Genomic DNA, 57,671 nt, shown 5'->3' with positions numbered 1-57,671 from the left:
TAATCCAGAATCAGGTGCTGCTTGACACCTGAGTAGTCAAAAAGTAAAACTCCACACTCGTAGAAGTCTAGTGAAAGCTTGACTCTTGGATGCTGCAGTATTTCTTTCCAGGCTTGCTGCATTTCCGCTGACCAATAGATATCCCCGATGATGACAATAGACTGGGAGTGCAGTGAAGGCAGGAGAGAAGAAAAGGATTCAAGGGTGGCTTTATAAGTATGATTGGCATCAATCAGCGCAAAATCAATGGATTTTTCTCGCTGAATAAAGTTAGGTAGAAGCTCTTGGATGTCTCCTAAATGGAAGATTACAGAGGGTTTTTCCAAACCTTTTTGAGCAATTTTTAAAATCTCCTCTGAGCCCTCAAAAGTATGCAGGATTCCTTGAGTGACTTTGCTGAGATATCGGGTCGATATTCCCATGCAGGTACCGAGTTCTACGACTGTTTTTGCGGGTGTCTGAGTACAGAAATACTGAAAAAGTTGGGTGAATTTCCTAGAACTTGTAGAATATCGGGTGATATCACTGATTTTTCGAATTGATTCCCCCGCTTTTTTGGAGCCTGCGCCTAGGTCTCGTACTTGGATGTTTTGATCATTGGCGAGTAGTTTCTTGCGAAACTGCTCGATGTCTAGATTGGCTTTTTTTTGTGAAGCTTTAAATTCAGACAAGCCTTTGATCAGCGAAAAGAGGTAGGGGCTTTGCAGGCTGTAAAGATCTTCTTTTACAAGCCAATGAGAGAGATAGGAACTTATGGAAAAGAGCGTTTGGCCCAATCTTAATTATGGAAAATGGTGGCAATCATCTGGAATTCGGGGACTACTACTTCAAATTTTTTACCATCGAAGATTTTCTCCATTTGATAATACCCCTTCATTTTGCCTAAGCCTGATTTTAAGTTACACCCAGAGACATAAGTGTGGGATTCGCCAGGCTCTAAAGTAGGCTGCTGTCCCACTACACCTTCACCCTCTATCACTTTGAGATTTTCTGCGGCGTCAGAAATTTCCCATCTTCGTCGTAGAAGTTGAACAGTTTGCTGGCTTTTGTTTTCAATTGTTACTTTGTAGGTGAAAACATAATGGTGTTGTAAAGGGCTCGAAAACTCAGCCTGATAGGTGACTTCTACGCTAACTTGAATGCCGTCGGTAACTGCTACTACCATTTGATTATAAATTTTAAAAGTGCGTAAATATAAGACGAACTCTTTGAATATCAATTAAATTACCTATGAATGTAAAAATTGAACCCTCCTGGGCCTCAGTCCTTCAGGACGTTTTTGAGCAGGAGTTTTTTCAAAATTTAACATCTTTTGTTAAAGACGAATATGCTGAATCGAAGGTTTTCCCTCCGGGTAAGGAAATATTCAGTGCTTTTGACCATTGTCCTTTTGATCGTGTTAAAGTAGTGATTTTAGGTCAAGATCCCTATCACGGTTCAGGTCAAGCTCACGGATTGTCATTTTCTGTCAGGCCTGGTGTAGCGTTCCCTCCTAGTCTTCTGAATATTTTCAAAGAAATCAAAGCAGACCTAGGCAAAGATATGCCTCCTAATGGGGACCTGACTCGATGGGCAAACCAAGGTGTTTTTTTATTAAATGCTACCTTGACAGTCAGAGCACATGAGGCAGGGTCTCATCAAAAAAGAGGCTGGGAGGAGTTTACCGATCAAGTCATTCAGAAAATTTCCGAGCGAAAGGAATCAGTGGTCTTTCTTCTTTGGGGAGCATATGCCCAGAAGAAAAGTCAATTGATAGATGAGCAAAAGCATTTGATTCTGAAGGCACCTCATCCCAGTCCGCTTTCTGCACATAGAGGCTTTTTGGGCTGTGGACATTTTTCGAAAACGAATACCTACCTGGAGTCCAAGGGGCTTGAGCCCATAAAGTGGTAAAGCTACAGTCTGAAAAGCAATAGAAAAGCCCCCAATAGGTGTCTAACTTTTTGGGGGCAAAATATTTTCAATGGGCCTTTTATTAAGGTCTTAATGCTATTATTCGATTCCTTTGAAGAATCGATTCCATCTGATTTTATTGAACATGCTTTCAAATTGATCTAGTGAAAGCCAGAGGAACCAAGCTTTTCCTACTACATGATCTTCCGGTACAAAACCCCAATACCTAGAGTCTAGGGAATCATGCCTATTGTCCCCCATCATGAAGTAGTAGTTTTGTTTGAAAGTATAGCTATCCACTTTCTGACCGTCTATCCAAAGTTCATTATTGCGAATTTCTACTTTTTCATGCCCCTCATATTTCTCAATGGTAAAGCCATATTGCATCAGGTTATCTGCAGTGATATCAATGGTCCAGCCTTCTCCTGGAATAGTTAAGGGCCCGTAGTTATCTCTGTTCCAGGCTTTCCAGCCTACTTCTCCATCTGCAGGGAAGATACGCTCCTCTGCTCTTCCTGCTGGCATGATACGCTTGTTGACAGCTACTACCACGGGAGAGGATTTAAGTCGCTCTATCATTTGATCAGTGGCCCAAACCAAGTATCCTGCGTCATTGGAAAAGGCCATATATGAGCTTGGATTGATTCCATAATCATTGAAAAAATCGCTGTTGAGGGCACGGTTGGTGACTACATCATAAGAAAATTGCATCTCTTCGGGAATGTAGCCTGGCTCTCCATTAATTTTGAGCTGTCCCTCTTGGATTTCGAGTACATCACCGGGAACAGCTACTGCTCGTTTGATGTAGTTGGTTTTGAGATCATTTGGATACTGGAATTCAGTAGGGAAATTAAATACCACTACATCATTGCGCTTGATACTGGTAAATCCAGGAAGACGCATGTAGGGTAATTGAATCGCATCCGAGTAAGAGGCTAATTCAGTCCCCCATATTTTCTGATGAGTAAGTGGGACTTGAAGCGGTGTTTTTGGGATTCGAGTCCCATAGTGCATCTTACTTACAAACAGGAAATCACCTACTAGGAGTGACTTCTCCATGGATGCTGTTGGGATAGTAAATGGCTCTAAAAGTAGCCAACGTATCAAGCTGGCTGCTACTACTGCAAAAACCAAGGCATCTACCCATTCCCTGGTGGCTGATTTTTTCTTTTTTGTACTCATGAGTTGAAATTTCAGAAAGATAGAAAATCATCCATAGAATATACCCCTTTTCTATCTTTTAGCCATTCGGCCACCAATACCGCGCCAAGGGCAAAACCCTGTCGTGAATGAGCGGTATGTGTAATCTCAATATCGTCTATTTCAGAATGATAGCGAATAATATGAGTGCCTGGGGCAGGGTCAATTCTTTTGGATGTGATAGCTAATGATTGTTCGTTTTCGGACGATTCTTCCGTCAGGTGCCATTTTTCGTACGCTTGGTGATTTTGGATAATACCTTCTGCAAGTGTGATGGCGGTACCTGAAGGAGCATCTTTTTTTGCAGTATGATGAATCTCCTCGATTGTGGCCTGATAGCCAGAGGTTTCATTCATCAGTTTAGCTAAAAATTGATTCACTTTGAAGAAAACGTTCACTCCGATACTGAAGTTGGATGCGTAAAAAAATGATCCGTTTTTTTCTCGAGTCAATTGCTCTATACGTGGTTTTTCAGATAGCCAGCCAGTAGTGCCAGATACCACAGGGATGCCTTTTTCTAAGCACCACTCGAAATTTTCTACTGCAGCCTCAGGTTGACTAAATTCTATCGCTACATCGACTTGATCTGAACTGAGTAGATCAAGTTCATCTCTGTTGTCAATGGTGATTTTTCCGGCAATTTGATGGCCTCTTGATTCGGCAATCTCTCCGATCAATTGTCCCATTTTGCCATATCCAAGTAATAGGATGTTCATTTTTTAGAATTTCAATTTTATAGAAAGACCCACCTGCTGAGATTGGGCCATAATAGTTTCATGATGGGGTTCGATGGCTAGGGCTAAATCATCAGAAATATCAAACCCTGATAAATGAGCGTCCACATTTGCATCGATCAGATTTAGTCCATAGATCACTGCTAGAAGCAGAATGGTGAGGTCTCGATTTCTCCTCCAATAGTCCACATTTCTTGCTAATGCCTGTCGGTTAAGGTTGGGGAAAATCGAAGGCTCATTATTATCTGAAGCAAATAAAGCTTCTCTGAAAACTTGATAGCGACGATTATTGAACTGAATAAAATAAATATCAGTCATAAATCCCGCGTAGATTATCGGGACTTTCCATGATTTTCCGTTGTAGACTTGACCTGCACCGGGAAGGATTGCTGATAGAATGGTGGCTTTTTTGGGGTTTTTTGGCAAAGAGGAGAAGGAGGCTTCCTTAGTTTCATCTACTGAGTCGCCTTCTCGCACCACTTGGGCCAAGGAATTCCTGGGAAAGACCAAAAACCCCAAAAGCAAAAGTCCCAGGAAAATCCATGGGGCTTTTTTGTATTGGTATGAGGGGGGGGCTATCTTTTTCAAGAGGTTTAGATAATGTCTAAAAGTTCCAGAATTCGATTGAGGTCTGAGGTGGAGGTGAAAGGGATTTTAATCTCTCCTTTATTTTTCTCATTGGCATTCAATGCCACTTTTGTCCCAAAATGAGAGGCTAGACGTTGCTGAATTTTATTCAGTTCGTATTTCCGTACAGGGTCAATACCTGACTTTTCAGGCTTGGATGCCTTGGTTTCATTGAGAGATTTGACCAAGGCTTCTACTTTCCTCACGCTAAGCTCTTCTTCTACTGCTTTTTTGAAGATGGACAACTGCTTGTCCACATCTTCTACATTGATCAATGCTCGTGCATGCCCCATCGAAAGTTGCTGATCCCTGATAGCAGCTTGGATACTGGGAGGAAGTTTTAATAGGCGGAGGTAATTGTTTACCGTGGTCCGGTTTTTTCCTACTCGGTCCCCGAGTTCTTCTTGCTTCAGATCACACTCTGCCAAAAGTCGCTGATAAGAGTGAGCGATTTCTAAGGCATTAAGATTTTCCCTCTGAATATTCTCTATAAGCGCCATTTCCAGCATTTGCTGATCGTTGGCAGTTCTTACATAGGCAGGAATCTTTTCTAAACCAGCGATTTTTGAGGCTTGAAATCTCCGTTCCCCTGAAATGAGCTGGTATTCATTTTGATCCAGTCTTCTGACTGTGATAGGCTGTATGATCCCTTGGACTTGAATGGATTCCGCGAGCTCCTGTAGAGCTTCCTTGTCAAAATGAGTTCTTGGCTGATAGGGATTCACTTGGATTTCCTCCAGCGAGATCTCAAAAATCCCTGTTTTCACCGCTTCAGGAAGAATATCTTCAGATTTGTTTTTGGAGGGACTATCCTCCAGCAAAGCACCTAGTCCTCTGCCCAGCGCGTTTTTCTTTCGATTGGGTTTTTGATCAGCCATATTAACTAGTTACTTTTTGAAGACCATTTTTCTGAGCGATTTCGCTGGCTAGATTCAGGTAGGCTACAGAGCCTTTTCCATCAGCATCAAATGCAATAGCAGGCAGACCAAAGCTCGGTGCCTCACTTAGACGGACATTTCTAGGGATGATAGTTTCGAAAACCATATTTTTGAAATGTAGCCGTACTTCCTCTACCACTTGATTGGAAAGTCTCAATCTCACGTCATACATGGTCAGGAGGATTCCTTCAATCTCCAAGTCGGGATTGAGCCGGGTCTGAATGATTTTGATAGTATTCAGTAATTTTCCGAGTCCCTCTAATGCAAAATATTCACATTGTACTGGAATGATTACAGAGTTGGCTGCCGTAAGTGCATTGATCGTAATCAACCCAAGAGAGGGCGAACAGTCGATGATAATGAAATCGTATTCTTCTCGGAGAGGGGCGATGACTTCTTTCATCTTTTCCTCACGATTTTCCATATTGATCATTTCAACCTCGGCTCCGACCAAATCTATATGGGAAGGAACCAAATCCAAATGATCAATTTCAGTTTTATGTACAATTTCTTTTACCTCAATCCCATCCACCATGCACTCATAGATGCTGGTATTGATGGATTTAGGATCATGTCCGAGACCAGATGTCGTATTTGCCTGTGGATCTGCATCGATGACAAGGGTTTTGAACTCCAAGACTGCTAAACTCGCCGCTAGGTTCATAGCTGTCGTTGTTTTTCCAACTCCGCCCTTTTGATTGGCTATGGCAATTACTTTTCCCATGGTTCGGTTTAAAATTAGATCTCAATATTAAGCAAAATCCACTCTTTATCGGTTCCGTTTCTCGCTTTTTTTCAGAACAAGACTCTGACCCTTTCTGTCAATATTTTCAGATAAGAATGTGGTAAATCAGTAGTATCCTGTTGGTTATCAGGTGGTATTTAAAATTTAATTTAAATAAGTTGGGACTTTTAGGTCCTAAATTTGATAAACTTTAACCAAGAGTTTTTTAAGTATGAAAAGGATTGTCTGCTAAAATCAAGCCTAAAAAAAGTCGGGGCTTTTTTCCCCGACTCTTTCTTATTTTTTCTTGTTGGCTTCTGCTGCTTTCATAGCGTCTTCCAAGCGTTGCTGAAATTTAGATTTCTTTTTGCTGGCATTTTTCACCTTGTTTTCTTCTACCTTCTTTCTGATTTTCTCGTCGTCTACAAATAATTTGATCAAGGCTTGCTGACCAAAAGTAACCACATTGGAAACGAAATAATAGAAACTCAATCCAGCAGGATAGGAATTAAGAATAAACATAAACATCACCGGCATAATGTACCCAAGGTTTTTCATCGGCCCGGTGGCGGTAGTCAGCTGATTGTTGAAATGCGTATACACAATCTGCGATACGGTCATCAGAAGTGTAAACAAACTGACGTGAGAGCCATAAAAAGGAATAGTAAAAGGCAGCTTGATGAATTCATCATAGGTCGAAAGGTCTTTGGCCCAAAGGAAGGATTCTTGGCGTAACTCTATCGCATTGGGAAAAAAGAAAAACATAGCAAATAAAAACGGCATCTGAAGCAAAAGGGGTAGACAACCGGAAATAGGACTTACTCCTAGTTTGGAAAACAGCTTCATCTGCTCCTGCTGCATCTTGGTAGGATCGTCTCCGTATTGCTCCTTCAATTCATCTATTTCAGGTTTGATGACACGCATTTTGGCCATTCCGATGTAAGACTTGTAAGTCAATGGGAACAAGGCAAGTTTGATCAAGAAAACGATCAAAATGATGATCACACCGTAGTTGTTGAAGAACTTTTCTAGAAATTCAAACAAGTTGACAATGATGTATTTATTCACCCAACTGACGAAGAAATAACCCATGTCGACATTTTCCTCAAATCCCTCTGTGGTGTTTTTGAGCACTTTGTATTTGTCAGGGCCAAAATAATACCGGTAGGAAAGGCTTCCTTCCTCCATTGGAATGGAAAAACTAGCCTGCATATTTCGTACGAATGCACTATCGCTTGGTGTGCTTTGGGTCACACTTACATTACGAAACTCCTGATCGGCAATGATCCCTGCAGTAAAAAACCGCTGACTGAAACCAATCCATTTGACGGGTTCCTCTACTGCTTCTGTCTCTGCGTCGTCTCCCACACCCAAATTGTCGTAGGATCCGGCACTGGTGTAGAAATTGACTTGGGTTTTTCTTCTGGATTCTGCTAAATCACGCTCATGAGCCCTTACTTGATCTTGCCAGTCGATTTTGGCTTCCTTGGAGGTGAAGATGTTCTGATATCCATCGATTTCTAAGCTTCGTCTGACCTCGTAGCTTCCTTCTGTGAGGGTGTATTTATGTAGAATAGTACCGCTTTCTGTGCCTGCTACAAGCGATAATGTGTAGATTTTTAGGCCATTTTCATCTTCTGACTCAGAAGCACTGGGTTGGAAATATAGGTCTTTGAAGTTAATAGGACCTTGACTGCTCTCCATCATTAAACTCATGGAAGATGAGCTTTCGTCAAACAGCATTAAAGGCTCATTTTCCCAATTTTTGTATTCTTTGAGCCATACTTCTGAAACATTGCCTCCTTTGGTAGATATTTTGACTTGGATCAGATCATTCTCTAATATTTCCAATGATTCTTCTCCCAGTGTCATGGTAGCCAAAACGCCATACCTAGCTACTCGATCGGCATCAAGAGTGCTATCGTTTTGGGCAATTGGCTCAACTGGCGCCACAGCTTGGGCACTGTCAATTATTACGGATTCAGTATTGACCTCCGGTTCTGTGGGTATAGGCTCGGGCGTACTCGCAAAAAATATGGAGTAGACGAGGATGACTGCGGCAAAGAGGATAAGACCTGTCGCTTGATTTTTATCCATAGGTTTTTAATCTTCCCGGAGATCCGGTTTTGCAATTATTTTACTTTCTTATTTTCTATAGCTGCTTCAATGAATTTTTTGAAAAGCGGCTGAGGATTGAGTACGGTACTTTTGTACTCAGGATGAAACTGAACTCCCACAAACCAAGGATGGTTCTTGATTTCTACGATTTCTACCAAGTTTGTTTCAGGATTTTTGCCTGTCGCTATCATTCCTGCGCTTTCCATCTCCTTGAGGTAATGATTATTAAACTCATAGCGATGGCGATGTCTTTCCTGAATTTTTGATTTTCCATAGGCCGCATAGGCTTTGGAAGAGCGTTTCAGTTCGCAAGAATACGAACCCAATCTCATAGTCCCACCCATTTGGTCAATATTCTTCTGTTCTTCCATCAATCCAATTACAGGATGTGGCGTGGAGGGGTCCATTTCGGTGCTGTTAGCATCTTTTAGATGAAGTACGTTCCTCGCAAATTCGATGACTGCCACCTGCATTCCCAGACATATTCCAAAAAAGGGAATTTGATTTTCCCGAGCGTAACGAACGGTATCAATTTTCCCCTCAAATCCTCGCTCACCAAAGCCCGGCGCCACTAAGATCCCGTCTAAATCCTCAAGTTTATTTTCAAAATTATCGCTGTTGATTTCCTCCGAAGAAATCAACTTCAGGTTCACATGACATTCTATGGAAGCCCCAGCATGAGTGAATGCCTCTATGATTGACTTGTAAGAGTCTGGTAAAGATACATATTTACCCACCAATCCGATAGTGACTTCTTGGGTTGGGTTTTTGAGTTTTCCGAGGAAGTCTTTCCAGTTTTCAAGATCGGTGTTTTGCCTGGAGGAAAGTTTTAATTTGGTCATGACCCGCTCATCAAGTTTTTCTTTTTTCATCAAAAGCGGTACATCATAAATGGTGTCAGCATCCATTGCCTCGATGACCGAGTTGAGTTGGACATTACAAAAAAGCGCGAGTTTTTTCTTCACATCCAAAGGCAGGTGATGCTCAGTTCTACAGACCAAAATATCTGGCTGTATACCTGCCTCCAATAGCTGCTTTACTGAATGTTGAGTGGGTTTAGTTTTGAGCTCTTTAGCGGCCTTGAGGTAGGGGATGAGTGTCAGGTGGATTACTAAAAAATTATTTGGTCCTAGGTCCCAACGAGCCTGCCGGACTGCCTCGATAAACGGCAAAGATTCTATATCACCTACGCAACCACCGATTTCAGTGATGACCACATCATATTTACCATCTTCACCTAGCTTATAGAAATTTGTTTTTATCTCATCAGTGATATGAGGAATTACCTGGACTGTTTTGCCCAAATATTCGCCTTTCCGTTCTTTTGTTATGACGTTGTTGTAAATCCTACCTGTCGTAATGTTGTTGTCTTGAGAGGTGGATACATTCAGAAAACGTTCATAATGACCAAGGTCCAAGTCTGTTTCTGCACCATCGTCGGTTACATAGCATTCCCCATGCTCATAAGGGTTGAGCGTCCCCGGATCGATGTTGAGGTAGGGGTCAAATTTTTGAATAGTCACAGAGAAACCTCTAGCCTGTAATAGTTTACCCAGTGAAGAGGCGATAATTCCTTTTCCTAGAGAGGAAGTAACTCCTCCTGTAATAAAGATGTATTTGGTGGATGAAGCCATAAGAATGGTGCGGGGATGAGATATTTGGTTGAATTCTTATGGGGCTCAAAATTACGAAAATTATCCGATTACTCAGATTAATTTTTATTTCTCTTTGGATTTTGGCAGACCTGAAGTGGTCTCCTTAAGGTGGGAAATACTAACTAATCGCATAGATGTTACTTGCCTTAGCCATACTTTTGCCTCAGATTTTAAAGAGGTAGAGTTTAGAATTGGAATAGAAAGAAGTGTACTAGAAAAGGAATTTTAATAAGAGATATAAGGAATGCCCGCTTCAAAAAAAATCATGTAAGAAAAATTATTGTAGAGAATTTGGTGAAAAAGTTTTCTGCTTCCTCAGCATAGTCCAAATAGTCAAGTGTGTTATTTCCATTTATATTAACTTGATATAATTTTGGTCCTTCTTTATTTATGCTTCAAGTATTCCCTTTTTTTCGCAAAATAATTGTAAGGTTATTGATCATGGTCGCAATTTAGGCCTAAGGAGGCTGAGAGTTTAATAGTTTATTAGGAGGCTTTGGTAAAGGGTTAGGTTTTCCCAAGCCCTTCGAGATAACTATTAATTCCGTAGGTCGAAATGGATTTAATTAAATAATGTTGTTGAAAGAGTTTTCTTTATTGATGAGGAAATTTCAAAAAGGGAATTTTATGATAGAAAAGAAAAGGCGAATCTAAATAAATGTTAAGAAGGTCTCCAAAAGGCTTGAATTTTCACTTAATTCCATTAATTAAATACTTCTATTTTTATGTTTAAATTTAAAATAGATATATTGCGATAGATTTTTAATAATTCTAAAATAAAATATTATGAGAGAACTTATCAAAGAAGCAATCGCCGATCTAAAAAAGAATGAAGGCTTTATTTATGTGACTGCTGAAGGCAAAAGAATAGATCTTCATGAAGCAGCTACTAGAGGTATTCCGGTAACTCCTGTAAACCCAAAGGATGATGTAATTAAGAAATTGGAAGCAGCGGGTTTATATGTTACTGATGGTCGTTTTATGAATGACTTTAACGAGTTGGTAGGCTTGATTAGTGGAAACTCTTCAGGAAAGACTTCTAAAAGAAGAACTTTCTCAGATGGAGAGAAAAACAAGATTCTCGAGGAATGGAAAAAAGTAGAAGCCACCGGTAATAAGACTAAGGCAGCTTTCGCTAGAGAAATAGGAGTTGGTTATCAGACTTTTATCAACTGGCTGAGAAGTTAAACTTAATTGATATTGAAAGGGGAGTCTAATTGACTCCTTTTTTTATTTATTCCATAGCAAGAAATAATAGGGGAAGAGCGGATAATGTTTTAACCTGTTTTTCAAAGTAAAGATTTCTGTATTCATGCTTAGCTTAGTCGTTATTTTGTAAATTTTTAAGAGTTAGATTTTTAATTCGAAGTATTTCTGAGAGATCTTGAGCTCAGCTCTTTTGAAAATCAAGGGGTCGCTCTCAATATTCTGATTATTTTTGTGAAAAATTTCATAATCGTGGATCACTCATTATTTATCAAGCAGTATCGGGATCAAAATCAGCTTCATATTCGAGAGGGTAATGGCAAAGTGATTTCAATTTATCCCTTGGAGCGTTGGAATTCTTCCATGGGGGAGAATTGGGTGATTTTGCTTTTTGATTTGTTTCAAATCAGATCAGTAGGGGGACACTTTTCAGAAGTAGCCTTGGATATTGTAGACTTTGCATCCAAACCTACCATCTATCACACCGAGCCTAATCGGCTACTCCCGAGTGGTCTGGCAGATTTAAAAGAAATTCGTTTCTCATTGGTAAGAGAACCCAATTGGAAAAAGTTACTTTTTCAAATTTCGCAGCCTATTATCGCTCAGATAGGAGTGGAGACCAAAGCGGATGTGGAAACCAAGCTTAATTTCCCACTTTTGGGGCCAAACGTAAAAGAGCTCTACCTGGGAGCGAAAGGAGATGTAAAAATCATCAAAGGATGAATTTTAAAGAAGAATTAGATAAAAATGAGGTTTTTGCAAAAATCAGAGCTGCTGCAAAAAATCTCAATCTCGAGACTTATGTTGTCGGCGGATTTGTCCGTGACCTGGTATTAGGTCGAGTTAGCAAAGACTTGGATTTCACTTGTGTGGGAAGCGGTATTGCTTTGGCAGAAGAGGTGAGCAAGCAGTTTGATTTTCATGTGCCCCTTTCTGTCTTTAAAAATTTTGGGACGGCCATGCTCAAGTTAGAAGATAGTGAGCTGGAATTTGTAGGGGCGAGAAAAGAGTCCTATCGATCCGAAAGTCGTAAACCGATAGTAGAGGATGGTACTTTACAAGAAGACTTGGAGAGAAGAGATTTTACCATCAACTCTATGGCCATTTCTCTTAATGAGGGGAATTATGGAGAGCTTTTGGATCCTTTTGATGGAATCGGAGATCTGAAGCGTAAGCAAATCAAAACTCCCCTTGATCCAGAAATCACTTTTTCGGATGACCCTTTGAGAATGATGCGAGCTGTACGATTTGCAAGTCAGCTCGGCTTTGACATTGATCCCGACACTTTCTATGCATTAAGCAAAAATGCCCATCGCTTATCTATTGTATCGGCTGAACGGATTATTGTAGAGTTAAATAAGATCATTCAGACGGATCAGCCTTCTTATGGTTTTAAACTCTTGTTTGCAGGAAAGCTCTTGCATGAGTTTTTTCCGGAAATGGTCGAATTACAAGGGGTAGACTCTGTAGACGATAAATCGCACAAAGACAATTTCTATCATACGCTGCAAGTCCTAGATAATTTAAGTCTGGTGAGTGATGACTTGTGGTTGCGTTGGGCAGCTATCCTACACGATATAGCCAAACCTGCCACGAAGAGATTTAATAGCAAAGTAGGCTGGACATTTCACGGCCATGAAGACAAAGGGGCACGAATGACGCCGGGAATTTTTAAGCGACTAAAGCTCCCTATGGACGAGCGAATGAAGTATGTTCAAAAATTAGTGCGATTACATCTCCGACCCATCGCTCTAGTCAAAGATGAAGTGACTGATTCTGCTCTGAGAAGACTGCTTTTTGATGCAGGAGATGATATTGATGACTTGATGAAGCTTTGCAGGGCAGATATCACATCCAAGAATAACAAAAAGGTAAAGCGATTTCTCGAAAACTTTGATAAAGTAGAACAGAAGCTTCGCGAAGTGGAGGAAAAAGATCAAGTGAGGAATTTTCAACCCCCTATTAGCGGAGAAGAAATTATGGAAACCTTTGGATTGAAACCTTCAAAAACTGTAGGTGAGATCAAAGAAGAAATAAAAGAAGCTATCTTGGAAGGCAAAATTAAAAACAAGCCGGAAGAGGCACGACAGTTGATGCATCAATTGGCTAAACAAAAAGGATTGGTGAAATAAAGAAATTGAATTAAAATCAAGAATAATAATAACAATATGAAAAGAATACTTACCCTCATAGTAATAATGCTGACGGTGCAATTTGCCTTTGCACAGGAAGGAAATGATTCGCTGCCTCGATTGGATAGCAAGACTAAGCGCATATTAAATATGGAAGATCAGGCTGCCTATCAGCTTGCCATGCGTTATAATGATTCGCAAATGGCAAAAGCCAGCTTATATAGATTGATGGTGAGGAATCCTGAGAATCTTCGTTTTCAGGAGGCGCTTGGGAGCTTATATTTCGAACTCGGTCAGTCTACCTCAGCGGCATTGGTAGCATTGGATATCTTAGAAGTAAATGATAAAAGCGTTGGCGCTTTGGAGATTGCTGCTTTTTCGCTGGAGCAAGTAGGGGCCCTGGATAGAGCGTTGCCTCACTTTGAGTCTTTATATCTTTTGAGTGGGGATAATTTCAGTTTGTATAAGAGCGGCTACTTACAATATTCGCTTAAGCGATACGCTGAGGCGATGAACTCTGTCAATTTATTGATAAGAGAAGCTAAAACAGATGAGAAAATAGGCTTTCCTTTAAGTCAAACAGAGACTCAGGAAATTTCCATGAAGGCTGCAGCGATCAATTTAAAAGGGATGATCTACTTGGATCAAGGATCTAAATCTGAAGCTTTAGCAGCTTTTGAAGAGGCGATTCAATTGGACCCTAACTTTGCTCTGGCAAAAGAAAACCTGAAGCAAGCACAACAATAATTGAATAGAAAGCGAAGTTTTAAAAACCGGCCTTAGGCCGGTTTTTTTGTTTGAAAGGGGTACTGATCAAAGTTTATTTTGCTGTCAAATGAATAACCAATAGGCAAGAGAGGTAGTCAGAAAGGAGAGCAATAAGCTGAGCAGGATGATTTTACTGTAGTTGGTAGCCCACTGTTTTATTTTTCCTCCGTTTAGGGTGATAAGCTGTCTGCGAGGTCTGATCACTTCTTGTACGATAGCTAGGGTGCCTAAGAAGTAAACTAAGAAAATTAATATAAAACTGGCTACTGCTTCCATTCGAACAAAATTAAGAAAGGCAGTTGATGGAGTGTAAAGATTTCAAAAAGTTAACGATTTGATAATAAGGAAAAAGCGGCTTCTAAAATCAGAAACCGCTTTTCAAAGTTTATTATTTTACTGCTATTGAGTCAGGATTTCCATCGGGATCTCCTGTGGCAGATCCACCGCTTCTAGGATTCCCTGTCAAAAGAATCCCTGCGACATGGGGAGAGGCCATTGAAGTTCCGCTATAGATAGCATATCCGCCGCCAGGTATTGTGGACTTTATTGCCACTCCAGGCGCTGCAAAATCAATCGGAGGGTTACCGAAATTTGAGAAAGAAGCAAATCTATCACCTGAATCTACCGCCGAAACAGTGTAGATGTTTGGAGCATTTGCTCTAGCAGGAGAGGAGTTATTGGCGTTTCTACTTTCATTTCCAGCTGCTAAGGCTACTTTTACTCCTGAGTTGGCCAAAGCGATGACTGCCGCATCCAAAGCATCCGATGCCGGTCCGCCCAGACTCATATTGGCAACGTCTCCTGAATTGGCACTTCCAGTGACAAAATCGACTCCTGCAATCACTCCAGAATACGATCCAGAGCCACGGCTATCTAGTACTTTGATTGGTACGACAGTAGCTCCAGCTGCTACTCCAATCACTCCAAATTCATTATCAATTGCCGCAATCGTGCCTGCTACGTGAGTGCCATGCCCACTTCCGTCTTTGCTCAGGTCAGCATCTTTGCCTTTGTCAAAGGCATTGAATCCAGCAGATACGTTTACATTTAGGTCAGGGTGACTCCCATCAATCCCTGAATCAATGACATAGGCTTTTCCGCTGCCAGTGTAGGTGGTACCTCCATTTACTCTGGTAATCCCATAAGGAGTTTCCTGTGTAGGGCTGGATCCTCCACCGTCGCTACCTCCGCCTCCCGGCCCTTTCCCTGGAGGTGGTGCTAGCGCCATGATTCTATCAGGTTCTATAAATTGTACTGCTGGATCATTAATTAAGGCGGTGTATTCTTCATCGGAAAGTTCTGCGGAGAAACCTTCTATAGAACTGCCATAGGCATAACCTAAATTACTTTCCGCAATACGGTATTTAGAAAGAAGCTCAATCCCGATTTTTCGCATGGCGGCCTCATTCGAAGCATAATCTCTTGTCTTTCTGAAATTGATATGACTAGGATTGAGCCTTACGATGTATTTACCAGGTATAATATCCCCATTTTGGTAGCCTAAGTATTCCACAGCTTGATCTGGAAGATTAGGGTTCTCTTCCATTGGCTGACAAGCGAAGCTTAGTGCACCTAAAACTAAACCTGCACAGAGTGCAGGCTTTTTCCAAATTTGATTTTTCATAAAGTTGGGTTGATGGTTGATGAAATATTAGATTAAAGCTACTTATTGGAAATAAGTGATGGAATATGGGAAAAAATACCTAATAGATCAATGGTTTTTTGAGAAAAAATAAGAGAAAATAGACTTAAAATCTTCTTCCGCAGTAGAAAATGTATGTCAACTGTTGTCCTTCTTTTTCTCTTGAAGGAATTTAAAAACATGGCTGTTTCAAAAATCGGTCTATTGTCAGCCTGAATCTTAAATATTTTGTAAACATGCAATAAGGAAATGAAGGTAATTTTTCTTTAAAGTATGATCGTGGTCACACTGAGAAGCCTCTCAAACTGAGTTTTAAAAATTAGCGTTTACAGAAAGGAAATGATGAAATCGAGCATGACCCAAAGCGACACACAGTGGTATGCCCCGATGGATCGGGGAATGCTTGCGAAGATTCCACCCCGATACTCGGGACAAGTTGTGGCCATTAAAAATCAAATTATAAACATATGAAAATTAACCATAGAAGTTGAATAGTGGTCACTCTGAGCGTAGTCGAAGATTCTTCGACTACGCTTGGACTTACATATATTCAGTTGTCCAATAGGTAGCTTTGTAGAAGTGTTGGCCTGATTGTGCCAAAATCCTTCAATGGCCGAGTCCCGAGGACTGTAAGGGGCCAAAAGCCCATATTAGCGCTTCGGGAAAGATTTCGATTTCGGGAATTTCGTCTTTCAAGTACTCAAGGTTACTTTTAGTATTGATGAGACAGCCTTAAAAAAAAAGACCTCTTAAAGAGGCCTTTTTAATTAATTATTTTTCATTAAGTCTTGTTTTTCGACCATCGTTCCAGTTCGAACTTTATGGTCAAGTGTACTACCCAAGTCTATCCGATCAAGTGATTGGATCCTTGCCGAGGAGCTTTGTCCTGTGATTTGTTCTATAGCTTTTCTTAGGAGTTGCTCGTTGATGTCTCCAAATTGTCTAGGCAATTCCTCCACTTCACGAGCAGCAATATTAGGAACAAAGCCGGTGGTGTAGTCGGATTGATCTGCACTATTAAAACTTTGTGTTACTATAGGTAGTATTCCGAAGCTATTGTTAGGATTATCATCATCCTCAAATGGGATGGAGCCTACATTTTTTCCTGTTGTTCTATCACCAATTAAAAAGACGTCCATATAAGGTTTGAGTCCGTTGATAACTAGTTCTGAAGCCGAGGCAGTTCTACTAGTAGTCAAAATATAGACTCTGTTACCAGAAAGTGTGTTTCCGAGGTTTTCATCCTTCGCTCTAAATTTCGTTTGCACATTTTGAAAATCTTCGAATCTGCTCAGGAAGCTATTGAATTTGGTTTTGGAAAAAACCGCATCGGCACCCACTCCCGGAGCGATCAAGCTCGCAAGATTGACAGCGGATGATACAAATCCACCACCATTGTATCGGAAATCGACAATTAAATGGTTAATACCTTCTGCTTTGAACTTGGAGAATGTTTCGTCCATCTCATCATCATACACCGTACTGTTATTACCTGATCCAGGTGCAAAGAAGTGATAAACCACGTAACCGATTTTTTGATCATTAATTGTGTAGACCGTGTCCAAGAAGTTAGGATTTTCAGACAGCTGCACAGGAGTCAATTGCAAATCAGGCTGAGGTTGATATTGATTTGCCTCCTCATTGTATCTTAAATAGCTGATGGTGTGCGTTTGGGAAATATCCGCCAATACATCTCTGAAGTTGTTGATATCCATCTGGCGTCCATTGATCAGCGTGATGATATCACCTCTTCTTAGTCCGGCCTCGCTTGCCGGGCTATTTCTTTTTACGTAACTGAGTTGCGCAATGACGTTGTCATTTTCGTTACTTTCTCTGTAAAGAATGAACTCGTATCCAGCCTCGAGCTCCACTCCGTTTAAAGAGTTGATCAGTTCTTGGTAATCAGGATAAATGGCAGAAAATCTGTCTGTAGGGCGGAAAAGAAGGGATTCAAAATACTCTGCCGGATCCGAATCGGATGCGATCGGTGATTTCATGTCGTCTAGCCAGTAGTAGACTTCATTCATGACTGATTGAATCCAATTATTGATAGCGATATTGGGACTAGGTTCTGGTTCTTCTGTGACGTCTGGGGTAGGGAGCACTTCTTCCTCATCTTTACAACCTGTCAACAGGGCTCCTAAAAGGAAAATGCCAAAGTAAATTTTTGAAATTCTCATATCTTTAGTGATTATCTTCTACTTAGAAACGGTTTACTTTTTTGTTTGTTTTGATTAATACGACGTACCAAAGGAAACGTCATGCGTCTGACTATCCAAAAGTTTTCCTGCTTCGCATTTTAATACACGGTAAGGATACTTTCTCAATAGCTCGTGATTGTGTGTGGCCATCAATATAGCGGTTCCCTTTTTATTGATTTCTTGGAAGAGCTTGAAAATCCCATCCGCCACATCTGGATCCAAGTTTCCTGTAGGTTCATCCGCCAAAAGAATAGAGGGTTCGTTCAGAAGTGCCCGGGCGATTACTACCCGCTGCTGCTCCCCTCCCGAGAGCTGATGAGGCATTTTTGATGAGGCATTATTTAAACCGACAAGCAAAAGTACCTCAGCCATTCTTTCCTTGATTTTCACTTTGTCTTTCCATCCGGTTGCCTTCATTACAAAGGCTAAGTTTTCGGCTACTGTCCGGTCGTTGAAAAGCTGAAAGTCTTGAAAGATAATCCCAAGTTTTCTTCTCAAAAAAGGTACCTCCGAATTTTTGATTTTTGTCAAGTCAAATCCAGCGATTTCTACTGTACCGCTTCTTAATGGAAGGTCCGCGTAGAGTGTTTTGAGCAAGGAGCTTTTTCCGCTTCCTGTTTTACCGATTAGAAATACAAACTCATGCTGCTCTACTGAGAAGCTGACATTACTGAGTACAGGATCTACTCCCTGAAAAATAGTAGCTTGATCTACTTTAAGAACCGCTTGAGTACTGAAGTCCATGGTTAAAGTTCTAATTTTTGCAATTTCCCGAAGGGTAGATTTTTGATGAGTTCCTCTAGGGCTTGCTCTTTTCCCTCTAGCCCAAATTTCTCAATATTTTTCATCGGTCTATCTGCTCTAAAATAAGCGACCAAAACGAAATTCTCATCCCTAATCTGAATGTAGTCAGGTATTTTTGCTTTTCCTTTTACTTTGATGATGTACATGTTGTTTCAAAAAAAGCGGTTGGCCATGAGTTGACCAACCTACTTGTGATTTATTTTCCAGCGGCTTTGGCATGATCTGCCAGAAACTGTGCCAATCCAGAATCAGTAAGTGGGTGCTTAAGCAGTCCGGTGATCACTTTGAGCGGGCAAGTCACTACGTCGGCTCCTATCTCAGCGCATTTGATGAGGTGCATGGTATGGCGAACAGAAGCGGCAAGTACCTCAGTAGCATAGCCGTAGGTCTGATAAATATGAACAATCTGCTCAATCAGCTCCAACCCGTCAAATGAAATATCATCCAATCTACCGATAAAAGGAGAAACATAACTGGCTCCTGCCTTGGCTGCTAAAAGCGCCTGACCAGAAGAGAACACTAAAGTACAGTTGGTACGGATACCTTCACTGTGAAAATATTTAATGGCTTTGACTCCTTCCTTGATCATAGGTATTTTAACTACGATCTTGTCGTCAATTTTTGCTAATTCTTTACCTTCTCTGATCATTCCCTCAAAATCAGTGGCGATTACCTCTGCACTTACTTTGTCATCGACTATGTCACAGATCGCTTTGTAGTGTGCGCGTACATTTTCTTCACCAGAGATTCCCTCTTTTGCCATTAAGGAGGGATTGGTGGTTACGCCATCAAGTACGCCTAAGTCGTAAGCTTCGCGGATTTCGTCAAGATTGGCTGTGTCAATAAAGAATTTCATGTTGAGAGGTTTTATAAATGGTAAACTATTGCTCGGATCTAGCTAAAGCGCTACCCGATACTAAACGTAACAAAGTTAAAAGATTAATCCTGTTATAGAACGCTAAAAAGTTGCAGGCATTGATTTTAGGGCAAAAAAGAAGCGGCATCGCACCGCTACAACCGCCTACCCTTGCTTCCTTCCGGACCTGGGGGATTCAGCAGGAGCTGGTCGTGCCGCTAGGGCACAAATGTACGCTAAAATCTACTCAAATCAATAGCTTGTCTTTATTCTTTCCAATCCTATTACTTCCTAGCTGATTATCAGCAGCTTTAAAGAGGAAGTCTCTTTTTATGCTCAGGAGAGAGTCTCAGAAAGTAGATTTGAGCGCTTTTCGCTTTCTCTTAGAATGATTTAATAATTCCCTTTTTATTTTAATTTTTCAATTCAGAAAAAAGATAGATCAGCACGATCAAACAAGTACTGAACCTCATATCAAAATCTGCTTAGGATTGTAATAAGTCCATTCCAACTTGCTGTAAATGGATTAATTTTGTTCTATGAAATCAAGTGTATTGATTTTTAATCGTGAATATTAACATAATACATGGATAGGTATGTCGTCTACAGCAAGTGAATTGGCACCGGGAAGTAAACTTTCTCATTCTAAATTTGGTACAGGAATGATCCTCTCGGCAGATGAAAAATTTTATAAGATCTACTTTTATGAAAGCGAGGAGATTAAAACGCTCGCCAGAGATTATGAGGGGTTTACTGTAGAAGAGGCAAAGAAACCTGATTTTCCCATGTTGACCATGCGGGATGTAGAGAAGGCTATCCGGGAAGCTTTAATCAATACCTCTGAGAGAGCACCTATTGTGCCGCTAGGAGGGAAGTGGATCGGAGGAGTTGTTACTTTTCTGCCTGGAGATACCACGCTTCAGACAAAGGAAATTTCCATGGAAACTTTTTTCCACAAAATCGTAATGGTAAGAGAGAAGCTTAGGGTTTTGGAACAAAACATCAATAATCACCCTAAACTTGATGATGAAGACAGGGTTCATTTGCAACAGTACATTACCAGGTGTTACGGGTCATTGACCACTTTTAATGTGTTGTTTGCATACAAAGAAGATCAGTTTAGAGGAAGTAGTGGTAAAGAGGGGTAAGTCTGATCTCAAGTTTAAGTTGTAACTATCTGATTATTAGAGCGCTTTTTAAGTGGATTGAATGAAAAATTTTCGAATTTTGTAATGATATAGCTTATTGAAGAAATGGAATTAGAAGAATTTTTAAAAAATATAATCTTAGTCGATGATGATCCGTCTTTTCATCTTATTGCTAAGAAAAATTTGAGCAAAATAGAGGTGCGTATTCCTTTTATTTCCTTGTATGATGGAAATCAGCTCATGGATGCAATTTCAAAAAAAGATCATCTTGCTTTGAGCGATTATTCCAATCTGGTGTTTTTGGATTTGAATATGCCTGAAATGGACGGCTGGCAATTTTTAGAAGAGTTTTCTCAACTAGATCAAAGCCTTCAAAAGAGGTTTTTTATTGTGATTTTGACTAGTTCTATTTCCTTGTCGGAGCGAAATAGGGGGCTTTCCTATCCTATGGTCAAAGGTTACTATCACAAACCCATGAATAAAAATGGAATCCAGGGAATCTTAGACGATTATTTAGCTAAAGTCACACCTCAAGAAGACTAGGCAGATATTTTTGGTAGTTTGACCATCCCCGACCAATAGGATTCTATAGCCGAAATCGCATCATCAAAGGCATCCATATCCACTGGTTTGGTCACGTAAAGATTTGCAAATGACTGATAACTTTTGTTGATGTCATCGGGAGAAGAAGAGGTCGTCAGGACGATGATGGGGATGTGCTTGGTCTTACTATCTGTTTTTAAGGTGTGGAGGACTTCGTGACCGTTCTTCAGCGGCAAATTGATGTCCAATAAAATCAAATCAGGTTGGAGCGCATCGATATATACTCCCTTCTGAGTAACAAAGTCGATGCCTTGTTGACCATCAGTGGCTACGGATATTTTTTTGACAGTAGGTCTATTGGAGAGGGCCTCCTTGATGAGAAGGATGTCTCCTTCATTATCTTCTATCAATAAAATGTGCATTTGTCTCATTATTCTTCAATTTATTAGAATGTGATTTTACATCGTAGATCCTCAGCTTATTTTTAGGTAAGCTGGGAGAGATGTGGCGATCACAATATGCTTTTAGGTAGGGTAAAGGTAAATGTACTGCCTTTTTCCCATTCTGATTCTACCCAAATTTGACCACCAAGACTTTCAACTATTTTCTTCACAATGGCCAAGCCCATTCCTGTTCCGTTATATTCTTCCTTTCGATGCAATCGCTGGAAAATCACAAATATTTTGTCATAATACGCAGGCTTGATACCTATTCCATTATCCTTTACCGAAATGACCCAGTGATCCTCCTGGTCTTCACAGGTAATTTTCACTATTGGTGGTATGTTTTGCCTGCTGTATTTGATTGCATTGCCGATTAGATTGTGCATCACTTGAAGGATTGGAGAAGGATACCCTTTGATCAAGTGGTGACCTTCAAAGGACAATTGACCATTTTTATCTTCCAACAGGCGCTTTTGAAGAAGCCCTACCTCATTTACTACCTCACGTAGATCTATAGTTTTGACTTCCTCCTCCTGTTTGCCTACACGAGAAAACTCCAGTAGATCCAAAATGATTTGTCGCATTCTGACTGCCCCACCTTTGGCAAATTCTATGTAGCGAAGTGCTTTTTCATCCAACTGGTCCTGGTAGCGCCGTTCCAATTGGGACAAAAAACTTGACACCATGCGTAGTGGCTCTTGGAGATCATGAGAAGCGATATAAGCAAATTGCTCCAACTCAGAATTGGATATAGCCAGTTCCTTGGCTTGTTTGGCAAGGTTTTCATTAAGGCTTTTAAGTGATTCTTCATAGGACTTCTGCTCAGTCATATCAGACATAGCACCTATGGCACGAATGGGCTGTCCTTGGGGATTTCGGATAAAGGAAGCCCTATCGATGACAAAAGAATAATTACCATCAGATTTTAAAAAACGAAAATCTTCCACCCAATGATTGACTTCGCTGTTTTCCATCATTTTTTGGATTTTTGTCCGGATTCTTTCCCGATCTTCTGGGTGTATGAGCTGTAGCAGTTTGTCAAATGTGGGGTGAAATATTTCCGGATCGTAACCGAAAAGGGTCAAGAAGCCATTCCCCCAGTACAACTGGTTTTTCACTATATCATAGTCCCAAATGGCATCATTCGTAGCTTTTGCTACTAGCTCAAAGCGCTCGTTTGAGGCTTCGACTTCGGCCTTGGCAATTTTTTCATGAGTGATATCTTTGAAATAAACAGTCAGTCCTGCTTCAGAGGGGAATACTGAAACACCAAACCATTTTTTAAGGTCAGAAAAATAATCTTCAAAATGTTGAATCTCTCCAGTTTTAAGCGCCAGCTCATAATGGGCCCTAGAGATGGGGTTAGATTTAGAATCAAATATTTCCCATAAGTTTTTTCCTAAAATACTGTCCCTTGAGACTTCTAGAAGTCGCTCTGCCATGTGATTCCAATAGGTCACATTCAAGTCCGTGTCTACTGCGAAAAACCCATCCCCAATACTTTCTAGGATGGTGTTTCTCTCCTCAAGTAGATCTTGCAGATCGAGTTCCGCAACCTTTCTATCATGAATATCCTGAAAGCTGCCAAAGGCTTGTAGAACTAGACCATTTACTACTTGGGCATTGCCTATACATCTGACCCATTTTGGATTGCCTTTTGGAGTGGTCAGTAGTAATTCGAGATCAAAGGGTTCACCCAACTTTATCAACCGATCCATGGCCTCTCTGGCTTGGTGTTTATGATCTTCTTGATAAAAGGTATAGGCTTTTTCCAATTCTACACTAGAGAACTCGGTTTCTAGAATTTCCCGAGTAGTAGTAGACCAAATTAATTGAAGAGGTTCCTCATCAGGGTTGACTTCCCAACTGCCGATTTTGGCCATTCTAGCGGATTGCTCCAGCAGGTTTTCGAGTGTTTTTTGATCTGTACTATCTAGTATCAAACTATCCCAAATCACCCTTCCGTCAGCCATTTTTACAGGGCTACCGAGGCCGTTTAGGTATCGGATTTTACCTTCATGAGAGAGAATTCGCCATTCACAACTCCAATTGCTCAGGTTTTTTGCAGAATCCAGAATGCTTTTCTTTAAAATTTCCACATCACCACCCAGTTCTGCCTGAGTCCAAATAAGTCCACTATCCCGCTCACAATCCTCCGGACTAAGTCCCCAGATTTTTTGGGAGCCTTGGCTGACATTTCGCAATTCATTTCGGCCATCCGGGTAGAGAATGTATTGGAAGATGACTCCGGGTATGCTATCCGAGACACTTTTGAATCGAAGTTCTACCTCTTTTCGCTCATGGATGTCTTGAATCGAACCAAATAGACGTATACACTTTCCCTCAGCAAACTCCGCCTCACCTATGGATCGAATCCAGCGCTCTTTTCCTTTAGCAGTAATGATAGGGGCTTCAAATTCATATTTCTTTCCAGTTTTAATGGCCTGTTGTACTTTTTCAGAGACCATCTCACGAAACTCTTCCCTGTAAAATAGGATGGCTTCTTCCAAGTTGGGTTTGTAGTCAGGCGGAGTTTCATGTATTTCATGGGTCGTCCTGGACCAATGAAGCTCATTAGTATTGATATTGACTTCCCAGCCGCCTACTCTGGATAATTTGGAGGCGTGCAGAAGCAGCTCTTCCAATTTTTTGAGTTCTGTGATATCTCTGCCAAAGGCAAAAGCATTGGAATCGCTGCCAAACAAACCAGAAGAGCTCCAGGATATATACCGGTATTCACCGGATTTGGTACGGTACCGGTTGACAAAATTTCGTGCCAGTCGCTCACCGCTAATAGTTTCCTTGTACTCTTTGCTCGTTTCTGGTACATCATCAGGATGAAGAAACTGTAAAAATGGAGTAAAGGTGAGTTCTTCGGCTGAGTAACCCAATAATTTACAAAAAGCGGGATTGACCTTTGTGAAATAACCCTTTGGTGAGGCAATGGCCAAGATATCGGGGGCATTTTCAAAAAACTCCTTGAGTTCCTCTTCTTGTTGCTTTCGAATGATTTCTTGCCCTAAGACTTCCTGAATCACCTGAAAAATAGACTGGGTATGTGGATCGTTATCTAAATTGGAAGCTGAGAAAATAAGGAGTGCTCCTATGGACTGATCTCCAGAATCGATAGGGATGCCTATGCCTGATTTCAACCCAAAAGTTTGGGCAGACTCCGCTCTAATAAAATCAGGGTGTGTTCCTAACTCGCTCCAGATCGTGATCTCTCTTTTTTGCCAGACTGTACCAGGAAAGCCCTTTGCTTTCTCGAGTTGGTGTAGGATATCCTGGTTTTTGTAGATCGATTCGTACTCTTGTTTTTTTAGGTAGTTGGATGCGAGGTTGAGTGTTTGATTGTCAGGGCTTTTTAGCCATATTTCTGCAAGCTCAAAGGCACCAAAGTCTACAAGTAGCTGGCTGAGTTGGTTTAAGGCCTGATGTAAGCTTTGTTCTACTTTGAACAGCTCAGAAATTTTGGACTTGAGCTCTTTTTTCTCTTGATCTATTCGAAGTTGAGTTTGATCTCTCAGTACGCCGATCATCCTGATGGCTTTTCCATGCTGATCTCTGATCATAAATGCCTTTTCTTCTACAAAAGCATAAGAACCATCACTTTTTAAAAATCGGAAGGTGTTCTCCCACCTTGTTTGGTCAGGGGAAATGATAAACTCATCCCACTCCTTAGACTTTTTTCCTACATCCTCCTGATGCATTAACTCAGTCCATTGAGCAAGCGAAAAGTTGGCTCCATCCACTGGGTGGCCAAAAACCCGTGTGAAACTCTCTCCCCAGGTAAAATGATCTTTTTCTACATCCCAGTCAAAAATGGCCTCATTTGTAGATTTATTGACAAGTTCGTAGCGCTCGTTGGACCTTTTGATTTTTTCTAAATAGTCAAATTTAGCCATCAGAATGCTGACCAATCGATGCGTTCGCTCCAAGGTGGCTAACTCCTGCTCACAGGGAGTCTTGGGATTTGGGAAATAGTATGCAACAGTTCCTATGGCTTTTGATTCGGGCGAAATCACCGGGAAAGACCAACAGGCACCGATATGATAAGACTTAGCGAGATCCTGATAATCTTTCCAATAGGGACTATCAAAGACATCATTGACGAGTATTTTCTTATTTAAAAAAGCCGCTGTGCCGCAGGACCCTTGATTAGGCCCGATTGGGAGCCCTTCGATTTTTGCAATGTGCTCAGGGTCTAGGGAAGGAGAACTTAAATTATGTAGTTTCTCATCTCTGATGCGGATGATAGACCCATGGAGATCGGGGATCAATCCTTCCAGTCGAAGGATCAGGTCATCAAAAATTTCTTTTTCGCAGGCATTCTCCAATAGGCTGGCCTCCATAGCCTTTTTTTCTATCGATTCGAGTGCTCTGAAATAATGCTCTCGACTGACGTCTCGCATGGCTCCGACCACTCGGATTGCTTTGCCTAAGCCATCCCTAAGAATAATCGCTTTATCGTGCACATAGGCAATTTCCCCATTGCCTTTGACTAGTTTGAATTCTTTGATCCAGGTAGTTTGTTCTCTGTCTTTCAGTGTGTTTCGGAAGCTTTCTACGACGCTTTCTCGATCTTCCTGATGGATGGACTGATTGATTAACTCATTATTTTCGGCCTCAGATAGAATGGGAAGTTTGAAGTTTTTTTGAAAACCTTCTCCCAAGAAAAGTTCTTGGTTTTTTGGGTTAAAATCCCAAATGCTTTCAGAACCTGCTTTCATGACCAACTCGAAGCGATCATTACTTTTTCGAAGGAGATTTTGAGCAGTGATCACTTCTGTAACATCTACTGAGTTTACTACAATTCCTTCAATGTCAGGGTCATCACTGAGATTAGTGGCTACACTCTGCAGCCATCTCCAGCCATCCTTGACATGCTTCATTCTAAAAGGACGCCCTTTGATTTGTTTTTTCTCTTGGATGAGAGAATACTCTTTATTCACCCTCTCAAGATCTTCGTGGTGGATAAATTGTATTGCGCTATGCCCTAAAAAGTTTTCTGGAGGACCTCCGAAATAGTACTCATAATTAGGACTCAGATAGTCGTACTTTCCCCCTTTGATGATGGCAATCAAATCGGCCCCCTCTTGGGCAAGAATTTTAAATTTCTTTTCGCTTTTTAGGAGTTGTTGTTTGGCTAGGTGCTCAGCAGTAATGTCCTTGAAATTATCGATAATACCATTAATTACCGGATCATGAAACATATTGGTGACTGTGGCTGAAATCCATCTCCATGAGCCGTTTTTGTGCTTTACTCTTGCAGTATGTGCGGGCATAGGGACACCGGGTTCCTCTAAAGAATTCAGGACTTGACGCTCCACTCCCGAGTAGTCATCAGGATGAATGATGTCAGCCAGTGACTTTCCCATGATTTCCTGCTCTGTATAGCCCAATACCCGATGAATAGAAGGGGAGACATAGGAGGGTTTTCCTTCCGAATTAAGAATGGCAAAGGCATCGTCGCTATTTTCTACAAGGGTGCGAAAACGCTTTTCTCTTATTATTATTTCTTCATTGGCGATTACTTGGGCAGTAATGTCAGTGTGTGTCCCAAACATCCGTAAGGGTCTACCTGATGAATCGTATTCCATCACTTGTCCCCGGTCCAGTACCCATACCCAGCTACCGTTTTTGTGCTTCATCCTAACCTCGCATTCATAAAATGGACTTTTTCCGGACAGGCAGTTTTGAAGCCATTCCTGGGAGGTATCTAAGTCTTCGGGGTGAATAAATTGCTCACGGGTTTTCCGGGTGATTTCCCCGAGCTCGTCTAAGGAGTAGCCGATCATTTGGGCCCAGCTTTCACTATAAGTCAGCTTGTCCTCCAGAATATCCCATTCCCAAGTACCTACTTGGGTGGCTTTGATGATATTATTTAAGCGGATGTGCTCCTTTTTAAATTCTTCTTGGGTACGCTCCAGTTCTAGTTTTTGCTGCTTAAGCTTGACCAAGTGGATCACCTGAGAGGCTAGTATCTTCAGTCCTGCTATTTGTGATTCATGGAGTTTCCTTGGAACCTTATCCATCACACATATACTTCCTAAAACGGCACCATTACTAGCTATTAAAGGGGCTCCTGCATGAAAGGAAATACCATCTTTCGATTGGACTAGTGGGTTTGTCTTGAACTTTGGATCTTTTCTAGCATCTTCAAGTACGGTTACCTCATCTGGCCGATGTAGAAGCTGACTGCAAAGAGAATGCTCTAGAGAAATAATAGGTGGCTTAAGTCCCTTATTTGCTTTAAAAATCTGTTTGCCTTGGATAAAAAATGAGATGAAAGCATAGGGCACTTGACATAATTCTGCCGCAAGGTCGGCTATATCGTCAAACTCTTTTTCCGAGCCGGTTTCTATCAGCTCTTCGATCAAAGCTTCAGTGATGTTTGCTATGTTTTCCAAAGGCCTCATAGTTTTCGTTTAAAAAGTATTTGCTGAATGGGTTATTCAATGTAAGGATAATTTGGAAATTTTTATTCTGTAAAGGCTCGAAATGGGGGATTTTCTTCTTCGAGTAAAATTTGTGATTGTTCTTATTCAATATTTTAAAGATATTTGAATAATTACTTTTTCTTAATTCTTAACACATGCGCCTATGTTAAATCCCGATTGGTCTAAGGTCATCAATAATTCCATTGAAATCTTACAGAAATCTGATAATGGTATCGTCTTATTGGATATGTATAACACTATTTTGACACCTGAAGAAGCGGCTTTTAATAAGGTCACTGTTACTCCCTACAATGCACTGAAATTTATACAGCAGCAGTTTTCTGCTTTGGGTTTTGATATTTATAAAAAGGAAAATCGAATCAAAATGATTGCTTTACTGGAAGAGATAGATCGACAAATGAATGAGAAAAGAATAGCAAAGCTATAGGGAGTTTTGAGTTTTTTAAAACGGTCCACATTCATTTATTTTTTGCAAAAGGCAAGTGGAGATTTAAAAGGGGAATTTAATAAAAAAGATACTCGTTCTCCTCTATTGAGTGGTATCTCACAGAAATATGCTTACCTTAATGTCCAAGGTTCCCGATAGTAAGCGAATCGAACAAAGATATTTCTGTACACCCGTCTACCCAGCCATCAGATGAAGTTTTGGAATCAGTACAAAAGTGTCATTTGGAGAAATTTGAATCTAGGAGATTTGTCTATCCAAGGTTTGGTTTTTTGGCAAAATCAACTTTTCTATATTACATTACTCTACCTGATACCCTTTAGTTTTTTGGTATTTATTCCGGGGTTTTATGTCGCCTATCTGGAAGAGAGATGGTTTTTGATCATCAGTGATCTCATTGCTTTAGGGATTTTGGCGGTGGTCGCATTTACTCCCTGGCCAAGTGTCAAAATGAAAAAGATGACATTTGTTGCTTTAATTTATTTCCTAGCCATGGTAATGATGATCGAGTTGGGGCTTTTGGGTCCGGGTTTGATGTATTTGGTAGGAGGAGCAGTATTTACCGCTTTGTTATTGCCCAGACCTTTTTGGAGGCTTTCAGTTTTTGGTAGTGTATTGGTTTGTTTGCTTTATTACTTTGCCCAAGACGCTACTTGGGCTTCTATTCCCGATGATCAGACAGTCGGATTTTTACACTTTTTGGCAGTAATTATTAATGTGTTTTTTGTCAATGCGATCATTTCTATTCTCTTGCCTTTACTGCTCAAGAAAATGGAAGACAATTTATTACTTCAGCGAGAGCTTATGGAGCAGTTGGAACTCAGTAATGAGCGATTAGATAGCTCACTCAAGAAATTAGAATTTTATAACCTCAGTATTGGTCAACTGGTAAAAGTGACCTCACAGGAACTCCAAGAGCCACTTCGAATGATCTCCGCCTTTCTCAAACGAATCAAAGACAAATACCATGATCGCCTTGATGAGAAAGGGTTGAGCTTTATAGATTTTGCGATGAAAGGGGAGAAGGACGTGAGGGATATTGTCATGCGTCTATGGGAATTTTCAGTGGCTGAGAAAACGGAGTGGAAAGTAGAGCCTATTGACCTCAATGGATTGATAGATGAGATTTTACTGTCTTACCGAAGAGAAATAGAGACCTATCCGGTCAAAATCGAAAAGGAAGAGCTCCCTCAAGTATGGACAGATAAGGAGATGATTACGGCTATTTTCACCAATTTATTGATGAATGCGGTACAGTTTTCAAAACCACAGAGTGAAAACCTGGTGCAGGTAAAATTCGAAGAGAAAAAAGAATACCTGATTTTCGAATTTGTAGATCATGGCATTGGGATAGAAAGAGAACAGTTGGAAAATATATTTTTGGCTTACAGAAAAGTTCCTATCCAAAACTATAAAAGAAAAAGAATAGGACTGGGGCTCCCTATCGTCAAGCGGGCTGTAGAGGCTCTTCAAGGGGAAGTTTGGGTAGAATCTACATTTGGCACAGGCACGACGGTCTTTGTTTCCTTGCCTAAAAAACTCAAAGAAAACCCTGCCATCTCTCAGTTCACAAGTGCATAAGTTAGCACATATTCTAGCTTTAAAAGTGAGGTGAAGATTAGTTGTTTATTCTCGGGAAACCTGCTTTAGTTTTTACCAGCCAGTCAAATAATTCAATCAGTAGTTCTTCCTTCAGCTCTGTGTTTTCCCAGGCCAAATTTTTCCGCTCTCCGATGTCCTCTTTTATATTATAAAGCTCTACAGAATCACTCTCATAAAAATAAATCAATTTCCAATCTCCACTGCGAATCACCGAGCCGGGGTTACCACCCTGATTCCCATAGTGTGGATAATGCCAAAAAAGTTGACGGTCTATTTGAGTTTCAGTCCCTTTCATCAGTCCTTTCAAACTCCTTCCATCCACAAGGTTTTCCTGAGGGTTTAGTCCTACTAGATCCATTAGAGTAGGTTTAAGGTCATTTGAGATTACGGGAGTTTCAATTACTTTTCCTCCAGTTAGCGAAGCAGGCCAACTGATAGCTAGAGGGACACGGATGCCTCCTTCATATAACCAACCTTTTCCAGCTCGGAGAGGAAGATTACTGGTTGGGCTACCCTCCGCAGTGGAGAGTCCGCCATTGTCGGAGAAAAATACAATAATGGTATTTTTCTCTAGTCCTTGCCTCTCAAGTTCGTCGAGTACCTTTCCTACAGCCTGATCCATGGCCTCGACCATTCCGGCATAGACGGCATGGGCTTGAGTGGTGCGGTTTTGATTGTTCCACTCCGGCTCAAAATCGTCTTTTAGATTCATATTTGCTCGTTTTTTCAGGTATTTTTCCTCCAATTGGGGAGTGGTCATGAGCGGGGTATGCACGGAGTAAAAGGACAAGTAAGCGAAGAATGCTTGATCTTTATTTTCTCGGATGAATTGGGCTGTTTCCTCTGCCAATCGATAAGGAAGGTATTCCCCTTCGGGACCGTTTTCCATTCGAGGATTATTATAGGGAGAAAAATATTTACTGCCTGTAGAAGGCGCACCTTTACTGTTCCCTCCTATGTTGATTTCGAAACCTTGATTTTCTGGCCAAAACTCCTCGGATTCTCCCAAGTGCCATTTTCCTGCAAAAAAAGTACGATATCCTGCCTCCCAGAATTCCTCCGCGAGCGTTTTTTCATCCAAAGCCAAGTTGGGTTCGTAATGAGCGGGCTTTAGCGGTTTGTCACGTGTCCAGTGACCTTGGATTTCGTCGGGCTGAGGCGCTCCAAACCAATCTGTATTGTAGGTCTTGGAGGGATATTTCCCTGTCATGATACTTGCTCGTGTAGGAGAGCATACAGGTGAGGCAGTGTAGGCTTGAGTAAATTTCACTCCCGAATTGACTAATCGGTCGATATTTGGTGTCTCATAGAAATCACTTCCAAAACTCCCCAAGTCTCTCCACCCCAAATCATCAACTAGAAAAAATACAACATTAGGTGTTTCTTTAGTTTGGGAATAAGTTGACATGCAGATAAGCAGGCCGAGTAATGAAAAGATGGATGACTTTAACATGGGTGTTCTTTTGATCAATTAAGTTTAAGCTTCCTTTTTGAAAATCCCTAATGCCCTTTCCATTATACAGCGTATTTGAATTTTTAGGCTTAAGGATTGAATGATTTCACCCTCTGTCGGTAGGAAAAGTGAAATTCTGACGATAATTCCCTCGATAGTACATCTTCTTATTATCCACCTTGTTTCCTATGGTTTGATCGGCTTTTAGGTTTATATGGCTTTTGGATTGAATGATTTGTACCCCAATGGTCAAGAGGGACAGGATAGTTTTGGGGGCGAGAAAATGACTAACCCAAAAGACCATGAAACACAATTACTTACTGCTAAACAAAGGTTTGCTATTCCTTCTGATTTGCCTCGGAATGAGCGTAGCATCTGCAGCGGCACAAGGAAAAGGCAAAGCCAATGGAAATCCCTGTAATTCTTCAAATCAGTATCTCTATTGGACAGGAGAGGAGAATGATGATTTCTTTAATGAAAATAACTGGCGCCTGACCCGGGAAAAACCGAGTGCACCTAAGCCTCCGGGGCTGAATGGAGGAAGCGGGGAATCTGCAAAACCTGCCTGTCTTCCTGGGGCTAACTCCAAACCTTGGGAGATTTGCCCCAATGCCCAGAATCCTAAAAAAGATGCCCATCCCAACTTGGGGACTTTGGAGCCTGGAAAAGCCATCGACTACAATTTATGGATAGAAGGAGCTGAAATCACTGCAAGGGGCTCGATCCATTTTGCTTGTGACCAAAAAGGAATGACGGTGGTTTCATCTCGGATGATGGTAGAAGGCAGCCTTGAGCAGGGAGTACTTTCATTAGATGGAGAAAGTACCGTAAAAACCCAAAATGAGGAGTGGAACTCAAGTTTTTCTGTCAATTTCCTCGATCCGGCTTCTTGGCTTTATGTCGGTGAAGTTAATCCTTTGGAGCTTCAAGAGCATCTTGATCAGGTGATGATTTCCAATGAGATTGGAATTTTGGATCAAAATTTCCGGATCAATCAATACTATCAAAAAGGAGCTATAATCCGTCCACTTAATGGGAATTTTTCTCCTCTTGAGGGGTATGCCTCCTCAGGTGGAGCGGGAGCGCCTTTTCAGGAAGACATTATTTATAAGGGTGGAGCGATTCCATTGGGGGATAATTCACTTTCGTCTTTCATTTTGAAGCGTGGATTCATGGTCACTTTGGCCAATAATCCTGACGGAACGGGCAAAAGTAAGGTGTACATCGCTTCTGAGGAAGACCTAATGGTGGATGATTTGCCTGCTTCGATGCAAGGAAATGTGAGTTTTCTACGAGTGGTACCGTGGAACTGGGTCACCAAAAAAGGAACAGGTGGTTTTTTTGATGAATTGGACGCCGGATGGTATTACAACTGGGGCTTGAGTGCAGTTTCTCGACCTAATTACGACTATGTCCCCATGGCTTGGGGTGCTGGAGGCGCATCTCCTGCGAATATCCAAAATTTGATCAATAAGAAGAAGCCTTCTCATGTATTGGGTTTCAACGAATCTGATAATTGCAATGGAGAGTCTGGGCAATTCAACAATCTCTGTGAACCTGCTGTAGCAGTTGCCTACTATGAGAATTTAATGGGTCTAGGCGTTCGACTGGGTTCGCCAGCTCCTCGGGAAAATGGCCCCACTGGCTGGTTGAGAGAGTTTAATGAAATAGCCAAAGCTCGAGATGTTCGTTTTGATTTTGTGGCTGTTCATTGGTACGATTGGGGAAGCGGACCTGCTAATAGTCCCAATGCCAATCCTCAGGAGATCTTTAACCGATTTAAAGCTTACCTGAATAATGTTCATCAAATCTATAATTTGCCCATTTGGATTACGGAGTTTAATGCCAATCCCAACAGGGGAAATGCCATTCAAGAGGAATTTTTAAAATTAGCCTTGCCTTATCTGGAGAGCTTGGACTATGTGGAGCGCTATGCCTACTTTCAGCCCAATCCTAATAATTCCCAAAATGATGTTGAACCTGCTTTTTATTACGATGAGGCTGGTAACCTGACCAATATCGGGCTGCTTTACCTCAATCACGAATCTACACCTTCGATTCCAATGCCGACCTATTCGGCTCCGAATAATCTGGAACAAATGGACGAGCCTTTTGTGGAGATTCCATCCAATGTACTAGCCTTTGAAGCAGAGTGTGGGGATTATCTCGGAAATCAATGGACGATCCTGACAGATGAATCAGCCTCAAACGGTCTGTACATCAAAGGAGATCCTAGCAAAGAAGGGGAAAGTGCAAATGCTATGCGGGTTCACTTTGAGTTTGATTTGGAAAGTGCAGATGATTACCGGGTTTGGATTCGGTCCAAATCTGTCAGCGGAACAGCAGGGGCCCTTTTGATTGGGTTAAATGGAGAAGAGCTAGAGCGAGTGGCACCTTTTAATAGTGCCGAGTTTACCTGGTTTCAGATTCCAAGATTTTATGATCTTGGAAAGGGAAGACATCGTTTAACCTTGGAATTCCCCAATGCCAGCATTCAATTAGATCAGGTTGCGGTTCTAAATGGCCCAAGTGATTTGGAATCATTATTTCAAGAAGAGGGCGCCTGTATTCCTGAGGGTTTTGCATGGGGAAGGGTGTTGACGGATATTATCGATTATTTCGAAGCTGAAGAGGCTAATCAGGGTCCATGGTGGGAACTGGAAATCAGTGAATCCGCCATCGGTGGATTGGCTGTGAAAAGCCTCGAAGGTCAGCAATCTTTAGAGAGTCCCTCAGGTGCCAAAGGAATTTTGACGTTCAACTTCGAAGTAGCAGAAGCCGATGAGTATGAAATTTGGGCCAAAATCCAAGCAAAAGCAGAACCTGAAGCGGCGCTCTGGATTTCAGTAGATGGAGAGCCTTTTAGAAAATGGACAGGTCTTCAAAATTCACTTTTTAAATGGTATTGGAAGAAATTTTATCACAGTTACGATGCTGAGGATAGGGACTTTTCCTACTTCCTCAGAGAGGGGACACATGAGGTACGCATCGGGATTGGCAGTGGAGATGTTAAGGTAGATCGATTGGCCATTGCAAGCAAAGGAAAACTTCCTGAAGAAGAGGATCCCAATGTCATTGCCCAAGTGGAGGGACAGCTGGAATTTGAGGCAGAGGATGCTACACTCCTAGGAACTGCCTTTGTGGTGAATTGTGGCACATCTTCCAATGGTGAGCAGGTTAACATGCGAAATTTGAATACCAATGGGGTGAGATTTGACCAAATTATCACTGAGAGTGCAGGTACTTATGTTTTAAATGTCAGCTATATGAGTGCAGTCTCCAGATCTTTCCGATTGGTAGTGAATGGGGAGTTAATTGGGCAGCAAACGGTCGTCTCTTCAGGGGCTTGGTGCTTCGGGGGAGGTTCTCCCGCTATTTATCAAGTAGAGGTAGATTTGGAGGCTGGGATCAACAGTATTGAGATTACACCATTCAATGGAGACGCACCTTTTATAGATAAGATCAAATTGGAAAAAGCGACTTTCGAAACCATTTCTTTGGAAGCAGAAGAAGCTCAATTGATTGGGGCTGTCAATGTGGTAAACTGCGTGACTTCATCTAATGGCCAACAGGTTAATCCATTCTCAAGTGTGTCCAATGCCATTCGCTTTTCTGAAATCCAAATTGACCAAGCGGGGACTTATATCCTCGATATCTCCTACATGTCAAAAGTAAATCGCAGCATGAATCTTCTAATCAATGGTGCTACTCCTGAAAATTTGAATTTTGAAAGCTCCGGTAACTGGTGCTTCGAGGGAGGTTTGCCGGGCATCAAAGCGGTAGAAGTAGAACTGACAGCCGGTCAAAATAGCATCGAATTCAAACCGGATGGTTCCTCAGCTCCATTTATTGATAAGATATCCATTCGGCCTTTGGAAGCAGAGAACCTCCGCGTAGTCACAGTGGAAGAGCCTTTAGCAGAACAGCTATCCACAGATTGGATGATTTATCCCAATCCCCTTTCTCAAGGAAATACACTTCATATAGCTATTCCCGAATTTGATGGGCAGGCTTCGCTTGTTCAACTGTTGGATATGAATGGTCAAACTATTCTCTCTCAGATACTGCAATCAGGAAATCATGAAATAGATTTGCTAGATAGCCTGCCCTCTGGAGTCTACGTAATTCTGCTTAGACAAGGGTACATCTGGCAGAGTAAAAAGCTGATTGTTCAATAAGAATCTGCACATTTATAATTTCAATATAGGGCGGGAGAGTTTAGGCTTTTCCGCTCTTTTTGTTTTTTGTGCACATATTTCAACAGCTCAGCTAAATTTCTGAATGATTTATCCTCAGGCTTGACCTATTTCACCCCCTTGTAAAAGAACTCTCGTCGGTAGTTTAGCTCAAACATCAGATCTCCAATGGAGTTGATCAGGAATCGATTGACCCTTTGGTGTAAGATCCCTGTGTCTAGTCTTGAAAAAGGCTTAAATTTCCCATAAACCCAAATATGCCCAAACTAGTAAATGCGAACAGTCCTATTTACATGCTGGCTATTCTTTAGCCTGTCTTCTTCGGCTTTTTCATTTCAAAATACCAATGCTGAAGAATTTACGATTGATGTTTTAAATGTCAGGCGTGGATTATTGAGCAACTATGTCACCAAGGTGATCAGTGATGAATACAACTTCAAGTACTTCGCCACAGAGGGAGGGATCACCAAGTTTGACGGCTATGATTTTTCAGAATATAAACCGGGTCCTTCTTTTCAGGGCTTGGAAAATGAAAATATAGAAACCCTTTTCAAAGATAGAGATCACAAAATCTGGATCGGTACCAAAGGGGGAGGGCTTTCCAAACTTGACCCTCAGAAAAACAGCATCAAATCTTATAATGAAGCATTTAAAGATTACTCTGAGAAGCCGATGCGTGTCATTGCCATCAATCAATCCAACGATGGAAATATTTGGGTGGGAACTTGGGGTAATGGGGTATTTATTTTGGACCCACAACTCGAAAAGGTACTTGATCACTTTGCCTTTTCCCAGCCCGTGTACAACATTATCAATGATCAGTTTTGGAATATCTGGTTTGTCAGCGGTAATCAACTCATGAAATATGATCCTTCGGAAGAGCGTTTGTTACGTTTTTCTGCGGGGATGAATCCCAATAATTTGGTAGAGGATCCTGTTCGGCAAAAAATCTGGATGATCGGAAATGCTCAAAAAAAAGTGATCCTTCATGCCTTTGATCAGGAGAGTCAGAAGATTGAGAATCACAATCCGGCTATCACTGCCAATTTTGTAAAGAGTATTGCTTTGGATCCTCAGGGTAGGCTATGGATTGGTAGCTGGGGAGATGGCTTATTTATCAGCGATTCCGAGGTGGAGAATTTCAAAAAGGTAAATACCAATCCCCATAGTACGCTTGAAGAAAACATCAATTATTCCATCATCTTGAGTATAGATATAGATGAAAATGGAATCGCTTGGCTAGGAACTTCGCATGGAGGCGCGTTGATTCTTTACCCTAATAAGGGATTTGATTTTTCTAGTATAACTGCCCAAGAAGGGATAATAGACCGTAATGTGACCTCCTATCTGATCTCAAAGTCTGGCGTCACTTATAAGGGAACCCTTACAGAGGGTTTGTTTTCAAATCGTGATAATTTCGGCTATCAGCTGGTAGAGACAGTCAATAAATCAAAAGTTTACACCATCTATGAATGGGAAGATTATTTATTTATCGGTACTGGTTTGGGGATGTATGTCGCAAAAGCTGGAGATTTCACCAAAGTCCAGCGTTTTTTCCCTTATCAAAAAATCACAACAATTCTGGTAGATTCCAAAGAAAGACTATGGGTAGGGACGCAGCAGTCAGGCCTGAAAATGGTGGATTTCAATACCTACACAGATGTATCGTCGTGGACTACTTTTGAGGAGAATAATCCAGATCATCCTCTAGAAAATAATCGAATAAGCCAGATAAAAGAGGATGATCAAGGCAGGGTTTGGTTGGGGACCTTTTCAGGTGTCAATCGCTACGATGAAGGTAGCCGAAACTTCAAAACCCATACGGAGCTCTTAGGGGAGCAATGGGATCCGAATATTATCAATGATCTTTTTGTGACCGATGACAAATTATACCTTGGCACCCCTAACGGTTTGGTTGCATTAAGCATTAAGGATGATGAGCTGATAGTTGATGATTTTTTTGAAAAGAGTAATGGTTTGATGAATGATTTTATCTGTGCTATAGAAGAAGATAAATCTAAAAATCTCTGGCTGAGTACAACCACTACAGTGACCAAGTTTGATCCTGATTCTAGGAATTTCATTAATTATGACCGAGAAGATGGGGTGTTGATCAACTCCTTTCACAGTGGGGCCTCCTTTAAGGATAAATCGGGTAAAATTTATTTTGGAGGATCAAATGGTTTAGTGGGGTTTCAGCCTGAGGCCATCACTGAGGAGTTTAGCGTGCCCGAAGTTGTCCTTACCAAAATGACAGTCAATAATCAAGTCTTGCATGTAGGTGACGAAGTGAACGGGGCGATTATTCTGGAAAATTCCATTCAGAATACCCCAAAAATCAATCTGGATTATTCACAAAATCACCTTTCCCTGACATTTGCTGTGAATGATTTTTTTGGTCCGGATAATGTCTCCTATGCTTACCAGCTCAAGGGAATGAATGAGGAGTGGGTCTATCTTGGCACCTTAAATCAAATCAGTTTTACGGGCTTGCCTTGGGGGGATTACGAATTATTACTGCGTGCTAGCCGAAACAATCAGGATTGGAGTCCCGAGCGCTCCTTATTGATTTCTATTCAGGCACCACCCTGGCTGACTTGGTATGCTTTTGTGCTTTATGCTTTATTGGCATTGGGAATCGTGCTGCTGATTCGCTACATCTCATTGAGGCAGGCTAAGCTTCGTGCAGAACTCCAAATTATACAGATCGAGAAGGATAAGGAGCATGAGCTCAATGAGGCCAAAATCACGTTTTTTACAAATATTTCCCATGAATTCAGGACGCCGCTTACCCTGATTCTCAGTCCGGTGACAGAGCTACTGGAGCATTTTGATTTTAAGGAATCCGTGAAAGAAAAGTTGCTCCTCGTGGAGTCCAATAGCAAACGTATGCTCAGATTGATCAATCAGCTTCTAGATTTCCGAAAGTCTGAGCATGGACTATTGAGTTTGAAATTGAGTTATTCGGATTTTGTCGGATTTGCAAAGGAAGTATACCTGAGTTTTCAAAGTTTGGCAGCCCAAAAGAAAATCGAATATCACTTTGAATCTAATGTGGACCAAGCTGCCCTAGAGTTTGACAGGGATCAAATGGAAATCGTCCTCTGTAATATTCTTTCCAATGCCTTTAAATACACCAAGCAAAATGGCGTAATTACTTTTACCATTCTGGTAGAATCAGGAGAGCTGCAGGTAAAGGTGAATGATTCGGGTATCGGAATGAGTAAGGAGGAAGCAGCTAAAGTATTTGATCGGTTTTATCAGGTACAAAATGCCGAGACATCCAATTTGGTCGGCAGCGGGATTGGGCTTGCTTTTTCTAAAAATATAATCGATTTGCATGAAGGAGAAATTAGTATTGAAAGTGAAAAAGGAAAGGGAACCCAAGTACTGATTCGACTGCCGGTCCCTGTGGATCAAAGCGAGGACCTCAGTCAATTTGAAGAGGAAGGATGGGATCTGATAGCTGATTTTAAAATCAGTCAACAAGGAGATTTGAAAATCAACCAAAGTCAAAAAGCAGCTACTATTTTGATAGCAGATGATCATGAAGATATCCGAAAATACCTGAGGGGCTTATTGGAGAATGAATACCATGTGTTAGAAGCAGAGGATGGAGTGGCAGCATTGGAACTGATCAATCAAGAGATTCCGGATGTCATCATCAGTGATGTGATGATGCCCCGGATGGATGGCATCCAACTCTGTCAGGAAGTCAAAAAGCAAATCACTACTTCGCATATTCCTGTTATTTTATTGACGGCCAGATCCTCGGTGACTTATGAGATGGAAGGCTTGAAAACTGGAGCGGAGGATTACATTACCAAGCCCTTTAACCCAGGGATAGTCAAAACAAGGGTTTCCAATATCCTAGAAAATAGAAATAAGCTGAGAGAATATTTTTTGAATAAGGTACGGTTTGAGCCCGATACCCAAGCTGCCCCTGAATCTGATTTGGATGCACAGTTTATAGAAAAAGCGATTCAGCTAGTCAACGATAACATCCAAAATGAGGAATTTGGGATAGATATGATGGTCGATGAACTGTATATGAGTCAATCCACACTGTTTAGAAAGATTAAATCGCTGACTGGGCTTTCCATCACCGCTTTTATACGCTCCGTTAGACTCAAAAAAGCAGCCCAGATCATTTTGGAAAGTAACCTTAAACTGAGCCAAGTGGCATTTGAGGTCGGTTTCAACGATTACAAGCATTTCAAAAAATCCTTTCAGCAGCAGTTTAATTGTCTTCCTTCAGAATACAAACAAAAGATTGTGGAGAAAGCCAAAGAAGCTTGATTTTTTCGAATTGTCGGAAAGTGACAGGGTCAAACTATAAATGAGCAAAAAAGCGGCTGTGGATCATTTCACCCCCTATTTTTTAATTAGAATGGCGGATTTGCCCCAAGATATGCTCGATTCATACCCTTTAACCGGGCTTGGATTCAGCAAATTTGACCTGTGAATTTATCAATAACCCAAAACCTTCCTTCTATGGAACATAAAAAAAGCAGAGGAAATCTATCCGTCAGGATGAGCAGGGAATTCCTTTCTTACCAAAAAATCCTAATGCTGGGATTGCTGCTATGCTGTACATTTTCTACGGCTTGGTCATTTCAAGCTGTTTCTGTCAAAGGACAAATAAGTTCGTCGGATGGAGAGGCACTTCCTGGTGTAATTGTATTAGAAAAAGGAACCAATAACGGAACGGTAAGTGATATCGATGGTAACTATTCCATCTCCATTGCTTCACCCGAGTCGGTTTTGGTATTTAGCTTGATTGGCTTTAGCAATCAAGAAGTAGTAGTAGGAAACCAAACTACCATCAATATTTCTCTTGCCGAGTCGGAAGCATTGCTAGATGAAATAGTAGTGGTCGGATACGGAGAGCAAAAGAAACTTAACCTGACTGGTTCGGTAGAGACGATCAAATTTGACGATGCAGTCAATACGCCGGTGACCAATAGTGCGCAACTGATGTATGGAAAGTTTGCCGGAGTGCAGCTGACCCAATCTACCGGACTACCTGGAGCTGATGCTTCGGCGATAGTGATCAGAGGGATAGGGACATTTGGAGGTTCAAATCCCCTCGTTGTCATCGATAATATTCAATACGATGGCTTAGCAGAATTTAACAATTTAGCGCCATCAGATATAGAGAGCATTTCTGTGTTGAAAGATGCATCAGCTTCTGCTATCTATGGAGCAAGAGGAGCCAACGGGGTGCTAGTTGTGACTACTAAGAAAGGCACCAAAGGCAAGTTTTCCGTGGATTACAATGCATTTACGGGTTTTCAGCGCGTGACTGTTGTGCCGGAGTATTTGGACGGGGTCAATTATGCTACGCTTCTCAACGAGCGGACACGTAACATCAACGGACCCGACGCCCCACTGCGATACTCAGAAGAAGATATCGCGGCGATTCGTTCGGGAAGCAATCCCGATCAGTATGCCAATACCAATTGGGCTGAGGTGGCATTGAGAGATGCCCCGATCCAAAATCATTATTTATCCGCATCCGGAGGCACAGATCGTATGACTTACAGACTTTCACTTGGCTACCTTAATCAAGAAGCTGTAGTGAGAGGGAAGTTCAAATCAGACCGAGTCAATCTAGGAATCAACCTGAATGTAAAACCGAATGACTGGTTGACTATTACCAATGTCACCAATGCCTATTGGTCCAGATTTATGGGGCCAAGTGGGGGAGCAGGAGCCATTACTGGCGAAACCGGAATCATCAATCAGTTTCAGCGCTCGACACCTACTGTGCCAGTCTATTATCAAAACGGGGAGTTTGGAATCGTAGATGGAGCGTATGAAAATGTCAATTTCTCCTTTCCGATCAATAATGTGCTCTTGACGGGTACACAGGGAGATTTTTCCAGAGACAATATCAATATCAGTGAGCGAATTGGATTGACGGCAAAACTTGCCGAGGGCCTTTTCTTTGAGACCAGTGGAAGTGCCATTATCAATTTTGCCAATATATCCAATTTCAACCCTCGATTGACGACACGGGACTGGGAAGGAAATGTAGTCAATCAAAATGACTTGAATTCCCTGTCCAATAACCTGAATTTCAACTATCGATTATTGAATGAAAATATTTTACGCTACAACACCAATATCCAAGGCACGCATAATTTAGGCTTCCTTTTGGGCCATTCGGTGATTTATGACAAAGTCGATGGCTTTAGCGGTTCTCTACAGGGTTTTCCTTCAGATGCTATCCAAGAATTTGATGGTGGAGGAGTGCTTAACCCCTCAGTGAGTGGAGGAGCCTCCGAGGAAGCTTGGCAATCTTTCTTTGCCCGAGTGAATTACAATTACATGGAAAAGTACCTCTTCGAGGCGAATGTCCGAAGAGACGGTTCCTCGAAGTTTGGAGCGAATAATCGCTACGGTACATTCCCTTCACTATCTGCAGGATGGAATATCGCTCGGGAATCGTTCTTAGAAAACTCAAACTTCCTCTCTGACTTGAAAATCCGCGCCAGTTGGGGATTGAGTGGAAATGACCGAATCGGAAATTATATTTTCGAGCAGACCTATAATACGGGATTGGATTATCATTTGGGTCAAGATGTGATTGTGCCGGCAGTGGCTTTGACTTCTTTGGCCAACCCATTCATCACTTGGGAAACTATCGAGCAGTTTGACATTGGGGTAGATGTGGCCTTGCTAAGCAATAGGTTGAATATCACGGCAGATTATTTTAAGCGAATCAGCTCAGATATTCTGTACACCAATTTCCCGATTCCTAATTCTATTGGAGTCACTAACCTGGCTGCACAAAATGCCGCGGGGATGGAAAATAGCGGCATAGAGATGAGTGTGAACTACAGAGAAACCATAGGTAAACTCACGCTAAATCTCAGTGCCAATGTCACTAAGATGGCAGATAACAAAGTGACTGATTTGGGCCCCGGTGGAGAAGAAACCATCTCTGGTCAAACGATTATTCGAATCGGAGCTCCTTTCAATGCTTACTATGGCTATCAAGTGTTGGGTGTATTCCAGACGGAAGAAGAGGTAGATGCTGCTCCTCAGCAGTTTGGAAACAATCAAACCGCTCCCGGTGATCTTCGTTATGCGGATTTGTCAGGACCAGACGGTGAGCCAGATGGCGTGATTGACGCCTTTGACCGAACCATCATCGGAAATCCTTTTCCCAAGTGGATCTATGGATTCAATGCAAATTTCCAAATGTCAGGTTTTGACTTGAGCCTTGTCTTCCAAGGTGTAGGCAGAGTGGATCGTATTCTCAATAGTAATGGACAGCAACCCATGCCAGGTGATAGAAACAATGCACTTTCTTACTGGATCGATCGCTGGACTCCAGAAAATCCATCGGAGACACTTCCTAGATTGGGCGGTGTAAATAATACCGTAACCTCTACTTTTTATGTCCAAGACATGTCTTATTTGAGACTGAGAAATATCGAATTGGGATACACCTTTCCAAGCGATATTTCCAAGTTTGCCTTGATGAAGCGAGCACGAATCTTTGTCAGCGGACAAAATCTGCTCACTTTCACCAAAGTGAAGAACTTTGATCCAGAGAGACAACGTGGAGGAAATACTGATCTCACCACCCCGCTTTATAAAGTATTTTCAGCAGGTGTAAATCTCAAATTCTAATAAAGATGAAAAAGATAACCTACATATTCATATTTCTAGGGCTTCTCTCATTCTCTTGTTCGGAGGATTATTTGGAGCGGGGTTCCTTAACCCAATTGGCAGAGGGTAATTTCTGGCAGAATGAGCAAGATGCCTTGCTAGGCATCAATGGTATCTATGAGGTGCTGCAAGATAGAGTGCTGTATAGTGGTAACCTTAACGGAATCGCCGGATTGCCTCAGCACGATAGCTTTGCAGACAATACCTTCAACAATTACAAGTTTGAAGGTCCGGGAAATTTTGTAGAAGGCAGGGCTGACCCTTCTTATGGTTTTTTCAATTCCTTTTGGACTTCACTCTACAGGGGGATAGGTCGGGCCAACAATGCTTTGGCTAACATCCAAAGAATCCCGGATGAAAATATCGATCAAGCCAATAAAGATGCTTTGATCGGTCAGGTACGTTTTCTTAGAGCGTTATTCTATTTCCATCTGGCAGTTTATTTCGAGGATGTCCCCTTGATTGAGGAGTTTCAGACTTTGGAAGAAGCTTATGTGCCCAAGAATAATTATTCCGAAATACAGGCTTTTATCAATCAAGAATTGAGGGAAGCTGCGGAGGTACTTCCGGTAAGTTATCCCGCGACACAGTTTGGCTATGCGACTAAAGGAGCTGCATTGAGTTTGCTGGCTCGATTTGAATTGTACAATAAGAATTATGCCGAGGTGGTACAGTTAACTTCCGAAATCATGGGTTTGGGCTACTCGCTTCACCCGGATTATGGACATTTGTTTACCGAAAATGCCGAGCAGTCGCCTGAGATTGTTTTCTCGGTGAGATTTATCCAAGATCAGACTAATAATGGAGAAACCTTTTCTTCGACTTTCTTGGGTATTCCTAAAGTAAATGTACAGCCCATGCCAAACATGGTGGATGCCTATCTGGCGGCCGATGGTTTGCCTATTTCAGAATCACCATTGTACGATCCATCAGACCGAAGGGCAAACCGTGATCCTCGCCTGGGTCATTCGGTTTATTTCGAAGGAGATATTTTCCTACTCTACCTCAATCGTCCATTCAGAGGAAATACAGCTACCCGATTTGGCTTGAAAAAATACGTCCGGAACGATGTCTCTGCTGAAGGAATCGCTCCTGGTGCTCCGGGGGGACAGGACTTTTATGTCATCCGATATGCTGATGTGTTGTTGATGAGAGCGGAGGCTTTGGCTGAAACAGGACAACTAACAGAGGTGTATGACCTAATTGATCAGATAAGAGTACGAGCTGGTATGCCAACCGTAACAGAGGTCAATGGTACGAATCTGAGCCAAGAGGAACTGTTGGATTTGGTAAAGCTGGAGAGAAGAGTGGAATTGGCATTTGAAGGACTTCGGTTCTTTGATGTGAAGCGCTGGGGTGAGGTAGAAGAAGCATATGCCCGAGCCGCGGCTGACCCGGTAGGTCCTTACAATCCTGAATACAGAGGACGAAGGTCTGAGGTGTTTGCCTTGCCACTTTCGGAACTGGATGCCAATCCGAATTTGGTTCAGAATCCTGTCTGGAATTAATTAATTAGGGTTTTTACATAGATAGATACACTGCTCCTGCCTCTGGCGGGGGCGGTGTTTGGTTTTTCAAATGAAAAAATTCAAAGCATTCGTATTTCTATTTTACGCCTTGGCTGTCACTGCTTTTGCGCAACAAGGCCCACCCAATGTCGTGATCATTTTAACCGATGATCAGGGCTATGGGGATGTAGGCTTTAATGGAAGTAAAGAAATACCCACGCCTAATATCGATCGAATCGCTAGCAATGGCACCGTCTTTACCAATGGCTATGTTTCTTATGCTGTCTGCGGACCTAGTCGGGCGGGTTTAATTACCGGTCGGTATCAGGATCGTTTTGGCTTTTCGCGTAATCCATTGATAGCTCCAAATGACTCCACGATGGGTTTGCCTCAATCCGAGGAGACCCTTGCTGAAATGCTGAAAAAAGCAGGTTATCGGACGGGCGTTTTGGGGAAGTGGCACTTGGGTGCTCACGAAAGCCAAAGACCAAATCGACGAGGTTTTGATGAGTTTTATGGTTTTCTTTCTGGAGGCCATCGCTATTTTCCAGAAGAATATAGCTATCAAGACCTAACTGAGATCAAGGCCCAGTTTGATGCCTATCGAACCAAACTACTACGAAATGAAGAGCGAGTAGAGGAAACCGAATACCTGACCGATGCGCTTTCCCGCGAAGCGGTGAGTTTTGTGGACCGAAACCAAAATCAGCCGTTTTTTCTCTATTTAGCTTATAACGCACCGCATGCCCCCATGCAGGCTACCCAAAAATACCTGGATCGATTTCCGAATATCGCCGATGAAAAACGTCGGACCTACGCCGCGATGGTCTCGGCAGTGGACGATGGGGTAGGGGATGTGTTGGATAAAATCGAGGAACTGGGATTGACTGAAAATACGCTCATCTTTTTCCTTTCTGATAATGGCGGACCAACCAAAGACAATGCGTCAAGCAATGCGCCGCTACGAGGATTCAAAGGAGATTTCTTCGAAGGAGGAATCAGAGTGCCCTTTGCTGTACAATGGAAGGGAAAAATCCCCGCTGGAGCAAGCTACGAATACCCGGTGATCTCGCTAGACATCTTTGCCACTGCCGCCGCTTTGGCATCTGTAAATCCCAAAAATGAATTGGATGGGGTGAACTTGATTCCCTACCTGACAGGACAAAATCCAGGCAGGCCTCATGAGGCTTTGTACTGGCGAAATTACGATGCAAAGCGATTTGCGATTCGACACTTGGATCAAAAATTAATCACCCTACCTGACCGGAGATTTCAGTTTAATCTGAGTTCGGATTGGAGTGAAAAGCTGAATTTGGAGCAAAAAAATCCATCGCTTTCCGAGCGACTCCAAGGATTGATTGAGACCTGGAATGAAGGCTTGGAACTCCCCCGGTTTTTGGGTTTGATGCAGGATAAAGAATATTCCCGCTTAAATCCAGACCGATTTGAAAAGAAATAAAAATTCAATAAACCCATTTCTGTGAACCTATTTTCCTATTACCGATTGCTGTTTTCTGCATTCTTTCTGACTTGCTCACTCAGTACTTCGCTCTTTGCCAAAGATTATTATTTCCATCCCCGGTTGGGCTCGGATGCCCGGTCCGGCTTGACTGCCGAGGAGGCTTTTCAACATTTATCTAAAATCCAAAGCTTGGAATTGAAACCCGGAGACCGGATTTTATTGGCTTCTGGAGAAGAATTCAAAGGCAGTATTTTGATTGACAAAATCAAGGGTACAAAAGAAAATCCGCTTTTGATCCAGTCTTATGGTGACTCGGATATTCCTTTTGCGCTGATCAATGCAGCCGGAGAAGAAGCTGGAGTTTTAATCCAAAATTCGGCATTTATTCAAGTGAAAAACCTTCGGATTCAAGCAAATGGAAAAGGGAAAACTGAGAGATCTTTACCCATGCGGGTTGGAGTTTTGGTGAGATCCACTCAAGGGAATTCGACAAGCAATATTGTCTTGGATAAACTGCAAATCGAGCAGGTATTTTATGAATCGTCGGGCTTTCAACGTGGGGCAGATGAAGTCAAAACGGCCAATGGAACCCAAAAATACGGCTGGGGAATCCGATTGATCGCCAATGGGCAAGATCAGGAAATTGAACAGGTGGAGATCAAAAACTGTCAAATCCGAAACCTGGCGCACACTGGTATCAAACTCACCGGAAACAATCAGCAATCCATCCGAAATATTTCCATCACAGGGAATCAGGTAGAGCAAGTAGGAGGGCCGGGTATTCAGATGTCCGGAGTCAAATTTGTCTATGTGGCAGACAATCTGGTGAGCCATTCAGGCAGTAACGACGATAGCCGTAAGTGGGGAAGAGGAAGCGGTCTTTGGACCTGGGGCAGTTCGATGGTGATGATCGAAAAAAACCAATTTCTTTATGCCAATGGCCCCGGTGACTCTGCAGGCGCCCATATTGATTTCAACTGTGATAATATTATTCTGCAGTACAATCTGAGCGCGTACAATGCAGGAGGCTTTTGTGAGATTCTGGGGAATAATTATAACTGTGCCTACCGCTACAATATTAGCGTCAACGACGGACACCGAGTCAAAGGCGAAAATGGTGCTTTTCAGGAGGGCAAAACCCTTTGGTTGAGTGGCTACCAAGGAGGAAAGAAGCCGAGAAAAGGCCCTATCAATTCCTATATTTACAACAATACCATCTATGTGGGCGAGGATATTGTTTCCAAAATCGCCATCGACAATCGCTCAAAGGGCGTTTTGATCGCCAATAATATTTTCCATATCGAAGGAAAAAGCCAACTCGTGGCTGGAGACCAATACAAACCCGATGATGAATCTTCACGTGCGCTGGAGGATGTGTTTTTCAAAAGCAACCTTTTCCTCCATGCCGAAAACTGGCCCAAACAAGCCCTGATCCAACCCGAAAGGTTTCAGATTGGAAATGTAGAATTTATCAACCCGGGAGGAATGGAACTCAAGGACTACATTCCTCAAAAAAGCAATTTACTCAAAGGTATTGCTATTCCTTTTCTGCCTTCAGACCAATTTGGATTGGTCAATGGAATGGACTTGGAACACGATATTTTAGGAAATCCCTTAGGAGAAAATCCGGGCATGGGAGCCATTAAATTGATAGAGAAGCCATGAGAGAGCAACGAATAATCCTAGTGGGCTTCTGCTTGATTTTGTCAGGTTTAGGACTTGTCGGCTTTCAGACGGATTTTCAGCATTTCTTTCCCGGAAAAGAATGGAAGGATGATCAAGGGGTTCATATCAACGCACATGGCGGAGGATTTTTGATCCATGAGGATATCTATTATTGGTTTGGAGAGCATAAAATCGCAGGCAAGGAGGGGAACAAAGCCCATGTTGGAGTTCGGGTTTATTCTTCAAAAGATCTCTACAATTGGAAGAATGAAGGCGTGGCACTGGAAGTGCATGATGACCCGAATTCTCTGCTAGTCAAAGGCTGCGTGATCGAGCGTCCCAAAGTCATCTACAATGAGAAGACCAAAAAATTTGTGATGTGGTTTCATCATGAATTAAAAGGCCAAGGCTACGATGCGGCATTGACCGGAGTGGCGGTCAGCGATCAGGTTACGGGTCCCTATGCCTACCTCGAAAGTGTCAATCCCAATGCAGGAATCTGGCCGGAAAATTATCCGGATAGCTTAAAGTCCAAGCCTGTAAATTTGGATGAAATGGAAGCTTGGTCTGCAGAGTGGAGAGCTGCAGTAGTGGACGGAATTTTTCTAAGAAGGGATTTTGATCGAGGCCAAATGGCTCGGGATATGACACTTTTTGTGGATGATGATGGAAAGGCCTATCACTTTTTCTCTTCGGAAAACAACCAAACCCTCCATGTGGCCGAATTGAGTGAGGACTATTTAAGCCATACGGGGCGCTATACCCGAGTCCTACCCGGACAGCAAAATGAAGCTCCGGCAATTTTCAAAAAAGAGGGAAAATATTACATGTTTTCCTCGGGACTCACCGGCTGGAAACCCAATCCCGGGAAATCTGCCGTGGCCGATCACCCTTTGGGTCCCTGGACCCCTTTGGGTAATCCAACTCGAGGAACAGAAGAAGAAATGAATACCACCTTTTGGTCACAAAGTACCGCGGTGATTCCTGTATTGGGTAAGGAGGACGCTTTTATTTTCGTCGGAGATCGATGGACCCCGGAGAATCCCATTGATGGGAAATACATTTTCCTTCCGGTCCAATTTGAAGATTCCAAACCTATCATTCGTTGGCAAGATCAGTGGGATTTGTCTTTTTTTGATCAGAATGAAAGCACAGATGAATAAGACCATAGGCATATTTTTATTTCTGATCTCAGGCTTCATTTTGAGCGTTTTTGCCCAAGAGCAAAAACCCAACATCATTCTGATTTTGGCAGATGATCTGGGTTATGCCGATCTGAGTCTGACGGAGAGTAATCAGATTCAAACTCCCAATATTGATGGTATTGCACATAAAGGGGTTCAGTTTACACAGGGCTATGTTTCGGCACCTGTTTGCAGTCCTTCACGAGCAGGACTTTTGACTGGCAAAAATCAGGTCACCTTTGGCTATGACAATAATCTGGCGGAGAATCAACCGGGTTTTGATCCTGCATTTGCCGGCTTGCCGGTGGAGCAAAAAACCATAGCCGATAGACTAAAGGAAGCCGGGTATGCAACGGGCTTGGTGGGGAAATGGCATTTGGGTTCTCAAGAGCAGTTTCACCCGCTCAATCGAGGTTTTGATGAGTTTTGGGGATACCTAGGAGGCGGACATCATTATTTCAAATCCGAGGTTGCTGGAAAGGGCTACTTGGCACCTTTGATCAGTAATTACAAAGAACCTCAAGCGATTACTTATTTAACGGATGATAAAGGAGACGAATGTGTGGATTTTATCCGTCGGCATCGGGATGAACTCTTTTTTCTCTTTGCCTCATTCAATGCTCCACATTCGCCTTTACAAGCTACCGAAGCCGATTTGGCTTTGTTTGCAAACATCGAAGATTCCGATCGAAGGACCTATTTGGCCATGGTTCATCGATTGGATCAAAATGTAGGTAAGATTCTAAATGCACTCCAATCTGAAGGTTTGGAAGAAAATACGATTGTGGTTTTTCTCAGTGACAATGGTGGACCCGTGGACAGCAATGCTTCCCTCAATGCGCCTTTTAACGGTCAAAAGGGGATTTTACTCGAAGGTGGACTGAGAGTGCCTTTTCTGATGAAGTGGCCAGCCAAAATCCCCGCCAATTCCCAATACGATCAAGCTGTCACTTCCCTGGATTTGATGCCTACCTTTTTGAAAGCAGCTGGGATACCTGTCCAAAATGAACAGCTGGATGGCGAAAATCTGTTGCCTTATGTTTTGGGAGACAAAAGTGAAGCTCCCCACCCCAGTCTAAAATGGCGGTTTACCATCTCAGCGGGGATATTGGAAAATAATTGGAAATTGATAAGATTACCAGATCGGCTGCCCCTGCTTTTTGATCTTTCCATAGATCCCTCAGAGCTTGAAAATCTGTCCTTGAAGCATCCTGAAATCACTCAAAATCTGCTAAAAAAACTGGGCGATTGGGATTTAGCTTTGCCGCATCCGCTCTTCTTAGAAGGTGCCGAATGGAAAGCCCGACAGCGGGATCTTTACGACAGGTCTTATTCTTTGACACAACCCAAGAAAAATTAAACTATAATCTATGCAATCGAGCAAGAAACAGACTTCATGCATTTCTATGAGCCTAAGCCTTGCTAGATTTCAATTGGTTAGTAAACATTAATAGATAAATCGATGAAAATAACCCAGACATTCTCACTTGCAGGTTTGCTTTCCGGGCTGCTCTTTTTCAGCTGTCAGGAGGCCAATAATAAAGAAGAGACCCAAGAGGTAAAACCCAATATCGTATTCATCTACCTGGATGATTTGGGCTATGGAGATGTGAGTGCTTACGAAGCCGGTACTTTAGAAACTCCCAACATGGACCGGCTTGTGGATGGAGGAGTGAAATTTACCAACGGCTACGCTTCCTCAGCGACTTGCTCACCTAGTCGCTATGCGATTTTGACGGGAACGTATCCTTGGCGAAATGAAAACGCAAAAATTCTCCCCGGCACCGCCCCGCTGTTGATCGACACCGCACAATACACCTTGCCCAAAATGCTGCGGGAGCAGGGCTATGCTACTGGGATCGTAGGCAAGTGGCATTTGGGCTTAGGAAGCGGAAATGTGGACTGGAATGAGGAAATCAATCCGGGTCCCAATCAGGTGGGCTTTGATTATTCCTATATTTTGGCGGCAACTCAGGATCGCGTTCCGACGGTGTATATCGAGGATGGGCGTGTGGTCAATTTGGATCCCAATGATCCCATCGAAGTGAGTTATGATGAGAATTTCCCGGGTGAACCTACGGCTATCGATAATCCAGAACTAGTGGAAATGAAATGGCATCATGGTCACAACAATAGCATCGTCAATGGTGTTCCCCGGATTGGTTTTATGAAAGGCGGCGAGGCAGCCAAGTGGAGTGACGTGGATATGGCAGATCACTTCCTGGAAAAAGCACAAAGCTATGTCAGGGAAAAGGCCGCAGCCGATCAGCCCTTCTTTTTATACTATGCCTTGCAGCAGCCTCATGTACCGAGAACTCCCCATCCAAGATTTGAAGGGAAATCCGGCATGGGGCCTCGCGGAGATGTGATTTTGGAGGCAGATTGGGTGATAGGTGAATTTTTGAAGACGCTGGAGGAAGAAGGGGTTTTGGAGAATACGCTGATTGTCTTTAGCAGTGACAATGGTCCGGTTTTGAATGATGGCTATTACGATGAGGCGGTGGAGAAATTGGGAGATCATACCCCGGCAGGCCCGCTTCGTGGAGGGAAATACAGCTTGTTTGAAGCAGGGACACGGGTGCCTTTTGCGACTTATTGGAAAGGGAAAATTCAGCCTGGAGTTTCGGATGCCTTGGTGACCCAGATTGATTTGATGGCTTCGATTGGGGCATTGATTGGAGTCGAATCAGAGGCTCCGGATAGTCAGAATTTGCTTGCAACTTTTATGGGTGAAAGTCAGGAGGAGCGTTCGGAATTTGTCTTGGAGGCGACTACCAAAACAGCCCTAAGACAAGGAGATTGGGTGATGATTCCACCCTATCCCGGTCCAGCAGTCCAAAATCAGGTCAATATCGAATTGGGAAATGCGGAAGGCTATCAACTGTACGATTTGTCCGAAGACATTGGTCAGCAAAACAATCTGGCGGAAAGCAATCCAGAGAAGCTTCAGGAAATGATACAGCTATTTGAGCAGATTCGTGGTACGGGCGCCGGAAATGTGGAGCAATTAGAGTTGAAATAAGGGGATTAATTACCGAGGTTAAAAAACCATTCGTGCATTCGTGGTCTCATTTTTTAGCCACGAATGCGCGAATTTGATTTTTTGAATCGAAATGTAGGGTTAGGTTTTAAGCCTCAGCGAGGCGTTTTGATGATAGCCTCAGGTGGAGGAGGGTGGAAACAGAGCTTCGGAGAAGCGATTTGATTGGATTTCACCAATACGAATTAATTCGTTTTTAAAGGAAACAAACCTAGGCGATCTCTTTCTTCACGTCCGAAAGTGAGAAAAAAAATCAGACATTTCCCGTCAATCCCTCGTTTCCCCCTTTTTCTTTTCTCCAATTCCCATATCTTTAAGAGTCAGTTTTCATATTTTTAGAGGAAGACTAAGACCAACAACAGAATCAAAGAATGGCCAATAAAAATTTGACGGCTGCCAAAAGGGCAAAAAACGACGAATTCTACACCCAATACCAGGATATTGAGAAAGAGATCAATGCCTATCTTGATTACAACCCAGATGTATTTCGGGGTAAAACCATTCTTATGCCCTGTGATGACCCAGAGTGGAGCAACTTCACCAAATTCTTTGCGCAGAACTTTGAGCGCTTTGGCTTAAAGAAGCTGATCAGCACTAGCTACGCCGTGGATAGCAAGCTCTACAAAGGCGGATATCAGGTGACCATGTTTGAGGAAAGTGCTGCACACTACGATGCCAAAAAAACCAAAAAGCACGGCAAGATTTTCACCCTAGACCATGATAGCAGTGGTGATGGTAAAATCGATGTAAATGATCTGGAATGGCAATACCTCGAAGGGGATGGGGACTTCAAAAGCCCGGAAGTAAAAAAACTCCGGGATGAAGCCGATATCATCATTACCAACCCACCTTTTTCTCTATTTCGTGATTTCTTGACTTGGATCATGGAAGCCGGAAAGCAGTTTGTCATTATTGGCAATATGAATGCTATTACTTACAAAGAAGTATTTCCATTGATTATGAACAATAAGATGTGGTTAGGAGCAACCGGTAATGGCAATGACATGGTTTTTGCAGTTCCTGAAGGAACTGAGGTGGATGAAAAAGATAGACAAAAAGCGGCAAGAATGGGTTACATAGGCGATTATACCCGTCTTGGAAATTCTTGCTGGTTTACTAATTTGGATCATGGTAGAAGACACCAACCTTTACAATTAATGTCTATGGCCGATAATAAAAGGTTTAATAAAAAAGTCCAAAAAACCATTTTTGCATTTGAAAAATATGATAACTACGACGCTATTGAAGTTCCGTTTACAGATGCAATACCGAAGGATTTTGAGGGAATTATGGGGGTTCCAATCAGTTTTTTAGATAAATATTCTCCTGAACAATTTGATATCGTTGGGCTAACAAAAACTTGGTTCGGAAGTGCTAACAAAATATATCCTCCCCAAATCCAGGTAAGTTCAAATGGAAAGAGAAGTGAGGTCACCAAGTTAAACGATGGAGCTACTTTGAAAGTAAAAGAAATTCCAATTGGACAAACTTATTACATCGTGAATGAGGATGCCTTTATCCAAGTCTACGCTAGAGTTCTCTTAAAACACAAGAAATCACAATCATGAAAACTACCCTAAAAACTGATATTACGATAAAGGATATCTGTGAAGGCTTTGTTTACAATGAGTTGGAGGGAAAGGGATTATTTGGATTAGCGGGTAAGCTCACCATACAGCCTGAGTATCAGAGAAACTACATCTATGCCGATGGCAAAAAGGATGTGGCTGTAATCGAATCGATTTTGAAGGGCTATCCCTTGGGCTTGATCTATTTCAATACCGTCAGTCCGGGGAAGTATGAAGTACTAGACGGACAGCAGCGGATCACCAGCTTTGGACGATACGTGACGGGGAAGTTTGCCATCATGGATGAGCGCGGCATGCCCCAATACTTCGGAGGTCTAGCCGCTGATATGCAGCAAAAGATTCTTAACACCAAACTGCTCATCTATGCCTGTGAAGGGGAAGAAAGTGAAATCAAAGAATGGTTTAAAACCATCAATATTGCCGGAGTGCCTCTGAATGATCAGGAATTGTTGAACGCCGTGTATTCGGGTCCCTTTGTTACACTTTTAAAGGAAGAATTCAGCAACTCTCAAAATGCCAATGTGCTTAAGTGGAGCGCCTATATTTCTGGCACGGCCAATCGACAGGATTTTTTAGAACGGGCATTGGATTGGGTAAGCCAAGGTTATATTGGAGAGTACATGAGTCGGCATCGTTTTGATACTTCGATTTTACCAGTCAAAACGTATTTCAATACGGTGATCGATTGGGTTTCGGGTGTATTTATCGATGTGGAGAAAGAAATGAGAGGTTTGGAATGGGGTAGAATTTATGAAACCTATCGACGAAATCCCTACGATCCAAAAAAGGTATCTGAGGAAGTGCACCGACTCTATGCCGATCCCTATGTGAAAAACCGGAGAGGGATATTTGAATACATACTAGGCGGAATGGCAGATGCCAAACTGCTGGATGTACGTGTATTTGACGAAGCCACCAAGCGGACTGCCTATGCTAAGCAGAAAAAGGAAGCAGAAGCCAAAGGAGTTTCTAACTGTTCCTATTGCGCCATCGGTTCAGAATCCAATAAAACTAAAATCTGGGCTTTTGGTGATATGGACGCCGACCACGTCACCGCTTGGAGTAAAGGCGGTGCCACTGACTCATCAAACTGTGAGATGCTTTGTAAAAGTCATAATCGAGCAAAGGGGAATAGTTAATAAAATAAAAATAAAATGGCTGAAAAAGAGTCGGAAGGGAAAATATATTTCCCATTTAGTTCATATGATTTCTTTGGATATTTAATTCCTGGAGGAATATTCTTTCTAACAGTTTTCATTTTTGATTATTGGGCGTATGATTCGATGACCTTTAAGCATAACCCAATTTGGACACTAGTTAGATTGTTTAAACCAATCAGTGAAAACAACCACCTTAACACGTTTGACTCTATTGCATTTATTTTAGCCTCACTATTAGTGATCTATGTAATAGGCCATATTATAGCTGCATTATCAAGTTTTTTTATTGATAGAATGCTAATAAAAAAGGGGCATTTTTACCCTATTAAATCAATTTTAATAGGCCAAAGCAGAAATGACGAGGGTGAAAAATCAATAAAAGGACTATTTGTTCTATTTAATTTATCCTTAGGGCTTTTATATGGATTATCATCTGTTTATTTAGCAATTGCATACTCGGTATATAAACCGATTACATTATATTGGCACATAATATTAGGGGTGATATTTTTTCTTTTAATTTATTCTTTTGTATTTATGTTTAGTTACAGCTTAACTTTAAAGTTTACTCCAAAATTTTACATAATTTACAATTGGCTTCTAAACCGATTGAAGTCGGTAATAGGCAATGATGATGAACTGTCAAAAAAAACCCTAAAAAGGTATAAAAAATTTTTAAAATATGAATTGAAAATCAAGCCAAGAAATATATCTTCTGACCCATATTGGTTCTCCTATAGCTATATCATGCGGAAATCTCCATCTTCAAACAAATTATTAATAAACTGGTTACATCTTTATAGTTTTTCGAGAAACCTATCAACAGGTTTTTATCTCTCATTTCTATATTGTACTCTTAGCATTGGTTTTAATTCTCATTTCGTTCAAACAAATTCATTTGGCGAAATTTACAAATTCAAAGTTCTGGTAGGTATTTTAATCCCATTAACTTATTGGATTTTATCAATTTTATTCTTATTGAGATTTTATTATTTATATCGATCTTATTATAGTAAATACGTGATAAGAGCTTGTGTTTTTTTATATGATCAATCTAAGAGAAATTCTGAATTATAGATTCTTAAAACAACAAGTATGAACCTAGGCCGCTTACGACAAGTCGAATTAAAAGAAATCTGGAAGCATGAAGCTTACAATTTTACCACTTGGCTGGCAATGCCAGAAAATCTAGAATTGCTAAGTGAGGAAATTGATATTGAACTTTCTTTGATTGGGATCGAACAATACGTAGGAAGATTTAAGGTTGATATTTTTGCTGAGGAATCTGTAGGAGGCAGGAAGGTAATCATTGAAAATCAATTAGAAAAAACAAATCATGACCATCTAGGAAAATTAATCACTTACGCCTCGGGGCTTGAAGCAGAAATTATTATTTGGATTGTAAAAGATGTGTTGGAAGAGCATCGTCAGGCTATAGATTGGCTAAATGAGCATACAGATGAGCATATCAACTTTTTTGCTATCCGAATGGAAGTTTGGAAAATCGGAAATTCTGATCCAGCACCTAAATTCCATATCGTTTCAAAGCCAAATGATTGGAGCAAATCAGTCAAGTCATCTGTTCAAAGCGCTGAAATCACGGATTTGAAGGCTCTTCAACATAAGTTTTGGGAGGGATTTAAAGAATACGCACAAAAGAAAAGTTGGAAATTAAGGTTGAGAAAAGCCTATCCACAACATTGGTATGACATTGGTTTTGGTAGATCAGACTGTTATATTTCTCTTACCTTAAATTCACAAAAGAACGAATTAGGATGTGAAATTTATATACCTGATTCTAAGGAGACATTTGATTCTTTCTTAGCACACAAAGAAGAAATCGAATCAAGGACCCATACCTTGGATTGGATGGATCTTCCTACAAAAAAAGCTAGTAGAATAAAAAAGGTCATTTCTGGAAATATTGAAAAAGAATCCAAATGGGAAGAATATTTTGAATGGCTGGGTTCACATGCTTTGGAGTTCCAGAAGGTTTTTAGTGAGTATTAAGTTTATGGTTCGTTGATTATGATAAAGCTTCTAGACTTCATTTTTAAAATAAAATACTTTAGAATGCCTATTTTTTTCTTTTAATAGGTCCACCTCATTTAAGGCTTCAATTTGAGTTTGTTTAGTTTTCTCCTGTATTGAAATCTGCTTTGTTATTTCTTGAGCTTGGATTGCTTTGGTTTTTTCTTGTTCTCGAACCTGAAAAAATAAGGTTATATGATTAATCAGAGAACAGTTGAAGATTAGGATTGAAATTATTACCCCCGTCTAGGAGTAGAATTATGGTTGGGACTAGGTGTAGATTGCCTACCCTTCAATCTGGCCCAATCCTATAATGATTCAACTGAATCATTTATTTACGGATTGTCCTGCTTTTATATTTTTTGGAATCCCATTTCCCACAAGTTCAACCGCCTTCGGGGTTGTTCCCCACCAAGGTTTGTGGATCGATCAAACCCCCGGTTCCACCGGGGGCTATTCAAAGGTTCGATCCTTACAGGATCGTTTTAATTCCATAATGTGTTTCAAATAATGACCCTGGCAGGGGTCAAACCTTGAATAGCCGCGGGTGAAACCCGTGG

Annotated in this window: 41 protein-coding genes and 1 other RNA gene (2 of these 42 only partly in view); 23 read left to right on the top strand and 19 right to left on the bottom strand. The window is 41.7% G+C overall.

Annotated elements, in window-relative coordinates; translation table 11 throughout:
* A protein-coding gene (locus BLQ57_RS11015; RefSeq protein ID WP_087939419.1) for a methyltransferase crosses the window boundary here: on the top strand, positions 1-3 show its end. Its footprint begins 582 nt before the window's first position; 3 of the gene's 585 nt are visible here — the last part of the coding sequence; its start codon lies off the left edge, out of view; its stop codon occupies positions 1-3.
* Here the strand turns inward: BLQ57_RS11015 and BLQ57_RS11010 are convergent.
* Together BLQ57_RS11010 and apaG are read right to left on the bottom strand one after the other, a co-directional pair.
* Positions 1-671, bottom strand: partial view of an O-methyltransferase gene (locus BLQ57_RS11010; RefSeq protein ID WP_240507801.1) — the 5' portion only. The gene continues 4 nt to the left of window position 1, outside the view; 671 of the gene's 675 nt are visible here — the first part of the coding sequence; it begins with the start codon at positions 669-671; its stop codon lies off the left edge, out of view. The genes BLQ57_RS11015 and BLQ57_RS11010 overlap by 7 nt on opposite strands.
* A gap of 107 nt (positions 672-778) precedes the next feature.
* Entirely contained in the window at positions 779-1,165 is a 387-nt protein-coding gene (apaG, locus tag BLQ57_RS11005; protein ID WP_087939417.1) for a Co2+/Mg2+ efflux protein ApaG, read from the bottom strand.
* 65 nt (positions 1,166-1,230) lie between these two features.
* On the opposite strand from apaG, the gene ung reads away from it, so the two are divergent.
* On the top strand, positions 1,231-1,893 hold the full coding sequence (gene ung, locus BLQ57_RS11000) for a uracil-DNA glycosylase (protein WP_087939416.1): 663 nt from the start codon (positions 1,231-1,233) through the stop codon (positions 1,891-1,893).
* Positions 1,894-1,992: 99 nt separating this feature from the next.
* Here the strand turns inward: ung and lepB are convergent, their stop codons facing one another.
* The 7 genes from lepB to BLQ57_RS10965 form a co-directional block, all read right to left on the bottom strand.
* Entirely contained in the window at positions 1,993-3,075 is a 1,083-nt protein-coding gene (lepB, locus tag BLQ57_RS10995; RefSeq protein WP_087939415.1) for a signal peptidase I, read from the bottom strand.
* An 11-nt stretch (positions 3,076-3,086) separates the two neighbouring features.
* Entirely contained in the window at positions 3,087-3,809 is a 723-nt protein-coding gene (gene dapB, locus BLQ57_RS10990) for a 4-hydroxy-tetrahydrodipicolinate reductase (RefSeq protein ID WP_087939414.1), read from the bottom strand.
* A gap of 3 nt (positions 3,810-3,812) precedes the next feature.
* Positions 3,813-4,415 (bottom strand): DUF5683 domain-containing protein, encoded by a 603-nt coding sequence (locus BLQ57_RS10985; protein WP_240507800.1) that lies wholly within the window; start codon positions 4,413-4,415, stop codon positions 3,813-3,815.
* Positions 4,416-4,420: 5 nt separating this feature from the next.
* Entirely contained in the window at positions 4,421-5,332 is a 912-nt protein-coding gene (locus BLQ57_RS10980; RefSeq protein ID WP_087939413.1) for a ParB/RepB/Spo0J family partition protein, read from the bottom strand.
* Position 5,333: 1 nt separating this feature from the next.
* Entirely contained in the window at positions 5,334-6,116 is a 783-nt protein-coding gene (locus BLQ57_RS10975) for a ParA family protein (protein WP_087939412.1), read from the bottom strand.
* A 297-nt stretch (positions 6,117-6,413) separates the two neighbouring features.
* On the bottom strand, positions 6,414-8,213 hold the full coding sequence (gene yidC, locus BLQ57_RS10970) for a membrane protein insertase YidC (protein ID WP_087939411.1): 1,800 nt from the start codon (positions 8,211-8,213) through the stop codon (positions 6,414-6,416).
* A 35-nt stretch (positions 8,214-8,248) separates the two neighbouring features.
* The gene (locus tag BLQ57_RS10965) at positions 8,249-9,868 is read right to left on the bottom strand and encodes a CTP synthase (protein ID WP_087939410.1); all 1,620 of its coding nucleotides are present in this window, start codon (positions 9,866-9,868) and stop codon (positions 8,249-8,251) included.
* A gap of 807 nt (positions 9,869-10,675) precedes the next feature.
* Here BLQ57_RS10965 and BLQ57_RS10955 point away from each other — a divergent pair.
* The 4 genes from BLQ57_RS10955 (at position 10,676) to BLQ57_RS10940 (ending at position 13,974) form a co-directional block, all read left to right on the top strand.
* On the top strand, positions 10,676-11,077 hold the full coding sequence (locus BLQ57_RS10955) for a hypothetical protein (protein WP_087939408.1): 402 nt from the start codon (positions 10,676-10,678) through the stop codon (positions 11,075-11,077).
* Between the two features lie 270 nt (positions 11,078-11,347).
* Positions 11,348-11,818 (top strand): hypothetical protein, encoded by a 471-nt coding sequence (locus tag BLQ57_RS10950; RefSeq protein WP_240507799.1) that lies wholly within the window; start codon positions 11,348-11,350, stop codon positions 11,816-11,818.
* Positions 11,815-13,227, top strand: coding sequence for a CCA tRNA nucleotidyltransferase (locus tag BLQ57_RS10945; RefSeq protein ID WP_087939406.1), 1,413 nt, complete (start codon positions 11,815-11,817; stop codon positions 13,225-13,227). The genes BLQ57_RS10950 and BLQ57_RS10945 overlap by 4 nt, the downstream gene beginning before the upstream one ends.
* 36 nt (positions 13,228-13,263) lie before the next feature.
* Positions 13,264-13,974 (top strand): tetratricopeptide repeat protein, encoded by a 711-nt coding sequence (locus BLQ57_RS10940; protein ID WP_087939405.1) that lies wholly within the window; start codon positions 13,264-13,266, stop codon positions 13,972-13,974.
* Between the two features lie 84 nt (positions 13,975-14,058).
* On the opposite strand, the gene BLQ57_RS10935 is transcribed toward BLQ57_RS10940, so the two are convergent.
* The 7 genes from BLQ57_RS10935 to ffs all read right to left on the bottom strand — a co-directional run bounded on the left by BLQ57_RS10935 (position 14,059) and on the right by ffs (position 19,720).
* Positions 14,059-14,271 carry a hypothetical protein gene (locus BLQ57_RS10935; RefSeq protein WP_087939404.1) on the bottom strand — a complete coding sequence of 71 codons (213 nt, stop codon included), beginning with the start codon at positions 14,269-14,271 and terminating at the stop codon, positions 14,059-14,061.
* A 112-nt stretch (positions 14,272-14,383) separates the two neighbouring features.
* On the bottom strand, positions 14,384-15,619 hold the full coding sequence (locus tag BLQ57_RS10930; RefSeq protein WP_087939403.1) for a S8 family peptidase: 1,236 nt from the start codon (positions 15,617-15,619) through the stop codon (positions 14,384-14,386).
* Positions 15,620-16,404: 785 nt separating this feature from the next.
* A complete protein-coding gene (locus BLQ57_RS10925) occupies positions 16,405-17,817 on the bottom strand; it encodes a S41 family peptidase (RefSeq protein WP_087939402.1) in 1,413 nt (470 codons plus the stop codon).
* 54 nt (positions 17,818-17,871) lie between these two features.
* Positions 17,872-18,582, bottom strand: a complete 711-nt coding sequence (locus tag BLQ57_RS10920; protein ID WP_087939401.1) for a cell division ATP-binding protein FtsE — start codon at positions 18,580-18,582, stop codon at positions 17,872-17,874.
* Between the two features lie 2 nt (positions 18,583-18,584).
* Positions 18,585-18,788: a fructose-6-phosphate aldolase gene (locus tag BLQ57_RS10915; protein ID WP_087939400.1), complete on the bottom strand. Its 204-nt coding sequence runs from the start codon at positions 18,786-18,788 to the stop codon at positions 18,585-18,587.
* Between the two features lie 50 nt (positions 18,789-18,838).
* Positions 18,839-19,498, bottom strand: a complete 660-nt coding sequence (fsa, locus tag BLQ57_RS10910; protein ID WP_087939399.1) for a fructose-6-phosphate aldolase — start codon at positions 19,496-19,498, stop codon at positions 18,839-18,841.
* Between the two features lie 135 nt (positions 19,499-19,633).
* Positions 19,634-19,720, bottom strand: an RNA gene (gene ffs / locus BLQ57_RS10905) — signal recognition particle sRNA small type.
* A 374-nt stretch (positions 19,721-20,094) separates the two neighbouring features.
* On the opposite strand from ffs, the gene BLQ57_RS10900 reads away from it, so the two are divergent.
* Together BLQ57_RS10900 and BLQ57_RS10895 are read left to right on the top strand one after the other, a co-directional pair.
* Positions 20,095-20,646 carry a hypothetical protein gene (locus BLQ57_RS10900; protein WP_087939398.1) on the top strand — a complete coding sequence of 184 codons (552 nt, stop codon included), beginning with the start codon at positions 20,095-20,097 and terminating at the stop codon, positions 20,644-20,646.
* A gap of 105 nt (positions 20,647-20,751) precedes the next feature.
* The gene (locus BLQ57_RS10895) at positions 20,752-21,189 is read left to right on the top strand and encodes a response regulator (protein ID WP_087939397.1); all 438 of its coding nucleotides are present in this window, start codon (positions 20,752-20,754) and stop codon (positions 21,187-21,189) included.
* On the opposite strand, the gene BLQ57_RS10890 is transcribed toward BLQ57_RS10895, so the two are convergent.
* On the bottom strand, positions 21,186-21,620 hold the full coding sequence (locus tag BLQ57_RS10890; RefSeq protein WP_087939396.1) for a response regulator: 435 nt from the start codon (positions 21,618-21,620) through the stop codon (positions 21,186-21,188). The genes BLQ57_RS10895 and BLQ57_RS10890 overlap by 4 nt on opposite strands.
* An 80-nt stretch (positions 21,621-21,700) precedes the next feature.
* Complete coding sequence (locus BLQ57_RS10885; protein WP_169712736.1) at positions 21,701-28,042, bottom strand: PAS domain-containing protein; 6,342 nt, start codon at positions 28,040-28,042, stop codon at positions 21,701-21,703.
* A 193-nt stretch (positions 28,043-28,235) separates the two neighbouring features.
* Here BLQ57_RS10885 and BLQ57_RS10880 point away from each other — a divergent pair, with 193 nt between their 5' ends.
* Both BLQ57_RS10880 and BLQ57_RS10875 read left to right on the top strand, forming a co-directional pair.
* Positions 28,236-28,520 (top strand): hypothetical protein, encoded by a 285-nt coding sequence (locus tag BLQ57_RS10880; RefSeq protein ID WP_087939394.1) that lies wholly within the window; start codon positions 28,236-28,238, stop codon positions 28,518-28,520.
* Positions 28,521-28,730: 210 nt separating this feature from the next.
* Positions 28,731-30,119: a sensor histidine kinase gene (locus BLQ57_RS10875; RefSeq protein WP_087939393.1), complete on the top strand. Its 1,389-nt coding sequence runs from the start codon at positions 28,731-28,733 to the stop codon at positions 30,117-30,119.
* Between the two features lie 37 nt (positions 30,120-30,156).
* Here BLQ57_RS10875 and BLQ57_RS10870 read toward each other — a convergent pair whose 3' ends face one another.
* Positions 30,157-31,548, bottom strand: coding sequence for a sulfatase (locus BLQ57_RS10870; RefSeq protein WP_244887419.1), 1,392 nt, complete (start codon positions 31,546-31,548; stop codon positions 30,157-30,159).
* Positions 31,549-31,895: 347 nt separating this feature from the next.
* On the opposite strand from BLQ57_RS10870, the gene BLQ57_RS10860 reads away from it, so the two are divergent.
* The 13 genes from BLQ57_RS10860 (at position 31,896) to BLQ57_RS10800 (ending at position 57,090) form a co-directional block, all read left to right on the top strand.
* Positions 31,896-35,771 carry a glycosyl hydrolase gene (locus tag BLQ57_RS10860; protein WP_087939391.1) on the top strand — a complete coding sequence of 1,292 codons (3,876 nt, stop codon included), beginning with the start codon at positions 31,896-31,898 and terminating at the stop codon, positions 35,769-35,771.
* 291 nt (positions 35,772-36,062) lie between these two features.
* Positions 36,063-40,088 carry a hybrid sensor histidine kinase/response regulator transcription factor gene (locus tag BLQ57_RS10855; RefSeq protein WP_087939390.1) on the top strand — a complete coding sequence of 1,342 codons (4,026 nt, stop codon included), beginning with the start codon at positions 36,063-36,065 and terminating at the stop codon, positions 40,086-40,088.
* A gap of 195 nt (positions 40,089-40,283) precedes the next feature.
* Positions 40,284-43,433 carry a SusC/RagA family TonB-linked outer membrane protein gene (locus BLQ57_RS10850; protein WP_087939389.1) on the top strand — a complete coding sequence of 1,050 codons (3,150 nt, stop codon included), beginning with the start codon at positions 40,284-40,286 and terminating at the stop codon, positions 43,431-43,433.
* 5 nt (positions 43,434-43,438) lie between these two features.
* Positions 43,439-44,980 carry a RagB/SusD family nutrient uptake outer membrane protein gene (locus BLQ57_RS10845; protein ID WP_087939388.1) on the top strand — a complete coding sequence of 514 codons (1,542 nt, stop codon included), beginning with the start codon at positions 43,439-43,441 and terminating at the stop codon, positions 44,978-44,980.
* A gap of 70 nt (positions 44,981-45,050) precedes the next feature.
* Positions 45,051-46,439, top strand: a complete 1,389-nt coding sequence (locus BLQ57_RS10840) for a sulfatase-like hydrolase/transferase (protein WP_087939387.1) — start codon at positions 45,051-45,053, stop codon at positions 46,437-46,439.
* Positions 46,440-46,460: 21 nt separating this feature from the next.
* Entirely contained in the window at positions 46,461-48,107 is a 1,647-nt protein-coding gene (locus BLQ57_RS10835; RefSeq protein WP_240507797.1) for a right-handed parallel beta-helix repeat-containing protein, read from the top strand.
* A complete protein-coding gene (locus BLQ57_RS10830; protein ID WP_087939386.1) occupies positions 48,104-49,270 on the top strand; it encodes a glycoside hydrolase family 43 protein in 1,167 nt (388 codons plus the stop codon). The genes BLQ57_RS10835 and BLQ57_RS10830 overlap by 4 nt, the downstream gene beginning before the upstream one ends.
* Positions 49,263-50,651: a sulfatase-like hydrolase/transferase gene (locus BLQ57_RS10825; protein ID WP_087939385.1), complete on the top strand. Its 1,389-nt coding sequence runs from the start codon at positions 49,263-49,265 to the stop codon at positions 50,649-50,651. The genes BLQ57_RS10830 and BLQ57_RS10825 overlap by 8 nt, the downstream gene beginning before the upstream one ends.
* A gap of 102 nt (positions 50,652-50,753) precedes the next feature.
* Positions 50,754-52,313: a sulfatase family protein gene (locus BLQ57_RS10820; RefSeq protein ID WP_087939384.1), complete on the top strand. Its 1,560-nt coding sequence runs from the start codon at positions 50,754-50,756 to the stop codon at positions 52,311-52,313.
* Between the two features lie 389 nt (positions 52,314-52,702).
* Positions 52,703-53,899 (top strand): adenine-specific methyltransferase EcoRI family protein, encoded by a 1,197-nt coding sequence (locus tag BLQ57_RS10815; RefSeq protein ID WP_087939383.1) that lies wholly within the window; start codon positions 52,703-52,705, stop codon positions 53,897-53,899.
* On the top strand, positions 53,896-55,059 hold the full coding sequence (locus tag BLQ57_RS10810; RefSeq protein WP_087939382.1) for an HNH endonuclease family protein: 1,164 nt from the start codon (positions 53,896-53,898) through the stop codon (positions 55,057-55,059). The genes BLQ57_RS10815 and BLQ57_RS10810 overlap by 4 nt, the downstream gene beginning before the upstream one ends.
* Positions 55,060-55,074: 15 nt before the next feature.
* Positions 55,075-56,157: a hypothetical protein gene (locus tag BLQ57_RS10805; protein ID WP_092824085.1), complete on the top strand. Its 1,083-nt coding sequence runs from the start codon at positions 55,075-55,077 to the stop codon at positions 56,155-56,157.
* A gap of 18 nt (positions 56,158-56,175) precedes the next feature.
* Positions 56,176-57,090 carry a DUF4268 domain-containing protein gene (locus tag BLQ57_RS10800; protein ID WP_087939380.1) on the top strand — a complete coding sequence of 305 codons (915 nt, stop codon included), beginning with the start codon at positions 56,176-56,178 and terminating at the stop codon, positions 57,088-57,090.
* Positions 57,091-57,671: the final 581 nt, after the last annotated feature.

This window comes from Algoriphagus faecimaris, from assembly GCF_900101705.1.
In the GTDB taxonomy this organism is placed as follows: domain Bacteria; phylum Bacteroidota; class Bacteroidia; order Cytophagales; family Cyclobacteriaceae; genus Algoriphagus; species Algoriphagus faecimaris.
The sequence above is the reverse complement of the archived record's forward strand: the minus strand, read 5'-3'. Positions and strand labels throughout refer to the sequence as shown.

What these genes read in the sequence shown, in the direction of transcription:
- BLQ57_RS10915 (WP_087939400.1), bottom strand. Translation starts at nt 18,788, where the DNA reads ATGTACATCATCAAAGTAAAAGGAAAAGCAAAAATACCTGACTACATT.
- BLQ57_RS10965 (WP_087939410.1), bottom strand. Translation starts at nt 9,868, where the DNA reads ATGGCTTCATCCACCAAATACATCTTTATTACAGGAGGAGTTACTTCC.
- BLQ57_RS10805 (WP_092824085.1), top strand. Translation starts at nt 55,075, where the DNA reads ATGGCTGAAAAAGAGTCGGAAGGGAAAATATATTTCCCATTTAGTTCA.
- BLQ57_RS10895 (WP_087939397.1), top strand. Translation starts at nt 20,752, where the DNA reads ATGGAATTAGAAGAATTTTTAAAAAATATAATCTTAGTCGATGATGAT.
- BLQ57_RS10955 (WP_087939408.1), top strand. Translation starts at nt 10,676, where the DNA reads ATGAGAGAACTTATCAAAGAAGCAATCGCCGATCTAAAAAAGAATGAA.
- BLQ57_RS10850 (WP_087939389.1), top strand. Translation starts at nt 40,284, where the DNA reads ATGGAACATAAAAAAAGCAGAGGAAATCTATCCGTCAGGATGAGCAGG.
- fsa (WP_087939399.1), bottom strand. Translation starts at nt 19,498, where the DNA reads ATGAAATTCTTTATTGACACAGCCAATCTTGACGAAATCCGCGAAGCT.
- BLQ57_RS10845 (WP_087939388.1), top strand. Translation starts at nt 43,439, where the DNA reads ATGAAAAAGATAACCTACATATTCATATTTCTAGGGCTTCTCTCATTC.
- BLQ57_RS10815 (WP_087939383.1), top strand. Translation starts at nt 52,703, where the DNA reads ATGGCCAATAAAAATTTGACGGCTGCCAAAAGGGCAAAAAACGACGAA.
- BLQ57_RS10820 (WP_087939384.1), top strand. Translation starts at nt 50,754, where the DNA reads ATGAAAATAACCCAGACATTCTCACTTGCAGGTTTGCTTTCCGGGCTG.
- BLQ57_RS10875 (WP_087939393.1), top strand. Translation starts at nt 28,731, where the DNA reads ATGAAGTTTTGGAATCAGTACAAAAGTGTCATTTGGAGAAATTTGAAT.
- BLQ57_RS10855 (WP_087939390.1), top strand. Translation starts at nt 36,063, where the DNA reads ATGCGAACAGTCCTATTTACATGCTGGCTATTCTTTAGCCTGTCTTCT.
- BLQ57_RS10975 (WP_087939412.1), bottom strand. Translation starts at nt 6,116, where the DNA reads ATGGGAAAAGTAATTGCCATAGCCAATCAAAAGGGCGGAGTTGGAAAA.
- BLQ57_RS10840 (WP_087939387.1), top strand. Translation starts at nt 45,051, where the DNA reads ATGAAAAAATTCAAAGCATTCGTATTTCTATTTTACGCCTTGGCTGTC.
- apaG (WP_087939417.1), bottom strand. Translation starts at nt 1,165, where the DNA reads ATGGTAGTAGCAGTTACCGACGGCATTCAAGTTAGCGTAGAAGTCACC.
- lepB (WP_087939415.1), bottom strand. Translation starts at nt 3,075, where the DNA reads ATGAGTACAAAAAAGAAAAAATCAGCCACCAGGGAATGGGTAGATGCC.
- dapB (WP_087939414.1), bottom strand. Translation starts at nt 3,809, where the DNA reads ATGAACATCCTATTACTTGGATATGGCAAAATGGGACAATTGATCGGA.
- BLQ57_RS10825 (WP_087939385.1), top strand. Translation starts at nt 49,263, where the DNA reads ATGAATAAGACCATAGGCATATTTTTATTTCTGATCTCAGGCTTCATT.
- ung (WP_087939416.1), top strand. Translation starts at nt 1,231, where the DNA reads ATGAATGTAAAAATTGAACCCTCCTGGGCCTCAGTCCTTCAGGACGTT.
- BLQ57_RS10930 (WP_087939403.1), bottom strand. Translation starts at nt 15,619, where the DNA reads ATGAAAAATCAAATTTGGAAAAAGCCTGCACTCTGTGCAGGTTTAGTT.
- BLQ57_RS10810 (WP_087939382.1), top strand. Translation starts at nt 53,896, where the DNA reads ATGAAAACTACCCTAAAAACTGATATTACGATAAAGGATATCTGTGAA.
- BLQ57_RS10925 (WP_087939402.1), bottom strand. Translation starts at nt 17,817, where the DNA reads ATGAGAATTTCAAAAATTTACTTTGGCATTTTCCTTTTAGGAGCCCTG.
- BLQ57_RS10980 (WP_087939413.1), bottom strand. Translation starts at nt 5,332, where the DNA reads ATGGCTGATCAAAAACCCAATCGAAAGAAAAACGCGCTGGGCAGAGGA.
- BLQ57_RS10860 (WP_087939391.1), top strand. Translation starts at nt 31,896, where the DNA reads ATGAAACACAATTACTTACTGCTAAACAAAGGTTTGCTATTCCTTCTG.
- yidC (WP_087939411.1), bottom strand. Translation starts at nt 8,213, where the DNA reads ATGGATAAAAATCAAGCGACAGGTCTTATCCTCTTTGCCGCAGTCATC.
- BLQ57_RS10920 (WP_087939401.1), bottom strand. Translation starts at nt 18,582, where the DNA reads ATGGACTTCAGTACTCAAGCGGTTCTTAAAGTAGATCAAGCTACTATT.
- BLQ57_RS10945 (WP_087939406.1), top strand. Translation starts at nt 11,815, where the DNA reads ATGAATTTTAAAGAAGAATTAGATAAAAATGAGGTTTTTGCAAAAATC.
- BLQ57_RS10935 (WP_087939404.1), bottom strand. Translation starts at nt 14,271, where the DNA reads ATGGAAGCAGTAGCCAGTTTTATATTAATTTTCTTAGTTTACTTCTTA.
- BLQ57_RS10880 (WP_087939394.1), top strand. Translation starts at nt 28,236, where the DNA reads ATGTTAAATCCCGATTGGTCTAAGGTCATCAATAATTCCATTGAAATC.
- BLQ57_RS10800 (WP_087939380.1), top strand. Translation starts at nt 56,176, where the DNA reads ATGAACCTAGGCCGCTTACGACAAGTCGAATTAAAAGAAATCTGGAAG.
- BLQ57_RS10900 (WP_087939398.1), top strand. Translation starts at nt 20,095, where the DNA reads ATGTCGTCTACAGCAAGTGAATTGGCACCGGGAAGTAAACTTTCTCAT.
- BLQ57_RS10940 (WP_087939405.1), top strand. Translation starts at nt 13,264, where the DNA reads ATGAAAAGAATACTTACCCTCATAGTAATAATGCTGACGGTGCAATTT.
- BLQ57_RS10890 (WP_087939396.1), bottom strand. Translation starts at nt 21,620, where the DNA reads ATGAGACAAATGCACATTTTATTGATAGAAGATAATGAAGGAGACATC.
- BLQ57_RS10870 (WP_244887419.1), bottom strand. Translation starts at nt 31,548, where the DNA reads ATGTCAACTTATTCCCAAACTAAAGAAACACCTAATGTTGTATTTTTT.
- BLQ57_RS10830 (WP_087939386.1), top strand. Translation starts at nt 48,104, where the DNA reads ATGAGAGAGCAACGAATAATCCTAGTGGGCTTCTGCTTGATTTTGTCA.